The sequence below is a fragment of the Alloalcanivorax gelatiniphagus genome (genome assembly GCF_005938655.1).
Taxonomy (GTDB): Bacteria; Pseudomonadota; Gammaproteobacteria; order Pseudomonadales; family Alcanivoracaceae; genus Alloalcanivorax; species Alloalcanivorax gelatiniphagus.
In genome coordinates this window covers 54,320-97,865 of sequence record NZ_VCQT01000040.1, presented here as the reverse complement: position 1 = coordinate 97,865, position 43,546 = coordinate 54,320, and the positions used below count along the sequence as shown (strand labels likewise).

General features: G+C 66.5%; 31 protein-coding genes (1 of these 31 only partly in view). 15 read left to right on the top strand and 16 right to left on the bottom strand.

What is annotated here, in order from left to right; all coding sequences use genetic code 11:
* Positions 1–180: 180 nt before the first annotated feature.
* Complete coding sequence (locus FGS76_RS14020; RefSeq protein WP_138773287.1) at positions 181–1,416, bottom strand: dienelactone hydrolase family protein; 1,236 nt, start codon at positions 1,414–1,416, stop codon at positions 181–183.
* Positions 1,417–2,009: 593 nt separating this feature from the next.
* Positions 2,010–3,629, bottom strand: coding sequence for a long-chain-fatty-acid--CoA ligase (locus FGS76_RS14015; RefSeq protein ID WP_138773286.1), 1,620 nt, complete (start codon positions 3,627–3,629; stop codon positions 2,010–2,012).
* A gap of 249 nt (positions 3,630–3,878) precedes the next feature.
* Between FGS76_RS14015 and FGS76_RS14010 the strand changes: the two genes are divergently transcribed.
* Complete coding sequence (locus FGS76_RS14010; protein WP_138773285.1) at positions 3,879–4,793, top strand: recombination-associated protein RdgC; 915 nt, start codon at positions 3,879–3,881, stop codon at positions 4,791–4,793.
* Positions 4,794–4,963: 170 nt separating this feature from the next.
* Positions 4,964–5,356: a nuclear transport factor 2 family protein gene (locus tag FGS76_RS14005; RefSeq protein WP_138773284.1), complete on the top strand. Its 393-nt coding sequence runs from the start codon at positions 4,964–4,966 to the stop codon at positions 5,354–5,356.
* A gap of 62 nt (positions 5,357–5,418) precedes the next feature.
* Here the strand turns inward: FGS76_RS14005 and FGS76_RS14000 are convergent, their stop codons facing one another.
* On the bottom strand, positions 5,419–7,245 hold the full coding sequence (locus FGS76_RS14000) for an ATP-binding response regulator (RefSeq protein WP_138773283.1): 1,827 nt from the start codon (positions 7,243–7,245) through the stop codon (positions 5,419–5,421).
* Positions 7,242–7,844: a response regulator gene (locus tag FGS76_RS13995; protein WP_240692547.1), complete on the bottom strand. Its 603-nt coding sequence runs from the start codon at positions 7,842–7,844 to the stop codon at positions 7,242–7,244. The genes FGS76_RS14000 and FGS76_RS13995 overlap by 4 nt, the downstream gene beginning before the upstream one ends.
* Positions 7,845–8,101: 257 nt before the next feature.
* Here FGS76_RS13995 and FGS76_RS13990 point away from each other — a divergent pair, with 257 nt between their 5' ends.
* The 4 genes from FGS76_RS13990 (at position 8,102) to FGS76_RS13975 (ending at position 18,465) form a co-directional block, all read left to right on the top strand.
* Positions 8,102–13,453: a beta strand repeat-containing protein gene (locus FGS76_RS13990; protein WP_170214480.1), complete on the top strand. Its 5,352-nt coding sequence runs from the start codon at positions 8,102–8,104 to the stop codon at positions 13,451–13,453.
* Between the two features lie 17 nt (positions 13,454–13,470).
* Entirely contained in the window at positions 13,471–15,096 is a 1,626-nt protein-coding gene (locus FGS76_RS13985) for a ShlB/FhaC/HecB family hemolysin secretion/activation protein (protein WP_138773281.1), read from the top strand.
* Between the two features lie 179 nt (positions 15,097–15,275).
* Entirely contained in the window at positions 15,276–16,664 is a 1,389-nt protein-coding gene (locus tag FGS76_RS13980) for a hypothetical protein (protein ID WP_138773280.1), read from the top strand.
* Between the two features lie 397 nt (positions 16,665–17,061).
* On the top strand, positions 17,062–18,465 hold the full coding sequence (locus tag FGS76_RS13975) for a hypothetical protein (RefSeq protein ID WP_138773279.1): 1,404 nt from the start codon (positions 17,062–17,064) through the stop codon (positions 18,463–18,465).
* Positions 18,466–18,591: 126 nt separating this feature from the next.
* On the opposite strand, the gene FGS76_RS13970 is transcribed toward FGS76_RS13975, so the two are convergent.
* The 3 genes from FGS76_RS13970 to FGS76_RS13960 form a co-directional block, all read right to left on the bottom strand.
* Positions 18,592–19,719, bottom strand: a complete 1,128-nt coding sequence (locus tag FGS76_RS13970) for a zinc-dependent alcohol dehydrogenase family protein (RefSeq protein ID WP_138773278.1) — start codon at positions 19,717–19,719, stop codon at positions 18,592–18,594.
* The gene (locus FGS76_RS13965) at positions 19,716–21,137 is read right to left on the bottom strand and encodes a hypothetical protein (RefSeq protein WP_138773277.1); all 1,422 of its coding nucleotides are present in this window, start codon (positions 21,135–21,137) and stop codon (positions 19,716–19,718) included. Before FGS76_RS13965 ends, FGS76_RS13970 begins: the two co-directional genes overlap by 4 nt.
* Before the next feature lie 73 nt (positions 21,138–21,210).
* Entirely contained in the window at positions 21,211–21,972 is a 762-nt protein-coding gene (locus FGS76_RS13960) for a TSUP family transporter (RefSeq protein ID WP_205717268.1), read from the bottom strand.
* Positions 21,973–22,089: 117 nt separating this feature from the next.
* Between FGS76_RS13960 and FGS76_RS13955 the strand changes: the two genes are divergently transcribed.
* Both FGS76_RS13955 and FGS76_RS13950 read left to right on the top strand, forming a co-directional pair.
* Positions 22,090–22,851, top strand: a complete 762-nt coding sequence (locus FGS76_RS13955; protein ID WP_138773275.1) for a hypothetical protein — start codon at positions 22,090–22,092, stop codon at positions 22,849–22,851.
* Between the two features lie 42 nt (positions 22,852–22,893).
* Complete coding sequence (locus FGS76_RS13950) at positions 22,894–23,541, top strand: hypothetical protein (protein ID WP_138773274.1); 648 nt, start codon at positions 22,894–22,896, stop codon at positions 23,539–23,541.
* Positions 23,542–23,553: 12 nt separating this feature from the next.
* On the opposite strand, the gene FGS76_RS13945 is transcribed toward FGS76_RS13950, so the two are convergent.
* Both FGS76_RS13945 and FGS76_RS13940 read right to left on the bottom strand, forming a co-directional pair.
* Positions 23,554–26,616 (bottom strand): efflux RND transporter permease subunit, encoded by a 3,063-nt coding sequence (locus FGS76_RS13945; protein WP_138773273.1) that lies wholly within the window; start codon positions 26,614–26,616, stop codon positions 23,554–23,556.
* A gap of 3 nt (positions 26,617–26,619) precedes the next feature.
* The gene (locus FGS76_RS13940) at positions 26,620–27,729 is read right to left on the bottom strand and encodes an efflux RND transporter periplasmic adaptor subunit (RefSeq protein ID WP_138773272.1); all 1,110 of its coding nucleotides are present in this window, start codon (positions 27,727–27,729) and stop codon (positions 26,620–26,622) included.
* A 188-nt stretch (positions 27,730–27,917) separates the two neighbouring features.
* Between FGS76_RS13940 and FGS76_RS13935 the strand changes: the two genes are divergently transcribed.
* The 3 genes from FGS76_RS13935 (at position 27,918) to alkA (ending at position 30,861) form a co-directional block, all read left to right on the top strand.
* Complete coding sequence (locus tag FGS76_RS13935; protein ID WP_138773271.1) at positions 27,918–28,553, top strand: TetR/AcrR family transcriptional regulator; 636 nt, start codon at positions 27,918–27,920, stop codon at positions 28,551–28,553.
* A 68-nt stretch (positions 28,554–28,621) separates the two neighbouring features.
* On the top strand, positions 28,622–29,173 hold the full coding sequence (locus FGS76_RS13930) for a DedA family protein (protein ID WP_138773270.1): 552 nt from the start codon (positions 28,622–28,624) through the stop codon (positions 29,171–29,173).
* Between the two features lie 206 nt (positions 29,174–29,379).
* Entirely contained in the window at positions 29,380–30,861 is a 1,482-nt protein-coding gene (gene alkA / locus FGS76_RS13925; protein ID WP_138773269.1) for a DNA-3-methyladenine glycosylase 2, read from the top strand.
* Here alkA and FGS76_RS13920 read toward each other — a convergent pair.
* Positions 30,825–32,039 (bottom strand): MFS transporter, encoded by a 1,215-nt coding sequence (locus tag FGS76_RS13920; protein WP_138773268.1) that lies wholly within the window; start codon positions 32,037–32,039, stop codon positions 30,825–30,827. The two genes, alkA and FGS76_RS13920, sit on opposite strands and share 37 nt — an antisense overlap.
* A gap of 174 nt (positions 32,040–32,213) precedes the next feature.
* Here FGS76_RS13920 and FGS76_RS13915 point away from each other — a divergent pair, with 174 nt between their 5' ends.
* Positions 32,214–32,432, top strand: coding sequence for a DUF1653 domain-containing protein (locus FGS76_RS13915; RefSeq protein WP_138773267.1), 219 nt, complete (start codon positions 32,214–32,216; stop codon positions 32,430–32,432).
* Between the two features lie 91 nt (positions 32,433–32,523).
* Positions 32,524–33,726 carry a class I SAM-dependent rRNA methyltransferase gene (locus FGS76_RS13910; RefSeq protein ID WP_138773266.1) on the top strand — a complete coding sequence of 401 codons (1,203 nt, stop codon included), beginning with the start codon at positions 32,524–32,526 and terminating at the stop codon, positions 33,724–33,726.
* A 120-nt stretch (positions 33,727–33,846) separates the two neighbouring features.
* On the opposite strand, the gene FGS76_RS13905 is transcribed toward FGS76_RS13910, so the two are convergent.
* Complete coding sequence (locus FGS76_RS13905; RefSeq protein WP_138773265.1) at positions 33,847–34,452, bottom strand: LysE family translocator; 606 nt, start codon at positions 34,450–34,452, stop codon at positions 33,847–33,849.
* Between the two features lie 270 nt (positions 34,453–34,722).
* On the opposite strand from FGS76_RS13905, the gene FGS76_RS13900 reads away from it, so the two are divergent.
* Positions 34,723–36,534: a hypothetical protein gene (locus FGS76_RS13900; protein ID WP_138773264.1), complete on the top strand. Its 1,812-nt coding sequence runs from the start codon at positions 34,723–34,725 to the stop codon at positions 36,532–36,534.
* A 218-nt stretch (positions 36,535–36,752) separates the two neighbouring features.
* Here FGS76_RS13900 and FGS76_RS13895 read toward each other — a convergent pair whose 3' ends face one another.
* From FGS76_RS13895 to FGS76_RS13875, 5 genes are all read right to left on the bottom strand, one after another.
* Positions 36,753–37,448, bottom strand: coding sequence for a Fe2+-dependent dioxygenase (locus FGS76_RS13895; RefSeq protein ID WP_138773263.1), 696 nt, complete (start codon positions 37,446–37,448; stop codon positions 36,753–36,755).
* 12 nt (positions 37,449–37,460) lie between these two features.
* Complete coding sequence (locus FGS76_RS13890) at positions 37,461–39,722, bottom strand: catecholate siderophore receptor Fiu (protein WP_138773262.1); 2,262 nt, start codon at positions 39,720–39,722, stop codon at positions 37,461–37,463.
* A 282-nt stretch (positions 39,723–40,004) separates the two neighbouring features.
* On the bottom strand, positions 40,005–40,430 hold the full coding sequence (locus FGS76_RS13885) for a DUF411 domain-containing protein (RefSeq protein WP_138773261.1): 426 nt from the start codon (positions 40,428–40,430) through the stop codon (positions 40,005–40,007).
* Positions 40,431–40,451: 21 nt separating this feature from the next.
* Positions 40,452–40,817, bottom strand: coding sequence for a cupredoxin domain-containing protein (locus FGS76_RS13880; RefSeq protein WP_138773260.1), 366 nt, complete (start codon positions 40,815–40,817; stop codon positions 40,452–40,454).
* Complete coding sequence (locus FGS76_RS13875) at positions 40,814–43,315, bottom strand: heavy metal translocating P-type ATPase (RefSeq protein WP_138773259.1); 2,502 nt, start codon at positions 43,313–43,315, stop codon at positions 40,814–40,816. The genes FGS76_RS13880 and FGS76_RS13875 overlap by 4 nt, the downstream gene beginning before the upstream one ends.
* 214 nt (positions 43,316–43,529) lie before the next feature.
* Between FGS76_RS13875 and FGS76_RS13870 the strand changes: the two genes are divergently transcribed.
* Positions 43,530–43,546, top strand: partial view of an outer membrane beta-barrel protein gene (locus FGS76_RS13870; protein ID WP_138773258.1) — the beginning only. Its footprint extends 580 nt past the window's final position; the window shows 17 of its 597 coding nt (coding positions 1–17); the start codon lies at positions 43,530–43,532; its stop codon lies beyond the right edge, outside the window.

Below are 43,546 nucleotides of genomic sequence, written 5' to 3'. Positions count from 1 at the left end.
TGCCAGCCTTTATCCGCTATCGCGTCCCCATCCTGCCGTGGTTGTGTCGCACGCTTGCATCGCGGCTAAAGCCGCTCCTACACCATCCTGAACCGTAGGAGCGACTTCAGTCGCGATATGGCGTTGGGAAACCCCCGATACAGGATTCAGGGCGGGCACGGCGCCACCCTTCATCCGCCGTCACTTCCCTTCGCTTTCCTTCCAGCGAGCCATCAGCGTGTTGGAGTCCAGGCTTTCGTCGAGCAGCTTGCGGGCGGTTTCGGCGCCGGCCACCGGCAGGCCCTCGCCGTCCAACAGGCCGATCTGCTTGAGCACGCTGGCCTGGTCCCAATAGATGTGCTCGTGGCACAGCTTGTCGCCCCGGAAGCGGATCACTCCGAGCATGGGAATTTCCACTTTCTTGCCGGTGGCGGCCACGCCGGGGAGCATCCAGTCGATCTCCCGGTCATGGGTAAAGCTGAGAATAAACTCGTCCACCAGCTGGGTGGCGCCCACCGTCCGTGACACCGGTACCAGGGTCATGTCGTCCGGATTGCCGTGCACGAAGTGGTTGCGGTAGAAGCGGCTGAGCTGCTGGTAGCCGACGCCGCCGGTCATGGTGGGAATGTGGTTCACATAGGGCTCGGCCACCATGGTTGCCATGGTGGCATCCACGTCGCGGGTGGCGAACTCGTGGAGGCAGTGCTCATCCCACAGGGCTGACAGGTCCACGTCCGGGCCGATCTCCCGTTTCAGGGCGGCGATGGTGCGCTCATGGGCCATGTCGGCGCTGGTCTTGTGGTAATGGTCGCCGCCGGGGCGGGCGAAGGCATGGTCCACGCCCGGATAGACGAAGGTTTCCAGCTTGCTGACGGTGCCGCCCAGGGCGGTGATGATGCGGTTGCGGGTGGCCTCGTCACAGAAGCCGTCCAGCTCGGCGAAGTGCAGCACCAGGCGGCCTTTGATATTGGCGGCCTCGTCCAGGTGCTCCTCGATGCCCACGCCGTAGTAGCCGACGGACACCGCCACCCGGGTGCGCGCGGCGGTCAGGTAGGCGAGCTTGCCGCCCAGGCAGAAGCCCACGAAACCCAGGTCGCCGCCGGTGACCTCCGGACGGGCCGTCAGGGTCTCCAGGCTGGCATCGATGTCGTCTATGGCGCGGTCGATGTCCACGGTCTGGAACAGCTCGAAGGCGCGCTGGAAATCCGCCTCGCCGTAGCCCAGTTCGATGCCCGGCTCGATGCGCCAGAACAGGTCCGGCACCAGCACCACATAGCCTTCCTCGGCGTAGCCGTCGGCCACCCGGCGCATGGTCTCGTTGACCCCGAAAATCTCCTGCCCCACCACCAGGCCCGGGCCCTTGCCCGACGGCGGCAGTGCCAGATAGGCGCGAAAACGTCCGCCGTCCTTCGCGGTGACGTCGATGAACTCTCCCATGGTGTTTCCTTCTTGTGCGCGTAAAGGGAAAAGCCTAGCAGCGCGCCGGGGGGCTGTCGAAAGCGGTGGGGGGAGGGGCGGATACAGGATTCAGGGTGCAGGATACAGGGGGGCGCGGTGGGCCGCTTGATCCGCGATCTTGTCCGCCGGTGCCGCCGTGGTCAGGTCGCAGGCTTGAATCGCGACTGAAGTCGCTCCTACAGGCCCGGGAGCTGTTGTAGGAGCGACTTCAGTCGCGATATGGCGTTGGGGAAACCCGGATACAGGATTCAGGATGCAGGATACAGGGGGGCACGGTGGCTCGCTTGATCCGCGATCTTGTCCGCCTGGGCCGCCGTGGTTTGGTCGCGGGCTTGAATCGCGACTGAAGTCGCTCCTACAGGGCGAGAGCTGTTTGTAGGAGCGACTTTAGTCGCGATATGGGGTTAGGGGAACCGGGATGCAGGATACAGGGGGCACGGTGGTCCGCTTGATCCGCGATCTTGTCCGCCGGTGCCGCCGTGGTCAGGTCGCAGGCTTGAATCGCGACTGAAGTCGCTCCTACGGGGCGGGAGCTGTTGTAGGAGCGACTTCAGTCGCGATATGGGGGCCGCTCAGTCGAGCAGGTGGTTCTCGTGCTCGTCGCGGAGCTTGTTCTTGAGCACCTTGCCGGTGGCGTTGCGGGGCAGGGCGTCCACGAACACCACCGCGTCCGGTACCTGCCAGGAGGCCACCTGGCCCTCGAAGCCGGCCAGCACATCTTGCTCCGACGGGTCCTGGCCCTCGGCCTTGACCACGATCAGCAGCGGGCGCTCGTCCCATTTGGCGTGCTTGGCGGCGATCACCGCCGCGTCCGCCACCATGTCCATGCCCATGGCGATGTTTTCCAGCTCCACGGAGCTGATCCACTCGCCGCCGGATTTGATTACGTCCTTGGAGCGGTCCTTGATGGTGAGGATGCCGTTGGCGTCCAGGGTGGCGATGTCACCGGTGGGGAACCAGCCCTGTTTGTGCGGCGCCGGGGTGTCCACGTTGAAGTACTCGCTGATCACCCAGTGGCCCTTGGCGTACAGGTCGCCCTGGGTGTCGCCGTCCATGGGTTTCTCGTTGCCTTCCTCGTCGCCGATCATCAGGTCCACGCCGAACGGCGGCCGGCCCTGCTTGGCGCGGATCGCCGCCTGTTCCTCCGGTGACAGGGCCATGTGCTTGTGCAGCAGGGTACTCACCGAGCCCACCGGACTCATTTCGGTCATGCCCCAGGCGTGCAGGGTGTCCACGCCGTAGTCGTCGCGGAAGGTGGCGATCATGGACGGCGGGCAGGCGGAGCCGCCGATCACCGTGCGGGTCAGGGTGGGCACCTTCTCGCCGGCCTTCTTGAGGGCACCGATCAGGCCTTGCCACAGGGTCGGCACACCGGCGGCGCAGGTTACTTTCTCGCCGTTGATCAGGTTCTTGAGGCTGTCGCCGTCCAGACCCGGGCCGGGCAGCACCACCTTGGCGCCGACCATGGCCGCCGCGTAGGGAATGCCCCAGGCGTTCACATGGAACATGGGTACCACCGGCAGCAGGCAGTCCCGGGCGGTCAGCGCCAGGCTGTCGGGCAGGGCCACCGCCATGGAGTGCAGCACGGTGGAACGGTGGGAATAGAGCGCGCCCTTGGGGTTGCCGGTGGTGCCGGAGGTGTAGCACAGGCTGGAGGCGGTGTTTTCGTCGAACTCCGGCCATTCGAAGTCTTCGTCGCCCTGTTCGATCAGGTCTTCATAGAACTTCAGGCCCGGCACCTTGGCGGCGGCCTCGTCGTCCTTGCCGCTGAGCAGGTAGACGTGCTTCAGCTTGGGCAGCTTGTCCTGCAGCGCCTCGATCAGCGGCAGGAAGGTCTTTTCGATGAACAGAACCTTGTCTTCGGCGTGATTGAAGATATAGACCAGCTGTTCCGGGAACAGGCGCGGGTTGATGGTGTGGCACACCATGCCGGCGCCGGACACGCCGAAATAGATTTCCAGGTGACGGTGATTGTTCCAGGCCAGGGTAGCCACCCGGTCGCTGCGCTCGAGTCCCAGGCCCTGCAGCGCGGACCCCAGGCGCCGGGCGCGCCGTTCCACCTCGCCCCAATTGGTGCGGTGGACACCGCCGGCGGTTTCCACGGACACGATCTCGGCATCGGCGTGGTAGCGGGCGGCGTGGCGGATCTGGCTGCTGATCAGCAGCGGCTGGTTCATCATCTGGCCTTGCATAGAGCTCTCCCGGTGTTCGGCTTTGTTGTAGGTAGACCCACGAGATTTCCCGTATCCGGCGGCGGTGTCAAATCCCGGTGCCCAGGTTGCGGTCGCGGCGGTCGCGTCCGAGTGAAAGGAAAAAGCTTTGGCGCCGGAAACTGAAGAAGCCCGCTTGACCCACAGGTGGGACGCGCGTGGTTTTCTTCCGCGCCCGGCTGGGCTAATGTGGCCGCCCTTTCGTGACAGCCGCTTTCCGGAACCCCTGCTATGTGGATCAAGAACCTCACCGTCTTTCTGGGCACCGAACCCTTCAACTGGAGCGCCGCCGAACTGGAGGAGCGCCTGGATGGCCACCGCTGCCCGCCCTGCGGGCGCCAGAGCCCGAGCAGCGAGGGCTTCGTGCCGCCGCTCAAGAACGATGACCGCATGGTGGTGGCCGCCGGCAGCTACTTCTATCTGGTGCACCAGGAAATCGCCCGGCTGCTGCCCGGCCCGGTGATCAAGGAGGAGCTGGACGCCCGGGTGGAGGAAATCCGCGACCGGGAAGGCCGCCCGGTGGGCCGCAAGGAGCGCGCCGACCTCAAGGACCAGATCACCTTCGAGCTGTTGCCCCAGGCGTTTACCCGCTCCCGGCGCACCGGCGTGCTGATCGACCCCCAGCGCCGCCGGGTGATGGTGGACTGCGGCTCCGAGAGCCGCGCCGAGCAGGTGGTGTCGGCGCTGCGCAAGGCGCTGGACTCGCTGCCGGTGACCCGCCCCACCGCCGCCAGCGCCACCACCGCGGCGTTCGCCCACTGGCTGCGCGAGCCCGCCGCCCTGCCGGAGGGCTTTACCCTGGGTGACCGCTGTGAGTTCAAGAACGGCGACGGTGCCAGCGTGCGCATCACCGCCCTGGACCTGGGCCGCGAGGAAATCCTCGCCCACCTGGAAGAGCTGGCGGCGGTGAAGGTGAACCTGGCCTGGAAGGACGAGATGGAATTCGACCTGCAGCAGGACTTCGCCATCAAGCGCCTCAAGCCCCTGGACCTGATCCAGGAGAACCTGGACGGCATCAACGCCGAGGACGCCCTGGACGAAATGATGGCGCGCCTGGAGCTGCAGGGTGGCACCCTGCGGGGCGCCCTGGATACCCTGTTCGAGTTCTTCGAGATCAAAGCCGAAAGCAGCTCCGGCGCGGCCTGAGGCGGATCGCGGCTGAAGCCGCTCCTACAGAGCTGGTCCTGTAGGAGCGGCTTCAGCCGCGATACCCAACGCATCATGGCCACATCCTTCAAGGACTGGCCCCAAACCGACAAAAACGCTACAGTCCCGTGTAAATGTTTACACTGTAAACACTGACACGGGAGCCCCGCATGATCGAACAAACCATAGAACGCTGGCACCGCCTGGTGGACGCCAAGGACGCCGACGCTCTGAATGAGATCCTCGCCGACAACGTGACGTTCCACTCCCCGGTGGTGCACACCCCCCAGGAAGGCAAGGCGATCACCAAAATGTATCTGACCGCCGCCCTGCACACCCTCAATAACGAACACTTCCGCTACCAGCGCGAGATTCTGCAGGGCAACAACGCCATGCTGGAATTCACCACCGTGCTGGACGGTATTCAGCTCAACGGCGTGGACATCATCCACTGTGACGCCGACGGCCGCATCGACGACTTCAAGGTGATGGTGCGACCGCTCAAGGCGGTCAACAAGATCCACGAAATGATGGGCGCCATGCTGGAGCGCATGAAAGGCTGATCGCGGCTGAAGCCTCTCCTACGGCGTCTATTGTGGCAGGAGCGGCCGGGCGGCGTGCCGCTTTAGCCGCGCTCAGAGGTACCGTCCAGCGTCGCCATCAGCGCCTGGTGCAGCGCCAGCGCCGCCACCGGTTTATGCAGCAAAGGAATGCCGCTGGCGCTGGCTTCGCGCAGCCGCGACGGAGCCGTGTCACCGGTGACCAGCAGCGCTGGGATATCCGCTCCGAAACGCCCGCGAAGGCTGGCAATGGCCTCGGCGCCGTTGTGCCCGTCGCGCAGTCGATAGTCGCAGAGAATCAGTTCCGGCGCCGCCGCGTCCTGATCCAGGGCCTCCTCCAGGGACGCCGCCGTCCGGCACTCGCAGCCCCAGCCGGTGAGCAGCATCCGCATGGCGTGGCGGATGGTTTCATCGTCGTCGATCACCAGCACCCGTCGTTGGCCCAGATTGGGCAGGGAGGACGGCGCCGCCGACGCTCTGATCGACGATGTGGCCTGGCGCTCCGCACCGGCGACGCGCAGGCGGAACACGCTGCCACGCCCGGGCGCCGAGCGCAGCGTAAGTGAGTGGTTCATTGCCGTGGTCAGCCGCTCGGCGGTGGCCAGGCCCAGGCCCAGACCCTTGCGGCGGTCACGCTCCGGATTGCCCAGCTGATGGAACTCACGAAAGATCGCCCGGTGTTGATCCGGCGCGATGCCGATCCCGGTGTCATACACTTCGATGAGGTACCCGGCGCCCCGCCGGCGGCAGGCGACCAGTACGCCGCCCCGGTCGGTATAGCGTATGGCGTTGGCCACCAGGTTACGCAGAATCAGCTCCAGCAGCGCCGGGTCCGAAACCACCGTCGCCTCGGTATCCCGTGTCCGGTAGAGCAGGCCCTTTTCATCCGCCAGCGGCGCCAGCTCCATTTCCAGCTTATGAAGCAACCGTTGCAGACTGAAAGGCCGGGGTTGTGGCTCGATGACGCCGGCCTCCAGCCGTGAGAAATCGAGCAGCGTATTGAGCATCTCGGACGAGGACGCGCTGGCGGCGCGGGCGCTGTCCAGCGTTCGCCGCTGGCGTTCGTCCATCTCACTCCAGGAGAGCGTCTCCAGCAACAGATTCAGTGCCTGCACCGGTTGGCGCAGATCGTGGCTGGCGGCGGCCAGAAAGCGGGACTTGTCCTCGTCGGCCTGCTCGGCGGCTTCGCGGGCGGCACTGGCCTCGCGGGTTTCAGTCTTGAGCCGTTCCACCAGATCCAGATTCTCGAAGCGCAGGCGGATTGCCTCATTGATACTGGCGCCCAGGGTGCGCGCCTGCATGTACTGGGCAATAACAAACAGCACGGAGAAGCCGGCCATCATCTGGTAGTAGAGATCGTCGATGGTGATAAAGCGGGCCACGGCGAGCACCGTCATCGGCAGCATGATGCCGGTATAAAGTCCCAGGATGTTCGAGTATTTGGCCACGCTGTCCGCGTTGCTCGAGGCCAGCAGCCCCATCAGCAGGGCGGTGGCCCCGGGGGAGGTGTGCTGGTCGATGCCGATCCAGATCAACGCGCCCCACAGGGTGCCCTCAAGGCACCGGCTGAGCACCAGTTGCCGCCGGATCGGGGCGACATCGGCGGCGCCAAAGCCCTTCTTCAGCGCGCGGCGGGCGCCCCAGGACTGCGCACCGGAAACCGCCAACAGCGCGAAAAACCACACCAGCAGCGCCGTGGTGGACACCGCCGAGGTCCGTATGCCGATACGCTCGCCGCTGAGCGCCGAGACCGCGCTGACCACGCTGCCGCTGGCGAAATAAAACACCGCCACCATCAGGCTGGCGACCATGACGCTCATCCCGAAGGCGTGGCGCAGGTGCCGTAACACCAACGTCAGTCGCTCGATCTGGAAGCGATCCTCGATACTCAAACGATCCATCCCCGGCGGCGGGCATTGAACGCCGCCTCGCCCCGGCTGGACGCGCCCAGCAGACCAAGCAGTGTCTGCACATGGCCGCGAACCGTGTACTCGGAAAGATGCAGGTGTTGGGCAATGGCCTTATTGGAGAGCCCGCGGCACAGCAACTCGAGCACCTCCACCTGCCGCGCGGTCAGCGACTCGGAGACCGAAGGCTCCGAGCCCGCCGGTTCCTGGAGGCCGTGGTCGTCCAGCAGTGCTCGTACCTGGTGGAGCAGGGTGCGAGGTTTATCGGTCTTGGAAATAAAAGCCACCGCGCCGGCGGCGAGCGCCTCATCGCGGAGCGCCGACATATCACAGCCGGACAGCAGCGCGACCTTCGTGGCCGGCCACTTGCGTCGCAACGCCGCGATACCGGTGACGCCGCTCACGCCCTGCAATTGCTGGTCGAGAAGGATCAGGGCGGGATCGGCGTGGCGCAGCTGCAGCGCCTCGCTCAGCGAGCCGGTCTCCAGGACCTCCACCTGCTTGAGCCCTTCTCTCAGCACCAGGCTGATGCCACTCAGAAACAGCGGATGATCGTCTATCAATAACAGCGTGGATGCGCTCAACCTCTTTCCCCACCAGCCCCTCCGTCCCGGGGTTGTCGTCGCCATGGAGGCACGATAGTGCGTGTAGACCGCGCCGGTGAGAACGGTCAATTTTGACTGTTCTCTCGCCAGGTCCCTTCGCCTAGCCTTCTCCCTGCCTCGTAACAAAAGGTAATCCATCGGGGGGCGTTATGTAAGCGCGACGGCCGCTATCCATCGGTATCAGGCTCCGGGATTGCCGTGCCGCCGGTTATTCAATGCGAGAAGGGGGAGCCGCGATGAGCCGGCATGGCAGCATGAACCGTGTGTACCGTGTGGTCTGGAACGTTCGCAGGCGGGTCTGGCAAGCAGCCGCCGAAACCTGTGGCCGGCAGCGCCGGGGGGCGCTGTCGGCCGGGGGCTCGGGCAGTGCATCCCGGCCCTCGGCGCCACGGCTGGCCTCAGGGGCGCTGCTGCTGATCCTTATCCCCTTCACCGCCCGGGCCGGCACCTTGCCGGACGGTGGCAGGGTGGTGGCGGGCGATGCCAGCATCGGCCGCCAGGGCGATACGCTGAACATCGATCAAACCAGCCGCAACGCCGCCATCGACTGGCGGAGCTTCTCCGTTGGCGAGGGCAACACCGTCCGCTTCAATCAGCCGGGCCGGGATGCCGCCACCCTTAACCGGGTCACCGGCGGTGAGGTGTCCTCCATTCGCGGCGCCATCGAAGCCAATGGCCGGGTGTTTCTGGTCAACCCCAACGGGGTGCACTTTTCCTCCACCGCGCGGGTGGACGTGGGCGCCCTGGTGGCCTCCACACTGGACATCTCCACCGACGACTTCATGAACGGCGACTACCGCTTCAGCGGCGACAGCGCCAACGCCGTTATTAACCGGGGCAACATCCGCACCGCCCAGGGCGGGCTGGTAGCCATGATCGCCGCCGAGATCGTCAACACCGGCGACATTACCACCCCGCGCGGCAGCACCCTGATGGGCGCCGGCAGCACCGTCACCCTGGACCTGGGCGGCCCGGTCAGCATCGAGGTGAAAGAGGCCCGCCTGAACACCCTGATCGAACAGGGCGGCGCCATCCGCGCCGACGGCGGCCTGGTCTACCTCACCGCCAAGGCCGCCGGCGATCTGGCCGCCAGCGTCATCAACCACACCGGCATGACCCAGGCCAGAACCCTGGCCGCCGGTGAGAACGGTGAAATCCGCCTGATGGGCGACATGGACCACGGCTCGGTGCAAGTGGCGGGCACCCTGGATGCCGGTGCCCCCGCTTCTCTTAACCCCGAGGGCGGCGATGGCGGCTTTATCGAAACCAGCGCGGCCAAGGTAAAGGTCGCCGACGAAGCCCGGGTGACCACCCGCGCCGACCAGGGCAAGACCGGTGAATGGCTCATCGACCCGTCCGACTTCACCGTCAGCGCCGGCGGCGCCGTGGAAACCGATAGCGGCATCGGCGCCGACACCCTCTCCGACAACCTGGCCGACAACAGCATCACCGTGCAAACCGTGGAATCCGGCGGCGGCAACGGCGACATCTTTGTGAACGACGCCGTCACCTGGCAAAGCGGTACCACCCTCACGCTCAACGCCCACCGCGATATCGAGATCAACGCCACCATCGACGCCTCCCGGGGCAGCGGTGGCAAACTGGCCTTGGAATACGGCCAAGGCAGTAGCGACGGCCAGATCGGCGATCGCGCCGCTGAGTACCGCGTCAACGCCCCGGTCAACCTGCAGGCGGGAGACAACTTCTCCACCAAGCTTGGCAGTGACGGCGACACCATCGACTACACCGTGATCACCGACCTGGGCGCTGCCGGCAGCACCACCGGCGAGGACCTGCAAGGGATGGCGGGTGACCTGGGTGGGCACTATGCGCTGGGCGCGAACATCGATGCCAGCGACACGGAAAACTGGAACGGTGGCGCTGGCTTTGCCCCGGTGGGTTATGACGATAACGACTTCGCCGGCACCTTCGATGGCCTGGGCCATACCATCAGCGATCTGACCATCATCGACACCTCCTATGCCGGTATGTTCGGGGCTGTTGGGACGGGCGGCAGGGTGAGCAACGTTGGTCTTGTTGGAGGCAGTGTGGAGGGCAGCTACGCTGCCGGTGGGTTGGTGGGGAAGAACCAAGGTACGATCAGGGCCGTCTATGCTACAGGTCGCGTGTCAGGAAGCGAGTCTGTAGGCGGGCTGGTTGGCCTCAACGAAAGTGGCGGCACCGTGAGCAACGCATATGCCACAGGCGCGGTAACTGGTAGCCGCGAGAGCTATTATATGGGCGGTCTGGTGGGCTACAACAAAGGCACCGTAAGCAACGCTTACTCCACCGGCGCGGTGCAGGATGGCAACACCCTTACCGGTGGTTTGGTAGGCGCGAATGAAGGTACCATCAGCAATGCCTACGCGACCGGCGCGGTCACTGGCGTGAACGCCGTTGGCGGTCTGGTGGGTGCAAACTCAACATCGTCTGGCGTCCTCAACAACGTCTACTGGGACAGCGCCACTACGAACCAAAGTTCAGCTGGGATCAACGCTGGCACCGCCACCGATATCGCCACGACCCGTCATAATCACGATGGATATGGGGGGCTGGGTACCTGGCGGGAAACCGCCGCCGGCACCGGCGTCTGGGTCGCCGACGACGCCGACAATAACCCCCAATGGGTGATGTTCGAAGGCTCCACCCGCCCCTTCCTCTATAGTGAATACTCGACCACCATCCATAACGCCCATCAGCTTCAGTTGACGGCCCTGGACTTGAGCGCCACCTATGTACTGGCTGGCGACATCGACGCCAGCGCCACGGCGGGTAAGAATGCTGCCGGCATGTGGGGCAGCAGCGGCTTCGCGCCTGTAGGCGATGCCGATAACAAATTCACCGGCAACTTCGACGGCCTGGGCCATACGATCTCGGCGCTTACCATCAGCAGGACTGGTGCGAATTACATCGGTCTGTTTGGTTCTTCCAGCGGCACGATCCGTAATGTCGGTCTCGTCAACGCAAGCATAGCCGGCGGCACCCATGTTGGTGCGCTGATTGGGGCGAACCACGGCCAGATTGAGAACGCCCATGCCACGGGCGACGTGGCTGGCGCCAACAATGTTGGCGGTCTGGTCGGGCTTAACCTGGTGAGCATCAAGAACGTTTATTCCGCGGCGACCGTGACGGCGGATGCGGATGGGGCCGCTTCTATTGGTGGGCTGGTCGGTTATAACAGCGGTGGTACGATCAAAACCGCCTATGCCACGGGCAGTGTGATCAGCTCGGATAGCTATGCCTATGTCGGTGGGCTGGTCGGGTCTAACAGCGGCGAGATCGAAGCCGCCTATGCCACGGGCAGCGTGACGGGCAGTGGTGACTACTACGCCAGGGTCGGCGGTCTGGCCGGGGGGAACGATCATGAAGGAATAATCAAGACCGCCTATGCCACGGGCAGCGTGACGGGCAATGGTCGCAACGCCAGGGTCGGCGGTCTGGTCGGGGCCGCTTCTTTCGGAACTATAATTCAGAGCTATGCCACGGGCAGCGTCACGGGCAATGGTGACTACGCCGAAGCTGGCGGTCTGGTCGGGTCTGATTTCAACGTTACCATCACTAAATCGTTCTTCGATAAAGAAACCACCGGCCAAGAGAATGGCGGGAGTAGCGGTAAAGTTGATGGTGTCTTAGCCCTGACGACGGCCGAGATGAAAGGCGCCCAACACTTCGCCGATACTGGCTGGGATATCGACACCAAGGGCGGCACCGGCACTACCTGGCGCCTTTACGATGGTTTCACCACGCCGCTGCTGCGCACTTTCCTCAAACAAGTCACGGTAACGGTGAACGACAAAACCGGCCGCACCTACGACGGCACCGAAGTCACGGTGAGCGGCTCCGGCCATACACTGTCCGACGAAACCGCCAGCCTGTTGGGCAGTGCCGATTACACCGACGTGACTACCCGCAATGCCGGTGATTACGCGCTGGGCATAAGCGGCCTCTACTCCGGCCAGCAAGGCTACGATATCAAGGTCGAGACGGGCCGCTATACCGTGGACAAGGCCACCCTGACGCTCAGCGCGGTCAGCGACAGCAAAACCTATGATGGCGACACCACATCCGCTGGCGAGGTGAAACACGGCACGCTCCACGGCACCGACAGCCTCACCGGCTTGAGCCAGTCATTCGCTTCAAAAAACGCCGGCGATAACCACACGCTGACGGTGGATAGTGGCTATACCCTTGATGATGGCAACGGTGGTAACAACTACACGGTGACCACGACCAGTGCGAACGGCACCATCGAGCGTCGCGAGCTGACCATCAATGGCACCAGCGCCGCCAACAAGACCTACGATGGCACCACCAACGCCGATATCACGCTGGGCGCCCTCGGCAACCTGGTGGACGGCGAAAACCTCAACGTCAGCGCCAGCGGCACCTTCGACAATGCCAATGCCGGTAACCGTACCGCCACGGCGCACTACACCTTGGCGGATGGCGACGATGGCCTGGCCAGCAACTACGTTCTTGCCGATACGACCGGCCATGAAGCCACCATCGACCGTCGTGTGCTGACCATCAGCGGCACGAGTGCCGGCAACAAGATCTACGATGGCACCACCACCGCGAACATCACGGTGGGTAGCCTCGGTAACCTGGTGGATGGTGAAGCGCTGTATGTTACGGCGAGCGGCGAGTTCGACGAGGCCAGCGCTGGCGAGCGCAGCGCCACGGCGCGCTACAGCCTGGCGAATGGCGAGGGTGGCCTGGCCAGTAACTACAAGCTGGCGGACAGCACCGGTTTAAGCGCCGAGATCACCCGTCGCCGGATCGGCGCCACGGTTACCGCGGTCGATCGGGTCTATGATGGCAGCCGGCAAGCCATCTTGAACGGCGCACTCGATGGTCGCGTTGGCGACAGCGGCCTGATTGAAGGTGATGACTTGAATCTCGTTGCCAACGGGCAGTTCATCGATAAAAACGCCGGCGAGAACAAGGTGGTCAACTACAGCGACGCCGCCCTGACCGGCGACGACGCCGGCAACTACACCTTCACCGGAGAGACCACCGGCACCCTCATGGCCACCATCACGCCGCGTGCGGTAACGGTCACCGCGGACGACCAGCGCAAGATCGCCGGGGTGGTGGATCCGGCACTCACCTACCGTACCGGCTGCGCCAGCGGCCAGACCGCGGACTGCGGCCTGGTGGCCGGGGAAAGTCTGGCCGGTGCTCTGAGCCGGGAGGCCGGCGAGGAGGCCGGTGATTACGCCATCCTGCAGGGCGCGGTCACCGAGGCCCTTAACGCCAACTACCTGATCGACTTCGTACCCGGTGAACTGGTCGTGGACTTCACTGCCGGCCGTCCGCTGCTAGGCACGCTGAGCGCGTTGCAGGGGACCACCTCCCGGTGGGCTGGCGAGGGAGCAGGCGGTGGCCGCCGCAAGCCTGCCGCGCCATTCCCCGGTAGCTATGGTGCCGGCCTTGATAGCGGCGGCGGAGAGACGGTTCCAGGTGGTCTGACCCTGGTGCGGGTGAACGACGAGAAGGAGGCGGCGTCCACCCGCCCCGGTGCGGGCTCACTGAACATGGTCGTGGTCGGCAGTGGCATCAACACCGACACCGACAACAGCCTGTAACCGCCGGGATGATAACCATGACGCGAACCTTCGCTCCTTTCGCCGTGACCGCTTTGTTTTTGCTGGCGGCCACGCCGGCTCCGGCGCAGACCGCGCCGGACGCCGGCCAGATTCTGCAACAGAGCCGCGAGCCCCGCGATACGCCGCCGGCGCCGTCCGTGGATCTGCGGCTCGATGGCCAGCCGCTCACCGAAGGGCAAGCCGGTGGCGCCACCGTGACCCTGAAGGGGATCACCCTGGACGGGAATACCGTGTTCAGTGATGAACGGCTTCGCCGGGTGGTGGCGGATTCCATCGGTGACGCCCTGGACCTGGCCGGGCTGCAGGCGCTGGCCAACCGGCTCAGCCGTTTCTATCGGGACCAGGGTTACCCCTTTGCCCTGGTGTTGTTGCCGCCGCAGGACCTGAGCGGCGGCAACCTGAGGCTACGGGTGGTCGAGGGGCGCTATGACCGCGCGCACACCAGTGGCCCGGAGCCGTTGGCCAGCGCCCTGCAGCCCTGGCTGGCGCCGTTGAAGCCCGGCGCGCCCATTGCCTCGGCGCCACTGTCACGCCGGCTGTTGCTGATCGGCGATCTGCCCGGCGTCGGCATTGAGCCGGTGATGCGCCCGGGGCGCCGGCCTGGTACTGGCGAGCTGGAGGTGCTGGTGCGGCCCACCGACCGGGTCACGGGGCTGATCGGGGCCGACAACCATGGCAACCGCTTTTCCGGCGAGTATCGAGGCCGCGCCGGGGTGGCGGTGAACCGCTTGCTTACCGTGGGCGACCGGCTCGACGTAAGCGCGCTCTACACCAGCGAGGACACCTGGCTGGGCAGCCTCGCTTATGCCCTGCCACTGGGCACCAGTGGCCTGAGCGGTGAGCTCAGCTATGCCCGCAACGACTACACCCTCGGCAAGGGTTTCGAAGGCTACACCGGCCAGGCCGATGTCTATGCCGCCCGCCTGCGCTACCCGCTGCTGCGCGGCCAGCAAAGCAATCTGACTCTGTTCGGCGGGCTGCGCTACAAGGAGTTGGAGGACGACATCGATCTGTTCGACTACCGCAAGGCCACCGACAGCCGGTCCCTGCCGGTGGGGCTCAACTTCGACGCCCGCGACGGCCTGGGCCTGGGCGGCATCACCTGGGGCCGGCTGACCCTGACCCCGGGGCGGATTGAGATTGATCAGAGCGTCCTGGGTGATCGCGACTACGGCTTCACAACCGTTGCCCTGGACGTGTCACGACGGCAGGCGCTGGGTAACGGCTTCGATCTTTATGCGCGCTTCAATGGCCAGTGGGCCGACCGCGATGACCTGGATGGCTCGGAGAGCTTCTACCTGGGCGGGCCGGACGCGGTGCGCGCCTACCCGGTGGGCGAGGGCTCGGACGCACGGGGCTGGCTGACCCAGCTGGAACTGCGTTACCGGGTCGGACGGGGCGCGGCGCCGTTCATCTTCTTCGACAGCGGGCGGACCCCCAACGGGGGCGTGGATGAAGGCGAGGAGCGGGCCGTGTCCGGCGCTGGCGTGGGCCTGCGCTACGCGCGCGGCGGCCTGGACCTGTCGCTGGCCGGCGCCTGGAAGACCCACGGTGGGGACGCCCAGTCCGACGATGATCAGCGCGACCCGCAACTGTGGGCGAACCTTGGCTACCGATTCTGAGCAAGCAGTGCTCGAACGGTGATCGCGGCTGAAGCCGCTCCTACGAAAATAGGACGCGGTAGGAGCGGCTTCAGCCGCGATCAACGCCTTTCTTTAATCTCGCCGAGCGTGAATCGGCGTACGGCACTCAAGCCAATACTGGCAACACGGATATCCGGGTATTTTACGAGGGGGTTTTCATGACTACTTTCACTTTGCGGCGCACGTCGCTGGCCTTGGCGGTGTGCTCCGTCGTTCTCTGCGCGCCGGCGGGCGCCGCTTCCCTGCTCGATGACGCCGCCCCGGCCCGGGATCTTTACACCGCCCCGGAAGGCTACCGCATCACCGGTTTCGACGTCAGCGCGCTGCCTGACGGTCGCTTTGCGGTGGTATGGTTGGAGCTCGACGACAGTGAGGATATGGATTACGTGAAGCTGGCCCGGTTCGACGCCCAGGGCGACCCGGTCGGCGATACCGTGACGGTGCAGGAGCAGAACCTTTATATGCGTGAGCCAGCGGTGGCCGCCGCTGCCGATGGCGACCTGGTGGTGGCTTGGAACTCGTCTGACAAACTCGTTGATCGTGGCTGCACTTCGGTGCGTTACAAGCAGGTGAGCCATGAGGACACGGTCTCGGAGGGTCGCTCTCTTCCCCATGGCTCCAATAGCCGGCAGTGCTATGGGCGCGTTGCTATGAACGGGGAGGGTGTTTTCGTACTCGGCTGGTACGACGAACCTTCCGAAGGGCGGGACATGTACCTGGCCCAGGCGTTCAATGCTGATGGCACCGCGACCACGACATCGCCGATCCAGGTAGGCGGAGCCATTCCGGACGTGGTTTTGCCGCCGGCGCTGACGATCAAGGGAGACACTTTCACCATGGCTTGGCCGGGGGGCGAGGATGGGCTCTCAAAGGTGCGCGCGCGACGGTACAACGTGAACGGTGTTTCGTTGGATGCCGAGGGTTTCCGGCTGGATAACGAAGAGCAGAGCGGGGACGTCGTTTATCAGAGTCAGCCGGCCCTGGCTGTTGGCGAGGACGGTGATTTCGTGGGGGTTTGGCGTCAGGTGGGGTTCGATGGTGACGGCAACTATGAGAGCCTCCAGCTTGGCCACCATTGGGCAGCGGATGGTACCGCCGGTGCGGCGCTGGCGGTCGGTCAAGACCCTATGTCCGGGGGGGAAGTCGGAGGGAGCGAGATGTCCGTCGCCACCAACGGCGAAGGCCTGATACTGGTCGGTTGGGTTGCTCAGTACGAGCGCTCCGAGGGCCGGGTTGCCGCCTTTCAGGGTCAGGAGCGGTTGGGTGATGGCCCGGTGACTGTGTTCGCCGCTGGCCCGGACACTAGTTTTTTCTCTAGCACCACTCGGGTAGCGGTAAGCGGCCGTGCCGCCACGGCAGTGTGGTATCAGCAGGAATCCGGGGAAAACGCCGTAATCCGTGCGCGTTCGTTCACGGTGCCGGCCCCCGCCGAGGCCCCGGCGCCGGCCGGTGACGATAACGGCGGCGGTGGAAGCAGCGGCGGCGCCAGCGGTCCACTGGCCCTGCTCGGGCTCGGCCTGCTGGCCCTGCGTCGCCGCCTCCGCTAGCCGGCGATAGCGGCCGTAGGAGCGGCTTTAGCCGCGATACAGGCTGAAGGGGACGCCTCAAGGCACAAGCCACAAGCGAAAGCACCTCCGGAAAGGTTTGGAGGTGGATGGCTCTGGGAGCTTCTTCCCGGGCGGACCGGAAACGGGGTGCGTCTGCCCGGTGGGCAAGGGAGCGGACGCACGCGGTTGGCTGTACCAGCTGCAAGTACGTTATGGTGCCATGGGGCCCGGTGCTTACCGGCGCCGGGAAGACCGATGGCGGGGACGCACGGTCGGCGCTCCGTTTCAGACGCGATCAGGGGGGCGTCGATCTGGTCGAGCTTCAGTCGATCCGCTGGATCCAGGCCAACCTTGGCAATAATTAAATTATATCTCGGTATTTTCGAAGGGGATTTTCATGACTGCTTTCTCTTTGCGGCGCACGCCGCTGGCCGTGGCGGTGTGTTCCGCCGTTCTGTGTGCCCCGGTGGGCGCGGATGACCTGTTTGATGACATCGCCCCGGCCCGGGACCTGTACACCGCCGGCGCGGGTTATGTTCTCCACGGCTTCGACGTTGCCGCTCTTCCCGATGGCCACTTCGCGGTGGTGTGGGAGGAGACCAACGACAGCGACGACATGGATTATGTGAGGCTGGCCCGCTTCGATGCGGAGGGTGACCCGGTCGGCGATATCGTGACCGTGGCGGAGGACATGTACACCAGCTTGCCACTGCGGGACCCGGTGGTGGCCGCCGACGCCAGCGGCGATATGGTGGTGGCCTGGAATGTGGAGGAAGTAACCTACGACCGCGATTGCTTTGGGGTGCATTACAAGCGTGTCAGCCGTGAGGATGTGGTCTCCGAGGAAAGCTATCTTAACTATGAAAATTCCGGCCGTGAATGCCATGTACGCGTCGCCATGAACGATCAGGGTGCCTTCGTACTGGGCTGGTACGCCACCGGTTACCAAGTGCCGCCGCGTTACATGGCCAGTACATTCAATGCCGATGGCACCGCGATCAGCTCATCGCCCGTCCTCGTGAATGACGTTTTCGATGGGATCATTCTGCCGCCGGCGCTGACAATGCAGGGAGACACCTTCACCCTGGCCTGGACCGGGCCGCAGGGGAGACTTCTGGCGCAACGGTACAACGTGAATGGCACCGCGTTGGCCGACTCTTTCCGGCTGGATAACGACGAGTACAGTGGGCCAAGCGTTAGCCAGGCCTATCCGGCCCTGGCCGGTGACGAAGAGGGTGGTTTCGTTGGGTTCTGGTATCAGGCCGAACCCGACGGCGAAGACGGCGCGGACTACCATCAGCTCGGCCATCGCTGGGCCGCGGACGGCACCGCCGTCGCCGCGCTGGAAGCCGGGGATGACCCGGTTAGAGGGGTGGCTGGCGAGCTGGCCCCGATATCCGTGGCCACGGACGGCGACGGCCTGATCCTGGCGGGCTGGAGTTTTGTGAATATCGACGCCGACCCCATGCGCCAGGAAAGCCGGGTGGCCGCCTTCAGGGATGGCCAGCGGCTGGGCGACGGACCGGTGACCGTGGCCACCACCGGTGAGGACACCGAGGTTTACTCGGACCTCACCCGGGTGGTGATCAGCGGCGACACCGCCACGGTGCTGTGGTACCAACAGGAATCCGGGGAAAACGCCGTAATCCGCGCGCGCTCGGTCAAGGTGTCGGAACCCGCCGCCGAGGCCCCGGCGCCGGGCGGCGACGATAACGGCGGCGGTGGAAGCAGCGGCGGCGCCAGCGGTCCGCTGGTCCTGCTCGGACTCGGCCTGCTGGCCCTGCGTCGCCGCCTCCGCTAGCCGGCCATAGCGGCCGCAGGAGCGGCTTCAGCCGCGATACAGGATGCAGGATACAGTTTGAAGGGATGGCACCGAGCCCGCCCCTGTATCCTGCATCCTGAACCCCGCACCCCGGTCTCCGGACCGCTAATCGAACAGAATCACCTGCCGGATCGCCTCGCCCTTGGCCAGCCGCTCGAACCCTTCGTTGATCTCGTCGAGCTTGAGCCGGTGGGTGAGCAGCTTGTCCACCGGCAGGCGGCCGGCCTGGTACAGGGCGATGTACTCGGGGATGTCCAGCGCCGGCACGTGGCCGCCCAGGTAGGAGCCCAGGAAGCGGCGCTCCTCGGCGACCATCTGCACCGGGCTCAGGGCCAGCCGGGTGCTGGGGTGGGGCAGGCCGGCGGTGACCGTGCTGCCGCCTTTGCCGGTGGCGGCGAAGGCGAATTCCAGAGCCGGGCCGACGCCGGCGAATTCGGCGGCGATGTCCACGCCGCCACCGCTGATCGCCTTGACCTGTTCCACCGCGTCCTCGTCCTTGGAGTTGACCACATGGGTGGCGCCCATGGATTTGGCCAGTTCCAGTTTGTCCTCGGCGATGTCGGCGGCGATCACCTGGCGGGCGCCGGCGGCTACAGCGCCCAGCACCGCGGACAGGCCGACGCCGCCCAGGCCCACCACCAGCACTGACTGGCCGGCGCGCAGGCCGGCGGTGTGCACCACCGCGCCCACCCCGGTGAGCACCGCGCAGCCGAACACGGCGGCGATTTCGAACGGCAGATCCTTGGGAATTTTCACCGCCGAGCGGCGGGAGGTGACCGCGTGCTCGGCGAAGCCGGAGACGCCCAGGTGATGGTTCACGGTGGTGTCGCCCTGGTGCAGCCGGTGGCCGCCGCCCAGCAGCACGCCTTCGTTGTTGGCCACCGCGCCGGGGGCGCACAGGGCGGCGCGGCCACCCAGGCAGTAGTCACAGGTGCCGCAGCTGGGCACGAACGAGAACACCACATGGTCGCCTGCTTCCAGGTCGGTGACGCCGGGGCCCACTTCCATGACTTCGCCGGCGGCCTCATGGCCCAGGGCCATGGGCAGCGGCCGGGGCCGGTTGCCGTCGATCACCGACAGGTCCGAGTGGCACAGGCCGGCGGCGCGCACCCGCACCAGGATCTCGCCGTGTTCCGGAGCGTCCAGCTCCACCTCTTCGATTTTCAGCGGTTTGGAGCTGCCGTAGGGGCGCTCGGCGCCCATTTCACGAAGTACTGCCGCGCGGGTTTTCATGGGGTTTCCTCTTCGTTGTTCCGGGGAGAGTTGTCCTGGGAAGATGTGTCCCGGGAATCAATGTCCTTGGTGAAGGTCTGGTCGTTCTCGCCGCTGAAGAAATGGCGGCCATAGATCAGGAAGCACAGCGCCACGCCCACGGCGAACGCCCAGGTGGCACCCTGGGTGGCGAGCACCGCCGCGGTGACCCCGGCGATGCCCAGGTCCCGCTGGCTGCGCGCTTCGAGAATGCCGATGCGCACGCTCACATAGCCCTGGATCAGCAGGGTCAGGGCCAGCGCCACGCCGAGAATCGGCTCCACCAGGCTGACGATGGGCATCAGGATCAGCCCGGTGTTGGTGCCCCAGCGGAACGAACCGGCGCCGCCGAAGATCGAGTCCATCGCCTTGCGACCTTCCTTGAAGCGCTCCACGATCACCACGTGCATGGCCGCCCACAGCGGGCCGCACATGGCCACGTCCGGGCCGATGATGCTCATGGTGGCGTTACGGCCGCCGAAGATCATGTGGGCGCGGTCCGGGTTGTAGTCCACCTTCTCGTCCTGGCGGGATTCGTCCGCTTCCTTGAGCAGCGCCTTGCCCTGCAGCACATCGCCGAACAGCACGATATAGGCGGCCAGCATGGTGGGGATCGCCTGCAGGAACATTTGCGGCGATGGCAGGCCCAGCCCAAACACCGTGTACTCATTCCACAGGGTCATGAAATCCGGTGAGGTAAAACCCCATTCGATGGTGGGCCAGGGGGCCTCGGCGAACAGCGGCGCGATCACGATGGCCAGGGCGATGATCGGAAAAATACCCAGCTTGCCCAGGGTGCCCCAGAAGGCATTGCGCTGCTTCAGCCAGGCGAAGTGGCGGGAAAAAATCAGATAGAAGGCGATGCCGATGGCGATGGAAATGGTCCACGGGAAGCTCTCGAAGCGGCCGCCCACCTTGAACACGGAAATCACCGCGGCGATGCCGGCGCCCATGATGATGCCGGCCTTGATCGCCGGCGGCACCAGCCCCACCACCTTGCGGGACAGCCCGGTGGCGCCCAGCCCGATACAGAACAGGCCCAGCAGTAACTGGAAGGCGATCAGCGCGTGCACCCGTTCCGGGCCCTCCGGAAAGGTTTCGCAGTAGACGATCAGCAGCGGGATCGCCGGCGTGATCCAGCCGGGCACCACCGGGTCACCGAGCAGGTGGTGGGTGAGATAGAGCAGACCGTTGAGCAGCACCACCGCCAGCGCCGCCTCGAAGGGCATGCCGAGCAGTTCGGTCATCAGCGGAATGGCGGCCAGGTCCACCGCGCACATCAACAGGCCCTGAAAATAGTCGGGCCATTCAAAGCGGTAATGCAGGAAGGGCAGACGGACCTTGAACGGACCCAGCGGCCAGTAGCGGGTCTCGCCGTCCGCGCGGCGGTAATCTCTCATTGTGCTTCCCCGAGTCAAAACAGCGTTTTGAATTACTTTAGAGGTCCGGTGGGCCGGGTCAACCGTTGATGTCTCAGGGATTGATCACGCCGTGCAGGTAGCGGGCGATCATCGCCAGACACATCAGCACGATCAGCGGCCGGATCAGGCGGTGGCCGCCGCGCAGTACCGCGTGGGCGCCCAGCCAGGCGCCCAGCAGCTGGCCGAGGATCATGGTGGCGCCCACGGCCCACAGCACCTTGCCGCCGATCACGAACAGCGTCAGCGAGGCGATGTTGCTGGCGAAATTGAACGCCTTGGCGTGGGCGGTGGCGGTAATCAGCTCGCGGCCGCGCAGCGCCACCTCCGCCAGCGAAAAGAACGAACCGGTGCCGGGGCCGAAAAAGCCGTCGTAGAAGCCGATGACCGGTACCACGGTGCGGTCGTAGAGCGCGCCGCCCAGGCGCGGCGCCCGTTCCACCCGGCCGGCCCCCGGCATCAGCAGGAAATACAGGGCGATCAGGCCCAGCACCACCGGCACCAGCACCTGCAGGGCGTCGGTGTGAACCACCTGTACCACCACCGTGCCCACGGCACTGCCGGCCAGTGCCCACAGAAAGGGGCGCCGCACCGCCGCCGGTGAGAAGCGGCGCAGGCGCAGCAGGGTAAAGGTGGCCATGCCGGAACCGAAGGTGCCCTGCAGCTTGTTGGTGGCCAGGGCCTGCACCGGCGGCAGGCCGGCCAGCAGCAGCCCGGGCAGGGTGAGCAGCCCGCCGCCGCCGGCCAGGGTGTCGATAAAGCCCGCCAGCAGCGCCAGGCCGCCAAGCATCAAAAGGGTGGCGAGTTCCAGTTCCAAAGCTGTGTCCTGAGCCTGAGCAAGAAAGCGGTTAAAGAGTGTAAAGCAGTGAAGCGTCCACGGCGTCATCCGCCGTAGCATGGGGTCCTATTACCGTCAGGATTCAAGGAGGATCCCATGCGTTATTCCCTGGCCCTGCTGGCCACCGGCACCTTGCTGCTGGCCGCCTGCCAACCCCCGGACGATGACCAGAGCAAAGACAAAACTTCCGGCGACGGCGCGCCGATCCAGGAAAGCCAGCCCGGCGAGCGGGTTGGCGGCGACGACAGCGGCCAGCCCCAGGCCACCGTGGACACCGCCGGCGCGCCTTCCGCCCAGGACCGGCAGCCGGCACCGAAGGGTAAGACAGCCACCTACAAGAGCGACGAATACGGCGTGGCGGTGACCTTCCCCCGTAATCTGAAGGTGATCAACAGCCGCGCCGGGAGCATTAGCCGCACCGACCCGGACTTTAACGGCAGTGACCGGCAGAGCCAGACCAGCGGTGACCAAGGCGGCTGGAAAGCGTTCGCCGGCAAGGACGAAGACGGCAAGCGGCTGCTGACCCTCAAGGTACCTGATCAGCAGGCCCGTTTTCAGCTCGGCGTCAGCCGCTCCACCCAGGGCCTGAGCCATTGCAAGGACCAGCCCACCGGTGCCGCCGGGGACACGGAGACATCGCGCACCATCGACGGTGTGCCGTTCCGTCGTTACGAGGTCACCGAAACCGGCGAGAACGGCTACCGCCTGTTGCAGAGCTACCGGGCTACTTACGGAGAAGCCTGCTACGCCATCGACCTGATCGCCAGCGGCGAGGGCGACGCCGGTGACAGCGAGGCGCGGAAGCAGGCGCTGGAAGATCTGCAGACGGTGATCGACGGTATCCGCTTCACGGAATAACCGGGGCTTTCAAACCGGGGCTTTGAACAAGGAGGGCAACCCATGCGTGGCGTTACCGCGACCCTGATGCTGACGGCCCTGGCCGGGCTGAGCGGCTGTGACGCCCCTTCGGCCAGCGGCGGTGGCGGCTATAGCACCGCGGTGCAATCCGGCGCGCCGGAGGGGCGCTACGAGAACGTGGAATACGGCATCGCCGTGGACTACTCGAAGGACCAGGTGACCCGTGTGGACGGGCCGGCCAAGGGCTATTTCGAGGAGGGCGGCTGGCGCGTGGGCGTGGGGCCGGACCAGCCCGGCCACGCCCTGCTGGTATTACGCTTGAAGGATTCCAATGAGATCCGCGCCGGCGAGTTGCGGCTGGGTGCCAGCCGTGACCCGGAGGTGCTGGCCGGTTGCACCGAGCCGGACCCCTGGGCGCGGCCGGACAGCGTCGGCGAGGCAAGCCTGGACGGGGTGGCCTTCACCACCTTCCAGGGCGGCGACGCGGCCATGAACCACAGCCGCCGGGTGCACGCCTGGCGGGCGTTGCACGACGGTGCCTGCTATGCCATCGACCTGGTGGTGCAGGGCAGCAACGGCCAGGTCTACGACCCGCCCCGGGAAGCGCCGTTCAGCGAAACCCGGGCGTTCAACGACCTCAGCGCGCTCCTTGAAGGGGTGCATTTTTTCGACCGCACCACCCGCTACTGAACGCGCCGCCGGTTACCGCGCGGCGTGCTCTTCCTTGACCCGGAACCAGGCGGCGTACAGCGCCGGCAGGAACAGCAGGGTCAGGGCGGTGGCCACGATCAGCCCGCCCATGATCGCCACCGCCATGGGGCCGAAGAAGTCACTGCGTGACAGCGGAATCATGGCCAGCACCGCGGTCAGGGCGGTGAGCACGATGGGCCGGAAGCGCCGCACCGTGGACTCGATAATGGCGTCCCAGCGGCTCAGCCCCTGGGCAATGTCCTGCTGAATCTGGTCCACCAGAATCACCGAGTTGCGCATGATCATGCCGGCCAGGGCAATGGTGCCGAGCATGGCCACGAAGCCGAACGGCTGGCGGAACAGCAGCAGGAACACGGTGACGCCGATCAGCCCCAGCGGCGCGGTCAGGAACACCATGGTGGTCAGCGAGAAACTGCGCAGTTGCAGCATCAGCAGGGTCAGCACCACCAGGATGAACAGCGGCATGCCGGCGTTCACCGACGCCTGCCCGCGGGCGGATTCCTCCACGGTGCCGCCCACCGCCAGCAAATAGCCCGGCGGCAGGTTGGCGCGGATGGCGTCGAACTGGGGCCAAATGCGGTTCACCAGGGTGGCGGGCTGATCATCGCCGTAGATGTCCGCGCGCACCGTCACCGTGGGCAGCCGGTTGCGGTGCCAGATCACCCCTTCCTCGAAGCCGTATTCCAAAGTGGCGATCTGATTGAGCGGCACGCTGCGTCCCGTCTCGGTCTGCACCGCCAGGTTACCCAACTGGCCCAGGGCGTGGCGCTCGCGGCTGTCGCCGCGCACCTCCACGTCGATCAGCTCGTTGTCTTCCCGGTACTGGCTCACCGCCACCCCGGACAGGGAGCTTTGCAGCGCCCGCGACAGGTCGGCGCTGTTCACGCCCAGCGCCCGGGCCCGGGCCTGGTCGATTTCCAGACGCACCACCTTGCTGGGCTCCTCCCAATCCAGGTGCACATTGGTCACCTCCGGATTCTCGCGCACCTTGGCGGCCACCTGGCGGGCGATGGCGCGCACCTCGGGAATATGTTCGCCGGACACCCGGAACTGGATCGGGTAGCCCACCGGCGGGCCGTTCTCCAGCCGTGAAACGCGGCTGCGCAGGGAGGGAAATTCCTTGGCCAGGGTATCGATCAGCCAGGTGCGTACTTGTTCGCGCTCTTCGATGTTGCGCGTCAGCACCACGAACTGGGCGAAGCTGGGGGTGGGCAATTGCTGATCCAGCGGCAGATAGAACCGGGGCGAACCGGAGCCCACATAGGCCACGTAATTTTCGATCTTGTCGTTGCCGGCGATCATCTTCTCCAGGCGCAGGGCCTGTTCCTCGGTGGCGGTGAGCGAGGCGCCCTCATGCAGCTTCAGATCGACCATCAGTTCGAGACGCGCCGACGGCGGGAAGAACTGTTGGGGCACCAGCCGGAACAGGGCCAGTGACGCCATGAATAACACCACGGTGAGCACGATCACCGTCTTGCGGTGGCGCACGCACCACAGCACCAGTCGCCGGAAGCGGCGGTAGAAAGGCTTCTGGTAAGGGTCATGCACCTGGCCGCTGTCATCGCGGCGGGCCAGGTTGGGCAGCAGCTTGTCGCCCAGGTAGGGCACGAACACCACCGCCGTGACCCAGGACACCAGCAACGACAAGGTAACCACCTGGAAGATCGAGCGGGTGTACTCGCCGGTGCCGGATTCCGCCGTGGCGATGGGCAAAAAGCCGGCGGCGGTGATCAGGGTGCCGGTGAGCATGGGGAAGGCGGTGCTGGTCCAGGCGAAGCCGGCGGCCTTGATACGGCTCAGCCCCTGCTCCATTTTGATCGCCATCATTTCCACGGCGATGATGGCGTCGTCCACCATCAGGCCCAGGGCCAGCACCAGCGCGCCCAGGGAAATCTTGTGCAGGCCGATGTGGAAGTAGTGCATCAGCGCGAAGGTCATGGCCAGCACCAGCGGAATCGACAGTGCCACCACCAGGCCGGTGCGCGCGCCCAGGGAGAAGAAGCTCACCAGCAGCACGATGGCCAGGGCCTCGATCAGCACCTGCACGAATTCGCCCACGCCCTGTTCCACCGCCGCCGGTTGGTCGGATACCTTACGCAGCTCCAGGCCGGCGGGCAGGGTGTTCTGCAGCCGCTTGAATTCCGCGTCCAGGTGCTCGCCCAGGGCGAGAATGTCACCGCCTTCCTTCATGGACACCGCCAGACCGATGGCGTCCTCGCCCATGAAGCGCATGCGCGGTTGCGGCGGATCACTGAAGCCCCGGTAAACCTGGGCGATGTCACCGAGCCGCAGGGTGCGGCCGTCGGCGCGAATCGGAAAAGCACGGATCTCCTCCACCGATTCAAACTGGCCGCTGACCCGCAGCCGTACCCGGTCGCTGGGGGTTTCGAAAAAACCGGCCTCGGCCTTGGCGTTCTGCGACTGCAGGGCCTGCTGCACGGCGCCCATGGGAATGCCCAGGGAGGCCAGCTTGGTGTTGGAGATTTCCACCCAGATTTTTTCGTCCTGCAGACCCAGCAGCTCCACCTTGCCCACGTCCTTGACCCGTTGCAGGGCCAGCTGCAGGCGGTCGGCGTAGTCCTTCATCACCGCGTAGTCGAAGCCGGGACCGGTGAGCGCGTAGATATTGCCGAAGGTGGTGCCGAACTCGTCATTGAAGAACGGCCCCTGCACGTCCCGGGGCAGGGTATGGCGGATATCGCCGATTTTCTTGCGCACCTGGTACCACAACTCCGGAATATCCCGGGAGTGCATATTGTCCCGGGCCACGAACAGCACCTGGGACTGGCCCGGCCGCGAGAACGACACGATGCGGTCGTAGTCGCCGGTCTCCATCAGCTTCTTTTCGATGCGCTCGGTGACCTGCCGTGACACTTCCTTGGCGCTGGCGCCGGGCCACACCGTGTTCACCACCATTACCTTGAAGGTGAACGGCGGGTCCTCGCTCTGGCCCAGCTGGGTGTAGGAAAGCGCCCCCAGCGCGCCGAGCACGATCATCGCGTAGAGCACCAGGGTGCGGTTGCGCAGGGCCCATTCGGAGAGGTTGAAGCGCATCGCTTACTCCCCGCCCTTCTGGTTCAACCGCACCGGCCGGTTCTGGCGGTCCACCGGTCGTATCTTCTGCCCCTCGCGCAGCACCTGGGTGCCGGCGGCCACCACCCAGGCGTCGGCGGCCAGGCCGCCCAGCACCGGCACGCGCTCGGCATGGTAGGCGCCGGTCTTCACCGGCGTTTTGGTCAGGGTCAGATCGTCCGGGTTCACCACCCATACATAGGGGTTGCCGTCGTCGGCGGTGACCGCCGCCAGCGGCAGGCTCAGGGTGTCCGCGCCATTGGCGCCGTGCACCAGCACCCGGGCACTTTGCCCCAGGTCCGCGCCCACCGCCTGATTGTCGAACGCCACCCGGGCCTCGAAGGTACGTGACGCCGGGTCCGCCGCCGGCGCCAGCTCGCGGATACGGCCGGGGAAGGTGTCGCCGGGCCGGGACCACAACTCGATGGTGACTTCATCGCCCACCTTGAAGCGGTCCATGTCCTGCTCGGGCAGGTCGATGCGCACCTCCCGGTCGCCGTCCACCGCCAGCACGAACACGGTCTGCCCGGCCGCCACCACCTGGCCGGCTTCCGCCAGGCGCCGGGCGATGACGCCGTTGTCCGGTGCCTCCAGCACCGCGTAGCCGGCCTGGTTGCGGGCCACGTCCATCTGCGCGCGGGCCTGCTCCAACTGGGCCTCGGCGGCCTGGAAGCGGCTGCGCACAGCGTCGAACTGGGAGCCGCTCACCACGCCCCGCTCCAGCAGGGGGCGGTAGCGGTCCAGCTCGCTGGCGGCCAGCTGGTGGTCGGCGCGGGCGGAGGCCAGCCGTGCCCGGGCGGCGTCCAGCTCCAGGCCCACGTCCGCGGCGTTCAGTTCCGCCAGCGGCTGACCCTTCTTCACCCGGTCACCCACGGTCACCAGCCGGCGACTGATCTTGCCGGCGATGCGGAACGCCAGCTCCGGCTCATAGCGGGCACGGACCTCGCCGGGAAAGATGTCCATCAGGGCTTCGGCGCCGCCGGGCTGCACCACCAGGGCCGGGCGTGGTGCCGCCTCCTCGGGTGTTTCCGGTGGCGAACAGGCGGCCACGAAAAGCGCCAAGGGCAGCAGAATGAGCAGCGGAAAGCGGAACATGTAAACCCCCATAAAAAATGGCCGGGAGCCATTTTCAACGTCGCGCAAGCGACGGCCCGGCAGGATGACCGCCAGGGATGGCAGGTCATAAAAAATACGCCGATAGCGTATCGGCAATGCTATACTGGCCGGTATAGTAATTTTATTGAACTTACCGGTCCAGTATTTAATAGGCCATCGGGAGCACTATGTCCAACAACGACGCCCAGACGGGTCTGCGCGGCAGGCCCAAGGACCCGGCCAAACGCCGGGCGATTCTGGATGCCGCCAAGACCCTGTTCCTTTCCCAGGGTTTCTCGGGGACCAGCATGGACGCGGTAGCCGCCGAAGCCGGAGTTTCCAAACTCACGGTCTACAGCCATTTTTCCGATAAAGGCAACCTGTTCGCCGCCGCCGTGGAGGCCAAGTGCGAAGAGTCCATGCCGTTTCCGATTTTCTCCCTGGACGATCCCGCCGAACTGCCGGCGGTGCTGGAGCGCATCGGCCGGTCCTTCATGGATCTGATCAACAGCGAAGAGGCGATCAGCCTGGAACGGCTGATGAACAGCCTGGCCACCCAGGAACCGGAGATGGCGCGGCTGTTCTTCGAAGGTGGCCCGGCCAAAACCCTGCATGAGATGGAACGGCTGCTGGCCAAGGCCCGGGACCTGAACCTGGTGGCCATCAGCGACACCGCCGCCGCCAGCGAGTTGTTTTTCGGCATGCTGCAAAGCTGCCGCCACATGCAGGTGCTGATCGGCTGCGCGCAGCCGCCGGACCGGGCCGAAGCCGAGCGGCATGTGCGCGAGGTGGTGCGCGTGTTCCTGAAAGGCTACGCCCCCTGATAATCCTGCTTTTTTCCATGGCGGGAACCGGCTAGGCTGCGGGCTGCTCAACTTGTGCGATGTCGGCCATGCTGCAGGAATTTCTTCAACACTTTGGTTACGCCGCCCTGTTCCTCGGCACTTTCTTCGAGGGCGAGGCGGTGTTGGTGCTGGCCGGCTTTCTGGCGTTCCAGGGCTATCTGCGGCTGGACCTGGTGATGCTGGTGGCGTTCCTCGGCGCCTGGGCCGGCGACCAGCTCTGGTATCTGCTCGGTCGCCGCTACGGCCGTGGCCTGCTGGCGCGCAAGCCGCGCTGGGAGCAGGTCGGCGAGAAGGCCCTGGCGCGGCTGCGCCGTCACCCGGACCTGTGGGTGCTCGGCTTCCGCTTTGTCTACGGCCTGCGCACGGTGATGCCGGTGGCGATCGGCGTATCCGGTTACCCGCCCGGCCGGTTTCTGCTGTTCAACGGATTGGGCGCGGCGATCTGGGCTTCGGTGCTGGGCGCCGCCGCCTACCATTTCGGCAATCTGCTGGAAGCGGTGCTCGGCGAAGTGAAGCGCTACGAGCTTTACGTGCTGGGCGGCCTGCTGCTGGCGGCGGCGCTGTTATGGCTGTGGCGCCGCTGGCGTCAGCGGCCCTAGGGCCTGTTCACACTACTTGCATCACGCCTGCTGGGTGTCATTTTGGTCTCCAGCCAGGCGGAGGGAGCGCGGTTTGGTCATTCCAAATAAGCGACCGACAACGACGCTGGAGGCCACAACAGGCGTAATGCAAGTAGTGTGAACAGGCCCTAAGCCGGGTCCGAAAACGGCGAGTGCGCGGCGGGCTACGGCGCTATCATGCGGGCATGTTCGATGACGATGTTTGCTACCGCGCCCTGAGCGCCCGGGACCCCCGCTTCGACGGCCACTTCTATGTGGCGGTCTCCTCCACCGGTATTTATTGCCGGCCGGTGTGCCCGGCACGCCGGCCCCGGCGGGCCAACTGTGCCTTTTATCCCAGCGCCGCCGCCGCCGAGGCCCAGGGCTACCGGCCCTGCCTGCGGTGCCGCCCGGAGCTGGCGCCGGGGCTGGCCAGCGTGGACGCCCGCCAGCGGCTGGCGCGGGCCGCCGCCGTGGCCCTGGAACAGGGTTTGCCGGATAAGGGGCTGGCCGGGCTGGCCGCCACCCTGGGCGTCACCGACCGGCACCTGCGGCGCGTGTTCCGGCGCGAGTACGGGGTCACGCCGGTGGCCTATGCGCAAACCCGCCGCCTGCTGCTGGCCAAGCAGTTGCTCACCGAAACCCGCTTGCCGGTCACCGAGGTGGCGCTGGCCGCCGGCTTTGGCAGCCTGCGCCGCTTCAACGCCCTGTTCCGCCAGCGCTATCGAATGAAACCCTCCGACCTGCGCCGCCCCGGCGGCACCGGTGACCGGGACAGCTTTACCCTGCAACTGGCCTACCGGCCGCCCTACGACTGGCCGGCGCTGCGGGATTTTCTAGGCCAGCGTGCCATCGCCGGGGTGGAAAGCGTGGAGGCGGGCGTCTACCGGCGCACCGTGATGCTGTGGCGGGACGGGCATTGCCATCGGGGTTGGCTGGCGGTGGCGCCGGTGAGCGGCCAGCAGCGGCTGGCGGTGACCTTGTCCGCCTCCCTGGCCGGCGTGGTGCCGCAGGTGCTGACGCGCCTGCGCCGGCTGTTTGATCTGGACTGCCAGCCCTCGGAGGTGGCCGCCGCCCTGGGGTCGCTGGCGGACGCTCACCCGGGCCTGCGGGTGCCCGGCGCCTTTGACGGTTTCGAGGCGGCGGTGCGCGCGGTGCTGGGTCAGCAGATCACGGTGCGCGCCGCCCAGACCCTGGCCGGGCGGGTGGCGGCGGCCCTGGGCGAACCGTTGGATACGCCGTTCGCCGCCCTTACCCACACCTTTCCGGACGCCGCCCGGGTGGCCGCCACCGATGCGGATACCCTGGGCGGGCTGGGCATTCTGCGCAGCCGGGTGGGCGCCATCCGCGCCCTGGCCAGCGCCTGTGACCGGGGCGATCTGGTGCTGGCGCCGGGGGCGCCGGTGGAGGACACCCTGGCGGCGCTGAAGGCGCTGCCGGGCATCGGCGACTGGACCGCCCATTACCTGGCGATGCGCGCTCTGTGCTGGCCGGATGCCTTCCCGGCCGCCGACTATGGCGTGCTCAAGGCACTCGGGGAGCGGTCACCGGCGCGGGCCCGGCAGCGCGCCGAGGGCTGGCGGCCCTGGCGCGCCTATGCGGTGATGGCGCTGTGGCGGAGCCTGGCGGTGGAAAGTCAGGCGGAAGGAAGTCAGTCGGCGCAGGGCAACGGTGATCGGGCGCGCTGATGGCGGCGGCTGTAGGCGCTGAGCAGCACGCCGATCACCATCGCCACGCAGCTCAGGGCGAACACCAGCCGAAAGCCGTCCCGCCACTCGATCAGTGGCCCGGCCAGGGCCGGCCCCAGTAACTGCCCCACCGCGTAGAACAGGGTCACGAAACTCACCGCCACCGGCGCCCGGTGGGCCGGCACCGTCTCCGTGGAGGCGGCCAGCACGGTGGAGAACATGCCCGCCGCGCACAGGCCCATCAGCAGGAAATGGGCGCCGAACGCCCAGGTCACCGGATGCAGCACCGGAATCACCGTGGCCAGCAGCGACAGCCCCATGGACAGCATCAGGCCGTTGGCATAGCCCAGACGGTCCGCCAGCCAGCCCCAGGCCGGCCCGGCGAACACCGACAGCATGCCCATGGCGGACACCAGGTGCCCGGCGGTGCGCGGCGGGGTGTCGGCGGCCAGGGCGTAGCTGTACATGAAGGTGCTTTGCACGATGAAGGTGAGCCCCAGCACGCCGTACACCAGCCCCACGATCACCACATGGGGATTGCGGAAGATCGGCGCGTCCGGTTCGCCCAGGGCGGCGGCGGTGTCCGCCGCCAGAGGGCGGGGCGGATTGCGCAGAAACAGCGCCACCAGCACGCTCACCAGCACGCCGCCGGCGGCGAACAGCAGCCACACCTGGCGCCAGCCGTCGCCGCCGGCTTCGGTGAGCGGCGGCGCCAGGGCACCGATCAATAACATGCCGATGCCCACGCCACTGTTGACCAGGCCGATCACCGCGCCGCGCCGGTGCGGGTAGGTATTGGCCAGCAACGAGATCAGCGGCGTATAGCCGAAGGCGGTTCCCATGCCCAGCAACACCATCAGCATCAGCGAGACGCTGTAGCGGGTGGACTGGCTGAGGCCCAGGAAGCCGGCGATCACCAGCACCAGGCCCACCATCACCGAGGTTTTGCCGCCGAAGCGGGCGGCGAACACGCCGGCCACCATCACCAGCAACAGATAACCCAGGGCGTTGGCGGTGCTCAGATTGGCGGCCTGGCTGTAGCTGAGCTGCAGCCCCTCGCGCATGGCCGGCAATACCAGGCCATAGCTGAGGCGGGCGAACACCAGCAGCACCACGATGCAGGCGGCGCCGGTGGAGACCATCAGAAAAAACGGCGGGCGACGGGCGAGAAAACGCATGGCGGGGTAGGCCCTTTTTTGTTGTTCGTTGGTATGCTCCAGCTCCTGAGTGTACCCCCGCTCCCGCCACGGGCATACCCAAAGGTATGTGGAAAAATTCCCGGATTCCACGCTCGCCTCCGCGCCCCGGCTGCTATGCTGTGGCGCCCTGTTCGCGCTATGGAGCCCCTTCCCATGGAACATCCCCGTCCCGGTCGTTACCGGCATTTCAAAGGCAACGAATATCAGGTGATCGGCACCGCCACCCACTCGGAAACCGGCGAGGCCCTGGTGGTCTACCGGCCCCTGTATGGCGAGGGCGACCTGTGGGTGCGGCCCCTGGCCATGTTCCAGGAGGCGGTGGTGCGTGACGGCGTGGAGCGGCCCCGCTTTACCTTCGTCGCCGAGCACTGAGCAACGCCGCTTTTCGCCGCTGGCCGCCACCGGCGGGATGCAAATGGAATGAACAGGCCCTAAGATGCCCGTTTTGCGTGAGCCCCCCACCATGTCCGATTCCGTACCCGTTCTGCGACTGCGAAAGAATGAAGAGCGCCGCCTCAAGGCCGGCCATGATTGGATCTATGCCAATGAGGTGGACAGTGGCGAAACGCCGGTGAAAAGCCTGCCCGCCGGCGCCGCCGCGCGGGTCGAGGATGCCCGGGGCAAACCGCTGGGCCGGGCGCTGCTGAGCCCCAATTCGCTGATCGTCGGCCGCCTTTACAGCCGCGACCCGGACCAGGAACCCAGCCGCAGCTTCTTCAAGAAACGCATCGAGCAGGCCCTGGCCCTGCGCGAAACCCTGTTCGACGCCCCCGGCTACCGGCTGGTGCACGGCGAGGCCGACGGCCTGCCCGGACTGGTGGTGGACCGCTACGACGACACCCTGGTGCTGCAGGCCGGTACCGCCGGCATGGAAGCGCACCTGGAGACCGTGGTGTCGGCGCTGGACGCGCTGCTGTCGCCCACCAACATCGTGGTGCGCAATGAAGCCGGCGTCCGCGAACTGGAAGACCTGCCGCTGTACACCCGCGCCCTCAAGGGCGAAGTGCCCGAGTCGGTGACCCTGAGCGAGAACGGTGGCCGCTTCACCGCGCCGCTGCGCGAAGGGCAGAAGACCGGCTGGTTCTTCGATCACCGCAGCGCCCGCGCCCGCATGGCGGGGCTGGCCAAGGACGCCCGGGTGCTGGATGTGTTCGCCTACTGCGGCGGCTGGGGCGTGCAGGCGGCGCTGGCCGGCGCCCGGGAAGTCACCGGCGTGGACAGCTCCGGCCTGGCGCTGGACTACATGCACCGCAACGCGGAACTGAACGGCGTGGGCGACCGCCTGCGCACCCTGGAAGGGGACGCCCAGACCGCCATGAAGGAGTTGATCGCCGACGGCGAGAAATTCGACCTGGTGATTCTTGACCCGCCCGCCTTCATCAAGCGCCGCAAGGACTTCAAGAACGGCCTGGCCGGCTACCACGCCATCAACGAACTGGCGGTGCGGCTGGTGAAGCCCGGCGGCTACCTGATCTCCGCCTCCTGCTCCATGCACCTGCCCGCCGACAAACTGCTGGACGTGATGCGCGCCTCCGCCCGGCACATCGACCGCGCCCTGCAGATCATCGGCCAGGAAGGCCAGGGCCCGGACCACCCGATCCAACCGGCGATGCCGGAAACCGCTTACCTGAAGAGCTGGTTCGGGCGGTTGTTGTTTCGGTTCTGATCCATGCCCGGACGCCTGTTGTAGGGGCGACCTGTAGGAGCGACTTTAGTCGCGATAGCGGCAACCTCTAACGCCTGATCGCGACTGAAGTCGCTCCTACAATCGCCCCTACAATCGTTCCTACACCCAAACAACGACGGCGATCAGCGCCAGCACGATCGCGGTGGCCCGCTCCACGCGGGCGTGGTGGCGGCGCAGGGTGGCGAGGATCGGGCCCCGGGCCAGGGTCAGCGCCACCAGCGAATACCAGGCGCCGTCGATAACCACCGCCGTGGCCGCCACCTGCACCCGGGCCACGGTGCTCATGCCGGCGTCGATAAACTGGCTGAACAGCGCCAGGAAAAACAGCGCCACCTTGGGATTGAGGAAGGCGATCAGGAAGCCATCCCGGGCGGGCCGCCCGCCGCCGCTTTCCTGGTCCGCCGGCGTGGCGCCGGCCCCCCGCCAGCTTTTCCACGCCAGCCATAGCAGAAACAACGACCCCGCCAGCCGGATGCCGGTTTCCAGTGATGGGAAGCGATGCAGCACCACGGCCAGGCCGGCTACGGTGGCGGCGGCATAAACGCCGATACCCAGAGCGTGGGCCAGACCGGCGCGCACCCCGGCCCGGGCCGAGCCGTGCAGGGTATGGTGCAACACCATCGCCAGGCTGGCCCCCGGGGTCATCGCCCCGAGCGCGCACACGCCCGCCAGTAACAGCCAATCCTGAATCGCCAGTGTCTGCATCGTCGCCCGGGTCCCCCGCCGTAAAGCCGGCATTGCACGCCAGCACGCGGTTGGCGTCAACGCTTACACAACAACACAAAAAACATTTCTCCGCCTAAACGGTTGAAGCGGCTTGGGTTCGCGGACCGGCGCCAGGGCCCTTCACGCCGCCGCTCACGCGGGCTTGACGACTTTCACACCGCCCTTGACCCGGCCCTCACCGGGCGGCGCGCAGCGTGCGCTGCAAGGTCCCCGTGGAACGACCTCCCGACCGAGACAAGGAGAACAACCATGAACAGCCAGCCGTTCCGGCCAGCCCTGCTTCGCGCCGCGCCCCTGTGGTCGCCGTTGCGTGGTGTCCTGATTATGAGTGCCTTCGCGGCCGCCGCCCTGGTGAGCGGTTGCGGAGGCGGCAGTGACAATGACGATCCGGTGGTGCGCGGTCCCAGCGCCGAACAGGGCCGTCAGGTATTCCGCTACGAAACCTTCGGCAACCAACGTTTCTGGACCGACGCCATGCAACTGCCCCAGGGCATCGCCGGCGCCCAGGTCACCCCGCTCCAGGCCCTGGGCCTGGGCCTCAACGTCAATGTGGGGGCGCTCAGCGCCGGCACCGCCCAGGCGCTGCTGGATGCGCTGGATCAGGTGGAAAACGGCACCGCGCCGGAAGACACCGCCCTGGGCAACCCGGCGGTGACGCTGCTGCTGATCAATGAAGGCGCGGTGATCGGCGTGGTGCCCTTCGACGAAAACGGCGACCGCAAGCCCCTGGGCAGCGACGCCGCCTACGACGACATGGACTCCCTGGATATCGCCGGCGGCGACAAGGTGGGCGTTACCTGCGCGCTTTGCCACGCCAAGACCGATGGCAGCGTGGTGCCGGCGGGCACCGTGGGCCCGGGTTCCGTGGGCGCGGAAACCGACGGCGTGATCGCCGGTGGTCTGGACGTGGGGGCGATCTTCGCCGCCGCCGACAATCCGCTGGCCTACCTGCCGCTGCTGCAGTTGCAGTTCGATGCCCTGCAAGGGGCCACCATCGGCAAGGGTGACTTCGCCGGTATTCCCTCCGGCGGCACCGTGGCCGACGCCACCGCCGCCGCGCGCACCTATCTCACCGGCACCTTCATGGACGGCCAGGAGGAGAAACGCTACTACGGCAGCACCTCCTTCGACGCCACCCCGGATGGCATCGGCAACGCCACCTACATCCCGCCGTTCTTCCGCACCGATCTGGCGGCGCCCTGGGGGCACAGCGGTGCCTTCGCCGAACTCAATGACTTCAACAATCTGGTCTACACCGTGGCGCTGGACCCCACCAGCCTGCTCACGGCGGACGGCCGCGCCTTCCTCAACGTGCTGGCCGGGCCGGTGGGCGATGAGATCGCTGACCGTTATGAAGCGGTGCTGCGCGACACCGGGGTGATCCCCGACGGCGTAGCTGTGGCCGATGCGCTGCCCTATGTGGACGTGGCCCGGGACAATCTGGCGCCGGGCAGCCCCGCCGGGCCGGTGGGCCGCCGGGTCAGCGACGCGCGGCTGGCGGACCTGACCGCCTACACCAACCGGCTGGCGGCGCCGCCGGCGCCGGAGGGGCTGGATGCGCAACAGGTCAGCCAGGGGGAAACCCTGTTCACCACCGCCCGGGCCGACGGTGGCGCCGGTTGTTCCGGCTGCCATACCGCCAACCCGAACCAGGCGGTGAGGGACGTGATCATTCCCATCGCCACCCTGTATCCGGCCTACGGCATGCCGCCGGTGATTCTCGACCGCTCCGGCGCCGGCCTGACGCCGATCCAGAACAGCAACGCCGGGCCGGCACCGTCCTACGACGATTCCGTGGTGGTGCTGGATGCCAGCGTGCGCGGTGAAGTGCGTGGCGAGGCCAAGCCGTTGTTGCTGGGCCTGAACACCAAGCTGAACTTCCTGCACGACGGTTCGGTGGGGGGTGAAACCCCGGGGGCGGGCCTGGAGGCACTGCTCAACCCGGCCCGTGGCACGGACTCGCCACACCCGTTCTACTTCCCGCGCAACCTGGACGGTGGCGACGATCAGGCCGGCCGGGATGCCCTGGTGCAGTACCTGCTCAGCCGCACCACCGACTGACCGACGCGGTTAACCCGCCGACAAAAAGAAAGGGCCTCCGAGGAGGCCCTTTTCTTTTTTCGCCGCGTTTTAACGTGGCGGCTCTTCCGGGAACGTCGTGAATCGCCGCCAACAACTCCGTAGCTTGGAGATTGCTGTAGGAGCGACTTTAGTCGCGATCACCGCGGTGCAAGCTTCATCGCGACTAAAGTCGCTCCTACAGTAATACGGGAAACCCTTCAGGTTTCCGACCACTGGCGCAGCAGGTTGTGATACACGCCGGTCAGTTGCAGCACCGCCGCCGCATCGCCGTCGGTTTCCTTGAGGCGGGTGATGGCGGTGTCCATATCGAACAGCAGGGTGCGCCGGGCGTCGTCGCGGATCATGCTTTGTATCCAGAAGAACGACGCCAGGCGGGCGCCCCGGGTAACCGGCTGCACCTGGTGCAGGCTGGACGCCGGGTACAGGATCAGATCCCCGGCGGGCAGTTTCACCTCGTGTTCGCCGTAGGTGTCGGCGACGATCAGCTCGCCGCCTTCATACTCCTCCGGCTCGCACAGGAACAGGGTGCAGGACAGGTCGGTGCGCAGCTGCCGGCCGGGAAAGCCGGTCTGGTCCGGTAGCCGCATCACCGCGCCGTCCACGTGCATGCCGTAGGTGCCGCCGCCCTGATAGCGGTTAAAGCGCGGCGTCAGGATCTCCACCGGCAGGGCGGCGGCGAAGAACAGCGGGTGGCGCGCCAGCGCCGCCAACACCTGGTCCGCCAGCCGCCGCCGCAGCGGGGAGGCTTCCGCCAGCTGCTGGTTGTGTTTCACGGCGGCGCCCTGGGCGCCCACGGTTTCCCGCCCGTCCACCCACTGGTCGCTGGTTTCCAGGGCCTGGCGTATCGCTTGGACTTCCCCGGCGTCGAGCACCTCGGGCACATGCAGCAGCATAGTCGGACCAGATCAATAGTGGACGTTCACGGACAGCAGCGCGGTGCGCGGCGTGCCCGGCGTATAGCGGTAACCGCTCTTGTTGATGGCGGCCACGTATTCCTCATCGAAGAGGTTATACACATTGAGCTGCAGGTCCACATTGCGGTTCAACGGATAGCGGGCCATGGCATCCGCCACCCAGTAACCCTCGGTATGGTCCGGGGTGCCCACGGCGCCATCCCGGCCGCGTTTGAGTCCACCGGTGTAGCGCGCGCCGGCGCCCACGGTCAGGTCGAACGGCAGGTGGTAGGTGGTCCAGCTGGTGAAGGCGTGTTTGGGGGTGTAGCTCAGGCGGCTGCCGCCATCCTGGGACTGGGCCGCGCCTTCCTCCACGGTGGCGTTCATGGTGGTGTAGCCGGCGCTCAGGTTCCAGTCCGGCGTGATGTTGCCGACCACCGACACTTCCACCCCTTGCACCCGTTTCTCGCCGGTCTGGTAGTAGTTGCCATCGGTGGGGTCCTGTTCCACCAGGTCACTGACCTCGGTGCGGTACAGGGCGGTGGTGACCAGCAGCTGGTTGTGGGCCAGCTTCCACTTGGCGCCCACCTCGGCGGTGCGGGCTTTCTGGGGATCGTAGTCGCTGTTGTCGGCGCTGCGGTCGCTGCCGCTGAGTTGCAGGTTTTCACCGCCCGGCGGTTGATGGGACACCGCGTAGTCGGCGTACAGGTTCAGCCAGGGCGTGGTTTTGTGCAGCACCCCGGCCTTCCAGTTGAACAGGGTGTCGCTGCTGTCGCTGTCCACCGAGGGCACCACGGTGCCCACCGCCTGGCCGGAACAGGCCGCCGGGTCGCGGCCGCCGCCGGTGCAGGCGGTGGTGCTTTTGTAATCCGCCTTGTAGCGGTCCAGGCGCACGCCGCCATTGAGTTGCCAGTGCTCGCCGAAGGTCAGGGTGTCGAACAGATAGCCGGCCACCGTGTCGGTGGTGCCTTCACCGCTACTGCCGTCCTTGCTGGCGCCGTAATAGAAGTTGTCGTTGGGATCATAGAGCGAGGCGTCGGGCACGGTGGGCCGGGCCAGGCCGGAGGTCTCGATTTCCTCGCGGGTCACTTCCACGCCGTAGGACAGGGTGTGCGACACCGGGCCGGTGTCCAGCGCCGTGACCAGGCCGGTCTGGTTGGTGAGGATGGTGTTGGTCTGGTCCTTCAGGTTGGGCAGGCGCCGCACCGTCCAGTCCGCCGGGTCGGTGGAGCCGTTGGCGTTCACCGCCATGATCGCGGTGAGCCGGTAATCCTGGTGGGTGCGACCCCAGCGCAGGGTATTGTGCAGCCGGGTGTGCTCGGTCAGGTCGTACTCATAGAGCACCGTGGCCATGTCCACGTCGGCGTCGTCGTGGTCCGATTCGGCGCCATAGAAGTTCTCGCTGTCCACCTTGGGAGCGGCGCTGATCTGCGGAAACGCCGGGTCCGGGGTGGTGTAGCCGGGCAGCCCCACGGTGGAAACGCCGCCGTCGGGGATATTGTTCTGGGTGATGTGCAGGAAATTGAACGTCAGCCGGCCCCGGTCGTTGAGGTCCAGGGTCAGCGACGGGGCGATGCCCCAACGGGAATTGTTGACGGTATCGCGGCCGGCCACGTCGCTGTCCTGGGCCATCAGGTTGAGGCGGCCGGCCAGGTTGTCGGTCAGCCGGCGGTTCAGGTCCAGGGTCAGGCGTTTCTGGCCGTCGGTGCCGCCGGTGAGCGAGGCGGCGCTGAGCTCGCCCAGGAATGCCTGCTTGGAGGCCAGATTGATCGAGCCGGTGGGCGCGGTGCGGCCGTAGTCGGCGCCGGCGGGGCCCTTGATCACTTCCACCTGTTCGGTATTGAAGGTGTCCCGGGAGATCGCGCCCAGGTCGCGGACACCGTCCACGAAGATCGAGCTGGAGCTGTCGAAGCCGCGCATGTACACCGAATCACCGGTGGTGCTGGCGCCGTTTTCGCCGGCATAGAAGGTGCCCACCCCGGGGCTGTTGCGCAGCGCCTCGGTAAGGGTGGTGGCCTGCTGGTCGTGCATCAGCTGTTTGTTGATCACCTGAATGGTGCGTGGCGTTTCCGATACCGGCTGGGTGAATTTCGGGGTGTCCAGCCGGTCGCTCTTGTACTCGCCGGTATTGGGCGATTGCACCGAAACCTCGTCGAGGGTGTAGGCGCCGGCGGAGGAGGCCATCAGGCCGGTGAGCACGGCGGTGCCCAGGGCCATGCCATGGCAGGGCGCGCGGCGCCCCACGGGGTGTTTGCGGCGGGTGATGTAAGCCATGAAATCAGTTTCCAATTCTCAACGGGTCCAGACGCCGCGACCAGACTTGCCGGCGGCGTGATTCAGGTTTGCTTGATTCTGGCGGGGGGCCACATGGCGGGCCCTGGATCAGCGAAACCTGTTCCCCCGATCCCAACGGGTCGGATCGCCTTGGATGCTAGTGAGAATAAGAATGAGATGCAACAGCGCTTAAGTGGCACTATTGTATCGGAGAGCCGGGAGTGTGCCGGAGAGCCGAAAGGGGCCGGCGGTCTGGCCGCCGGCGGCTGGGGGCAGGGTGGTTCAGGGGTGGGTGGCGAACACCCGCACGCCGTCCTCACCGTAGAGCAGCACCTTGTAGGCGTCGCGGCGGTCGCCCATTTCCATGCCCGGGGAGCCCACCGGCATGCCCGGCACGGTGAGGCCGTGGGCGTCCGGGCGTTGTTCCAGCAGCCGTTTCACGTCCTCGGCGGGTACGTGGCCTTCGATGGCGTAGCCGTCGATAAAGGCGGTGTGGCAGGAGCCCATGCCCGGCTTCAGGCCGGCTTTTTCCTTGATGGATTGCAGGTTCTCGGTGTTGTGTACCTCCACCTCGAAGCCGTTGTCGCGCATGTGCTCCGCCCAGGCGGTGCAGCAGCCGCAGCTCGGTGATTTGTACACCTCAAGGGTACCGGCGGCGGCCAGGGTGCTGGTGAGAAACAGGCCGGCGGCGATCAGCAAACGGGTCATGGGAATCTCCTTTTTTCTTCTCTAGTGAACGATCAGGGTGCCCTGATACATCTGCATCTGGCAGGTAAAGCGGTAGGTGCCCGGCGTCGCCGGCGTCAGGGTGACGGTGGTCTTCTCGCCCACCGGCAGGGTCTCGCTGACGTCCAGCTTGTGGAAGATCACCTGTTCGGCGCAGGGGCTCGGGTCGCGCCGGTCGAAGCGCAGGGTCAGGGTGTCGCCGGTGTTGGTTTCGATCACCGAGGGCTCGTAGACGCCGTCGGCCACCACGATGTCGATGGTGCCGTCTTGCTCCGCCCGTTTCGCCGGGCGGCCCTTGGAAGACAGCCAGAACCACCAGACGATCAGGGCCATCAGCGCCAGGCCGGCGCCATTGATCAGGATGCTCATGAGCGATCTCCCTTTCCCTTGCCATGGCCACGGGGCTTGAAGAAACGCAGCCGGTTGGCGTTGCTGACCACGGTCACCGAACTCAGCGACATGGCCGCGCCGGCGATCACCGGGCTGAGCAGCCAGCCGGTGAACGGGTAGAGCAGGCCGGCGGCCACCGGCACGCCCAGGCTGTTGTAGACGAAGGCGCCGAACAGGTTCTGTTTGATGTTGCGCAGGGTGGCCCGGGAAATCGCCATGGCGTCGGCCACGCCGTGCAGGGAACCGCTCATCAGCGTGATGGCGGCGGACTCGATGGCCACGTCGGTGCCGGTGCCGATGGCGAAGCCCACGTCCGCCTGGGCCAGGGCCGGGGCGTCGTTGATGCCGTCACCGACCATGGCCACCTTGCGGCCTTCCTTCTGCAGTTTTTCCACTTCGCGGGCCTTGTCTTCCGGCAGCACCTCGGCGAGCACTTCGTCCACGCCGGCCTGGCGGGCGATGGCGTCGGCGGTGGCCTGGATATCGCCGGTGATCATCACCACCCGGATATCCCGGTCGCGCAGCCGGCGAATCGCCTCGGCGGCGTCCGCCTTGATGCGGTCGGCCACGCCGAGCACGCCGATCACGGTGTGGTCGCGGGTCAGGAACAGGGGCGTGGCGGCCTGGTCACTGAGTTGCCGGGCCTGGTCTTCCAGCCCCAGCTGAATGCCTTCCTGTTCCAGCCAGCGGCGGTTGCCCAGGCGCAGCAGGGCGCCGTCCTGGCGGGCGCTGACGCCCTTGCCGTTGAGGGCGCGGAAGTCGCTCACCGGTTGCGGCTTCAGACCACGCTCCTCGGCGGCGTCCAGGATCGCCCGCGCCAGCGGGTGCTCGGAGCCGGCTTCCAGGCTGGCCGCCAGGCGCAGCACCGTTTCTTCGTCCTGGTCCGGGGCGGCGATCACCCGGGTTACGGACGGCCGGCCCTCGGTAATGGTGCCGGTTTTGTCGAGCACCACGGTGTCCAGCTCGGCGGCGGTTTGCAGGGCGGCGTCCTGGCGGATCAGGATGCCGGACTCCGCCGCCTTGCCCACCGCCACCATCACCGACATGGGCGTGGCCAGGCCCAGGGCGCAGGGGCAGGCGATGATCAGCACGGTCACCGAGGCCACCACCATGTAGGCGGCCACCGGCTGCGGGCCGACGTTGTACCAGATCAGCGCGGTGGCCACGGCGATCAGCAGAATGGTGGGCACGAACACACTGGCCACGGTGTCGGCTAGCCGGCCGATGGGCGGCTTGGCGCCCTGGGCTTTCTTGACCAGATCGATGATCCGCGCCAGGGCGGTGTCGGCGCCCACCCGGGTGGCGCGGTACACCAGGGTGCCGCTGCCGTTGAGGGTGCCGGCGGCCACGGTGTCGCCTTCGCTTTTCACCACCGGCATGGGCTCGCCGGTGAGCATGGATTCGTCCACCTCGCTGTCGCCTTCCAGCACCTCGCCGTCCACCGCGATGGTTTCACCGGGGCGCACCCGCAGTCGGTCGTCCACGCGGATATCTTCCACCGGCACATCGTGCTCGCCATCGTCGTCCAGGCGGCGGGCGGTTTTGGCGCCCAGGTTCAGCAGCCGTTTCACGGCGGCGCCGGTCTTGCCCCGGGCGCGCAGCTCCAGGGCCAGGCCCAGGTTCACCAGGCCGATGATCATCGGGCTGGCTTCGAAATAAACGTGGCGGGCCATCTCCGGCAGCAGGTCCGGAGCGATCACCACCAGGGTGGAATAGCCCCAGGCGGCGCCGGTGCCCACCGCGATCAGGGTGTCCATATTGGCGTTGTGATGACGGAACGCCTTCCAGGCACCGACGAAGAAATGCCGGCCCGGGAAGGCCAGCATCAAAAAGGTGATCACCGCCACCGCGCCCCAGCCCCACTGGCTGGCGGTGCCGGCTTCCACGGTCATGGTGCCGCCGAACCAGCCCCACAGCATGATCGGCAGGCCCACCGCCAGCGCCACGCTGGTCTGGCGCACCAGCTTGCGGTACAGCTGGCGCTCCTGGGCTTCCCGGTCGTCCTCGGCGCGGGCCGGGTCGCGCACCGGCGCCGCGTCATAGCCCACCTTCTGCACCGCGCGCACCAGCGCATCCGGGTCCGCGCTGCCGCTCACCCGGGCGGTGTGGTTGGCCAGGTTCATGCTCGCCGTGGCGACCCCGGGCACGCCGTGCAGGGCGTCCTCGATGGTGCGCACGCAGGAAGCGCAATGGGCGCCGGTCACCGACAGGGACAGGTCCCGGTCCCGGGCGGCGGGTTCCGGGGGCGACTCCGAGGGTGGCGGCGCCTCCCCGTCGTCGTCCTCGGCGGCATAGCCGGCGTCGTCCAGGGCGGCGCGCAGGGCACCCCGGTCGGCGTCGCCGTCCACGGTCACCGTCTGCTGGTTCAGATCCACCTGCACGCCACGCACGCCGGCCACCGCGCCCAGGGCGTTCTCGATGGTTTTGACGCAGTGCTGGCAGGAGGCGCCGCGAATGGCAAGGGTCTGACTGTTCATGAGGGTCTCCCGTGAAAGAAGCCTGAGTAGGCCCAGTATCCAACCTTGGGGTAACCCCAAGGTCAACGGTGGGGGCGCACATAAACCCGCGTGGACATTGAAAACTTTTATAAAAGCGCCGTGGTTTCGAGACCTGGCCACTGGCGCCGGCCAGGGCCCTGACGGACTATGTGCCGACTTTCGACAGTCGCCAACTTATAGCGAGGACATGGACATGTTGAAGAAGACCCT

Coding starts and splice junctions, on each gene's coding strand:
- FGS76_RS14020 (WP_138773287.1), bottom strand. CDS start 1,416: ATGGGAGAGTTCATCGACGTCACCGCGAAGGACGGCGGACGTTTTCGC.
- FGS76_RS14015 (WP_138773286.1), bottom strand. CDS start 3,629: ATGCAAGGCCAGATGATGAACCAGCCGCTGCTGATCAGCAGCCAGATC.
- FGS76_RS14010 (WP_138773285.1), top strand. CDS start 3,879: ATGTGGATCAAGAACCTCACCGTCTTTCTGGGCACCGAACCCTTCAAC.
- FGS76_RS14005 (WP_138773284.1), top strand. CDS start 4,964: ATGATCGAACAAACCATAGAACGCTGGCACCGCCTGGTGGACGCCAAG.
- FGS76_RS13990 (WP_170214480.1), top strand. CDS start 8,102: ATGAGCCGGCATGGCAGCATGAACCGTGTGTACCGTGTGGTCTGGAAC.
- FGS76_RS13985 (WP_138773281.1), top strand. CDS start 13,471: ATGACGCGAACCTTCGCTCCTTTCGCCGTGACCGCTTTGTTTTTGCTG.
- FGS76_RS13980 (WP_138773280.1), top strand. CDS start 15,276: ATGACTACTTTCACTTTGCGGCGCACGTCGCTGGCCTTGGCGGTGTGC.
- FGS76_RS13975 (WP_138773279.1), top strand. CDS start 17,062: ATGACTGCTTTCTCTTTGCGGCGCACGCCGCTGGCCGTGGCGGTGTGT.
- FGS76_RS13970 (WP_138773278.1), bottom strand. CDS start 19,719: ATGAAAACCCGCGCGGCAGTACTTCGTGAAATGGGCGCCGAGCGCCCC.
- FGS76_RS13965 (WP_138773277.1), bottom strand. CDS start 21,137: ATGAGAGATTACCGCCGCGCGGACGGCGAGACCCGCTACTGGCCGCTG.
- FGS76_RS13955 (WP_138773275.1), top strand. CDS start 22,090: ATGCGTTATTCCCTGGCCCTGCTGGCCACCGGCACCTTGCTGCTGGCC.
- FGS76_RS13950 (WP_138773274.1), top strand. CDS start 22,894: ATGCGTGGCGTTACCGCGACCCTGATGCTGACGGCCCTGGCCGGGCTG.
- FGS76_RS13945 (WP_138773273.1), bottom strand. CDS start 26,616: ATGCGCTTCAACCTCTCCGAATGGGCCCTGCGCAACCGCACCCTGGTG.
- FGS76_RS13940 (WP_138773272.1), bottom strand. CDS start 27,729: ATGTTCCGCTTTCCGCTGCTCATTCTGCTGCCCTTGGCGCTTTTCGTG.
- FGS76_RS13935 (WP_138773271.1), top strand. CDS start 27,918: ATGTCCAACAACGACGCCCAGACGGGTCTGCGCGGCAGGCCCAAGGAC.
- FGS76_RS13930 (WP_138773270.1), top strand. CDS start 28,622: ATGCTGCAGGAATTTCTTCAACACTTTGGTTACGCCGCCCTGTTCCTC.
- alkA (WP_138773269.1), top strand. CDS start 29,380: ATGTTCGATGACGATGTTTGCTACCGCGCCCTGAGCGCCCGGGACCCC.
- FGS76_RS13920 (WP_138773268.1), bottom strand. CDS start 32,039: ATGCGTTTTCTCGCCCGTCGCCCGCCGTTTTTTCTGATGGTCTCCACC.
- FGS76_RS13915 (WP_138773267.1), top strand. CDS start 32,214: ATGGAACATCCCCGTCCCGGTCGTTACCGGCATTTCAAAGGCAACGAA.
- FGS76_RS13910 (WP_138773266.1), top strand. CDS start 32,524: ATGTCCGATTCCGTACCCGTTCTGCGACTGCGAAAGAATGAAGAGCGC.
- FGS76_RS13905 (WP_138773265.1), bottom strand. CDS start 34,452: ATGCAGACACTGGCGATTCAGGATTGGCTGTTACTGGCGGGCGTGTGC.
- FGS76_RS13900 (WP_138773264.1), top strand. CDS start 34,723: ATGAACAGCCAGCCGTTCCGGCCAGCCCTGCTTCGCGCCGCGCCCCTG.
- FGS76_RS13895 (WP_138773263.1), bottom strand. CDS start 37,448: ATGCTGCTGCATGTGCCCGAGGTGCTCGACGCCGGGGAAGTCCAAGCG.
- FGS76_RS13890 (WP_138773262.1), bottom strand. CDS start 39,722: ATGGCTTACATCACCCGCCGCAAACACCCCGTGGGGCGCCGCGCGCCC.
- FGS76_RS13885 (WP_138773261.1), bottom strand. CDS start 40,430: ATGACCCGTTTGCTGATCGCCGCCGGCCTGTTTCTCACCAGCACCCTG.
- FGS76_RS13880 (WP_138773260.1), bottom strand. CDS start 40,817: ATGAGCATCCTGATCAATGGCGCCGGCCTGGCGCTGATGGCCCTGATC.
- FGS76_RS13875 (WP_138773259.1), bottom strand. CDS start 43,315: ATGAACAGTCAGACCCTTGCCATTCGCGGCGCCTCCTGCCAGCACTGC.